Source organism: Microbacterium sp. MRS-1 (assembly GCF_000585455.1).
GTDB classification, from domain to species: Bacteria; Actinomycetota; Actinomycetes; order Actinomycetales; family Microbacteriaceae; genus Microbacterium; species Microbacterium laevaniformans.
Map to the genome: position 1 here is coordinate 1 of NZ_JAUF01000008.1, position 57,671 is coordinate 57,671.

Here is a 57,671-nt window from a genome sequence, read left to right on the forward strand (position 1 = left end):
CCCGTCGTGACCTCACGGGGTGGAACGAGGCGAGCCTCGGCCTCGCCATCCAGGCGGCGGCGCGGGCGGATGCCGAGGTCAAAGGCGCCTCACGCGATCCCGTCTTCGCCGTGGAGCGCCTCATCACGATCATCGCCACCCGCGCCCCCTACGGCGCCTGAGCGCGGGGGATGCCGCATCCGTCACTCTGCGGCGCATCCGACCCCGCGCTCATCCGTCCCGTCTGGTCGCATCCGTCACGAATGAACGACCAGACAGGACCGACGAACACGCGCTCGCTCACGCGCGTGCACCGTGCCCACCGACGACGAAGGCCCGCCGCCGCGGATGCGGGGACGGGCCTTCGATGATGTGGACGCGGCTCAGAGAGCGGCGACCTGCTTCGCGATCGACGACTTGCGGTTCGCGGCCTGGTTCTCGTGGATGACGCCCTTGCTCACGGCCTTGTCGAGCTTCTTGGACGCCTTCGCGAGCGCCTTCTCGGCAGCGGCCTTGTCGCCGGCGGCGATCGCCTCGCGGGTGCGACGCACCTCGGTCTTCAGCTCGCTCTTGACGGCCTTGTTGCGCTCGCGCGCCTTCTCGTTGGTCTTGTTGCGCTTGATCTGCGACTTGATGTTCGCCACGTTCGACGGCTCTTTCGTTCGGTTTTCGATGGATGTGCCGGGGTAGCGGTAGAGGGACGCCTCCGGCGGCGTGCGGGGTGGGACCCACACGCAAGCCAATCACCGAGTCTATCAGGTCGCCGCGCGCCGCCCCCGCAATGCGGGCTCCGGCGCCGGGCGTGCGGCATAATCGGCTCGTTCGGCCTCATCGACGAGGCCCGCCGACGAAGGAGTCGCCGTGACTGCCGCCTCGCCAGACCCGAGCACCCGGAACGCGCCCCGACGCGCCGGTGCCGCATGGTTCACACTGTTCACCCTCGCGTGGCTGGCGATCTGGACAGCCCAGCTGACCCCGCTGCAGCTGCTCATCCCGCTGCAGCTGAACACCCCCGGCGACGCCGACCGGTGGATCTCGGGAGTGGTGTCCTCGGGGACGGTTCTGGCAGCCGGCGGCCTCGCGGGTGTCATCGCCGGCCCACTCGCCGGCGGCATGAGCGATCGCACCCGCGGCGCCTTCGGCAGGCGTCGTCCGTGGGCGCTCGGGGGAGTGGTACTGGGCGTCTTCTCGCTGATCGGCCTCGCGTTCGCCACGGGCCCGTGGACGGTGGCGATCTCGTGGATCGGCGTCTCCGTCGGTCTCGCCGTCGCATCCGCAGCGTTCACCGCGATGATCGCCGACCAGCTCACCGAGCAGCGCGGCACCGCTTCCGCCTCGATCTCGTCCTCGCAGGCCCTCGGAGTCGTCGTCGGCGTGGGGGTCATCGTCCTTCTCGGCCTGGGCGTGATCGCGGGGTATCTCGTCCTCGGCGGCGTCCTGCTGATCGCGGGCGGCCTCGGCGCCCTGCTGCTGCCCGACCCGCCCGCACCCGCCGCTTCCGCCACCGCACGCACCCGTCTCTCCGCCGCGGAGCGCTTCGCCGCATTCCGGGACCGCGATTTCGCGTGGATGCTGTGGGGGCGTCTCGTCGTCAACATCGGCAACGCGCTCGGTACCGGCCTGCTGCTGTTCTTCCTTCTCTACGGGCTGCACCGCGACCCGGCCGACGCGCAGGACGAACTGCTGCTGCTCATCGTCGTCTACACCGTCTTCGTCGTCGTGGCCTCCGTCGTCGCCGGGGCGATCTCGGACCGCACCGGACGCCGACGCGGCATGACGGTCGCCGCGGCCTTCGTGCAGGGCGCTGCCGCTCTGCTGCTCGCGGTGTTCCCGTCCTTCGACATCGCCCTCGTGGCGGCCGCACTGCTGGGCGTCGGGTACGGCGCATACATGGCCGTCGGGCTCGCACTCGGCACCGACCTCCTGCCGTTTGCCGAGGACAGCGCGCGCGACCTGGGCTTCGTCACCGTTGCGGCGAGCCTGGGGCAGCTGCTGGGACCGCTCGTCGGCGCCGGCCTCGTCGCCGCCGTCGGGGGGTTCTGGCTGCTGTTCCTCGGCGGCGCCGTGCTGTCGGTGCTCGGCGGACTCATGACCCTGATGGTGCGGGCTGAGTCCCGGCATCCATCGTCGCCAGCGCCAGATCCACAACGGCGTTGAAGACCCGCGGACGCATCGCGGTGACCAGGTGCGAGGTACGTGGCACCACGATGAGCTCCGCGGCGGGCACCAGAGACGTGAACAGCCTCTCGTTGATGCGCAACTGATCGAACTGCCCGTTCACGAACCACGTCGGCACCGCGATGCGACGCAGCGCGGCGAGCAGGTCGAGCACCGACAGGCTGCGCAGCGCGGTGTCCTGCGCGTCATACGCATACCCACCGGCGCCGAAGTCGGCCCTCGTCTCGACGGGCAGCGTGCGATCGAGCACCCACTCGGCGATCGGTGCGCCGCGGCGGGGAAGCCGATCGAAGCCGCGAGCGAGCGTGCGATAGGTCTGCAGCGCCACGCCGCGCGGGATCGCGGTGCAGGATGCCGCGATGAACGCGTCGACCGGCGGGCGCTCCGCCGCGCCGACGTACTCGATGGACACGAGACCGCCCATGGAGTGGCCGACGAGCAGCACACGACCGCGTGTGGCGGCATCGCGCACCGCGCCGTCGATCGTCGCGAATGCGCCGTCGAGCGTGAAGGGCTCGCCCATCCGCGCACCGTGGCCCGGGAGATCGAGCGCGACCGCGTCGATGCCGCGGCCGTGCAGATGCTCGACCTGCGCGCGCCACATCGTCGCCGAGGTACGGATGCCGTGCACCATCACCACCGTCGTCGCCATGGTCTTCAGCCTAAGCAGTCGGTGCGGCGCCGGACCCGACGTGCGCGCAGGCACGCACGAGGCCCCGGACACCCGCCGAAGCGGGGCCGGGGCCTCGGGTGCGAGCGATCAGCCCATGAGGCTCCGACGACGACGTGTCATCGCGAGCAGCAGGCCGGCCGCGAGCAGGAACGCTCCGCCGAGCGCGAGACCCCAGGGGAGCTCGGCGCCCGTGGTGGCGAGTGTGCCTTCGCCGACCACCTGCAGCGGAAGGTTCAGCACGACCCGTCCGTCGGCACCCAACACGATGAGGTGGTGAGTACCCAGCGGGAGCGTCGACGGCACGGTCACGGTGAACGTCACGCGGCCCGCGGCATCAGCGGCCGGGATGCCGGTGATGACGATCGGATCGCTGTTCAGCGTGGCGACCACCTGTTCGCGCGCGCCCAGCCCGGTGAGGGTCACCGTGAACGACGCGCCGCGCTCGATGCGCCCATCGGCCGACAGCCCCGCGCTCGACACACCCGCCGCCGCACCGCCGGTGCTCGGCAGCGTCGTCGACGGCGACGGAGACGGCGCACCGGTCGGGGCGCCCGTCGGGGAGGGCGAACCGGTCGGGGACGCGCTCGAGGTCGGGTCCGGCGTCGGTGCGGTGGTGGTGACCAGCACAGCGCGTCCGACCGGCGAGGGCGCCATCGGCTTGACCGCCGCTGCGTAGGCGAGCGTCGCGTCGAGGTCGACCTGACCGGTGTCGGTGCGGGCGGTTCCCTGCGCGAACGGCGTGAAGCCGTCCCCGCCGTTGGCGAGGAACGAGTTCGTCACCACCGTGAAGGTGTCGGCGTCGCTGATCTTCTTCCCATCCAGCGACATCGACACGATGTGTCCCGACCGCGACGCCGTCTGGCCGGCGAGCGGTGCATCCTCGGTGTACTCGTAGGTGAAGCCCTTCGAGACGCCCAGGTGCAGCTTGGGACGGTCGCCGGTCGACTGCCACTGGCGCGTCAGGATGTCCTTCAGCTGGGCACCGGTGAGGGTCACCGTGACGAGCGTGTTCGCGAACGGCTGCACGGCGGCGAGTTCCTTGAAGGTCACCGTGCCGTCTCCGGTCCGCAAGAGGTCGGCACGCAGTCCACCCGGGTTCATCAGCGCGATCTGCGCCTTCGTGCCCGCGTAGGCCGGGTTGGTGCTCGTGGCCCAGAGGTAGATGTCGGCGACGGTGTTGCCCATCGTCGACTCGACTCCGCGGTCCGAGCCGCCCTTCCCGCCGCGCAGGATGTCAGCCGTGATGGCACCGACCGGCTTGGAACCGATCGTGATGGCCTGCGCGGTGAAGCCGGCGACCATCGAGGCGACCGCCGCATCGGCCGGGTAGGCCTTGGCGAGCGCCTGCGTCGATCCGGTCGCCGACACCAGCTCGTGAGCGTCGGTGTCGTACTGCAGCGACAGCTGGCCGAGCGCCTTGCCGTACTCCGCCGCCTGGATGACCGGTCGCAGCTTCCCGCTGGAGCCCACCTGCACGTTGCACGCGTATGTCTGGTGCGTGTGCGCGGAGACAATGGCGTCGATGTGGCTGGATGCCCCGCGGATGAGGGTGCCGAAGTCCGACGGGTCGGTGGCGACCGCATCGCACTGGTTCGACACCGACGACCCGGAGTGCGTCAGCAGCACCGTGACATCGGCCAGATCACCGTTGGAGATCTTGTCGGCGACGCGGTTGGCCGCCTCGAGCTGGTCGCCGAAGTCGATGTCCTTGATTCCCTGCGGATCGACCATGCGTGCCGTGTCGGTCGTGACGGTGCCGATGAACGCGACGCGCACGCCGTCGATCGTCTTCACGGCGTACTCCGGGAGCGCCGGCGTCTTCGTGCCCTTCTGGTACACGTTGGCGCCGAGCGCGTAGGGCGAGCCCGCCGCGATCTGCTCCGGCGTCACGTTCTTGACGTCGGTGTTACCGCCGAAGCGCGGCAGAACGCGGCCCTTGAGGTCGTCGAAGCCACGGTCGAACTCGTGGTTGCCGACAGCCGACACCTCCAGGCCGGACGCCTTGAGAGCATCGATGGTCGGGCTGTCCTGCTGGATCAGCGAGGTGAAGGTCGACGCCCCGATGTTGTCGCCGGCCGAAACCAGGATCGTGTTCGGGTTCTTCGCCTTCTTGGCGGCGACGGCCCCGGCGAGAACGGCGGCTCCCGCCTCGCCCTGGCTACCGGCTTCGATGCGACCGTGGAAGTCGTTGATCGTCAGGATGTCGATCATCGTCGGTGCGCTCTTGCGCGCGGACAGACCGACCTTCAGCGGATCGTGATCGCTCGAGCGATACGGACCGTCCTGCCAGAACAGCGTGCCGTGGTTGTTGTAGCGGCTGTACTCCAGCGCCACCGACTCGCCCGAGTTGATGTTCCAGACATCCCCTCCGGTGACGCGCTTGCCGGCCGCCACGTTCAGCAGCACGTGGTCGAGCGAACCCGAGAGACCGTCGAACGAGTAGGTGGAACGCCCCACCTTCAGCGCCGACTCGGCATCCGTGTAGCCCGCGTCGTAGAGGACCTTCAGCGGGTCCTCCTGGGTGTAGGAGTTGAAGTCGCCGACGAGGATGGCGGCCTCGCCGGTCGTGGTGATCGAAGAGACCCAGTCCCGCAGAGCGGTCGCCTGAGCGACGCGCGCCGGGTTCCAGGCACCCTGGCCGTCCTTCTGGTCGGCCTGCGATCCGCTGGCGCCGCTGGAACCCTTCGACTTGAAGTGGTTCACGACGAACAGGAACGGCTCGCCGCCACCCGCGGGCGCGAACTTCTGCGCGATCGGCTCGCGTGCGTTGTCGAAGGCCTGCCCTGAGCCGGACTGCGTCCCCAGCGCGAGCGCATCGCCGACCGGGGCGACCCGTGCCGGCTGATAGATGATCGCGTTGCGGATGACGTCCTGCTGCGACGCATCGGGCAGCTGAGCGGATGCCGGGACGTAGGCCCACTTCTCGCTTCCCGCAGCGGCGTTGAGCGCCGCGACGAGGGTCGAGACGGCCTTGTCCGGCGTCGACGGCGTGGACTTGGCCGAGTTCTCGATCTCCATGAGACCGACCACCGAGGCATCCAGCGTGTTGATGGCCGAGACGATCTTCGACTGCTGACGGGCGAGGTCCGCCGCACCCCACGCACCGCGCAGGTCGCAGCCGCCGCGCACGTTCGTGCCGACGCCGGCGCGGTCGGTGTACGGCTGGCAGGACGCATCGGACGAGCCGAGCGTCGTGAAGTAGTTGAGCACGTTGAACGAACCCACGCTGAGGTCACCGCCGACCGAGGCGGGAGCCGCGGTGCGCGGGTTGGTGAAGCTCGCCTGCCCCTGCGTCTTGCCATCGCCGGCGAGGAAGGACACCGGGTTCAGCTTCCATGCGTTGTTGCGGTAGTCGAGCACGAACGTGCCGCTCAACGATGCCGTGCCGCCGACGACGACCGGCTTGTCGAGCGAGACATAGGCCGGAGTCAGGTCGCCGTTGAGCAGCGCGCCCGCACCCTTGTTCGCCCGCGCGGCGTAGTCGAGCGAACCGCCGTCGTCGAGGATGACGCCGCGGGCCAGGTTGTCGGCCGCGACGGCTTCGGCCTCGGAGGATCCGGGCCGCGCGACGTCGGTGGGCTGACGAAGAACGCCCGCGCCTGCCGCAAGGCCGACCTCGCCGTACCGGTTCGTGTTGTTGGTGTTGGTGACCGTGAAGGTGCTCGAGACGCTGACGAGCATCGACTCGAGGCTCTCGCGCTGAGTGATGGCACTCGGCCAGGTGGTGAGCACGACGGGGGTGGGCTTCGCAGCATCCGCGATCTTCGTCGCCTTGCCGGCGTCGACGGTGAGCTGGGTAAGCCCGTTGAACTCGCCCGCCGTGCCGGTGACGCGCACGGTGTCGCCGAGTGCGACCTCGCTGGCCACGGCCGAAGTCTTCGCATAGACGAAGATGGCGTCGGATGCCGTGTGGGTGCTCAGATCGACCGTGCCGCCCGTTCCGGGCGTCTGGATGACGTAGCCGTTGTAGCCGCCCGTCGCGTAGTGAGCGGTGACGACGCCTTCCGTCGTAACCGTCTGACCGTTCAGCGGCGTCTTGTCGGCGGATCCCTGAATCGCGGCGATCGATGTGATCGTCTCGGTGCCGGGGGTTCCCGTCGACGTCGGCTGCGGCGTCGGGGTGGACGTCGTCGTGGGCTGGGGAGTGGGGGACGCGGTACCGGTCGGCCCGGGCGTCGGCTCCGCGCCGGAGGCGGAGTTCTGCGGAGTGGGGGCGCCCACGGCGAAGTCCGCGCTGTTGACGGCAGTGTTGGTGTGCGACGCGTTACGCGAGATGCTGGTCGCGTTCTCGGTCGCGGAAGCGGGGGAGCCGGCCGCGGGTGTCGCGGAGTCTCCCCAGGCCACGTAGTCGACGACGCCCGCATCGTTCGGCCCGGTGATGGCGGCCGAGCTGGAGACGAGGGCGACCTTGCCGGTCGTCCCGCTCAGCGCGAGCGAGCCGACGGCATCCGGTGTGGGAAGGGGCGTCGTCCCGCCTTGCCCCTTCGCCTCCTGGACGAGGAATGTGCGTCCGGCGGCGATGGTGCCGCTGAGGGGCTGCGCCGAGAACTTGTTGTCGCCGCCTGCTGCGGCGTACTGCAGCGTCCAGCCGTCGAGGCTGACCGGCGCCGACGAGACGTTCACGAGTTCCACGAAGTCGTGCGTGTAGGTGGCCTTGCTGTTGCCGCCCCCGCCGTAGACCTCGTTGATGAGCACGGCGGCGTCCGCGGAGACCGCCGCCCGAGCGGGAAGAGCGGCCAGACCCGCGCCGGTGAGGGCGAGGGCTCCGGCGGTGATGGCGGCGACGAACGAGCGTCGCTTCCGCCTCTCGGCGGTGGGACGCATGGCGTCCGGTGTCGGATCTGACACGTGTTCTCCCTGATTTCGCATGCAACAGCGGACAGCCGCATACACGGCGGTCCTCTTCGGTGATTGAGTGCCGATGATGAGGTGGCTGTGAGACGAAAAGGTTTCACCGAAGTGAACGCCGCACGACATCCGGTCCCATCGAACGTGAGATCGAGCTTCTGTGGCGCGGATCGCGGCGGCAAGAGAATGAGCGGTTAGCTCTTTCTCATCCTGCGCGGCCCTGGCGCGTCGCGCGACGGGGACGCTAGAGTCCCGCGCGCAGCGGCGCGGGGGCGCCGCCGCAGACGCCGGTAGACTGCTCGGGACATGTCACCCCGCGCCCTGAAGCCTCTCGAGCCGTCTGCGACCCCTCCAGAGCTGATCCGCAATTTCTGCATCATCGCCCACATCGACCACGGCAAGTCCACGCTGGCCGACCGCATGCTGCAGATCACCGGCGTGGTCTCGGACCGCGATATGCGTGCGCAGTACCTCGACCGTATGGACATCGAGCGCGAGCGCGGCATCACGATCAAGTCGCAGGCCGTCCGCATGCCGTGGGCGACGACCGACGGCACCTTCGCACTGAACATGATCGACACGCCCGGCCATGTCGACTTCACGTACGAGGTCTCGCGCTCGCTGGCCGCCTGCGAGGGCGCCATCCTTCTCGTGGATGCCGCGCAGGGCATCGAGGCGCAGACCCTCGCGAACCTCTACCTGGCGCTGGAGAACGACCTCCAGATCATTCCGGTGCTCAACAAGATCGATCTGCCCGCCGCCGATCCGGAGAAGTACGCCGCAGAGCTTGCGAACCTCATCGGCGGCGACCCCGCCGACGTGCTGCGGGTCTCGGGCAAGACGGGCATGGGGGTGGAGGAGCTGCTCGACCGCATCGTCGAGCGCATCCCCGCGCCGGTCGGCGACGCCGACGCCCCGGCGCGCGCCATGATCTTCGACTCCGTCTACGACGCGTACCGCGGCGTCGTGACATACGTCCGCATGGTCGACGGCAAACTCGAACCGCGCGAGCGCATCCAGATGATGTCCACGCGAGCGACCCACGACCTGCTCGAGATCGGTGTCTCCAGCCCCGAGCCGGTTCCCACCCGGGGCCTCGGCGTCGGCGAGGTGGGCTACCTCATCACCGGCGTGAAGGACGTGCGCCAGTCGAAGGTCGGCGACACGATCACCAACCACCGCAAGCCCGCAGGACAAGCGCTGGCCGGCTACACCGACCCCAAGCCGATGGTCTTCAGCGGCATCTACCCGATCGACGGCAGCGACTACGCCGATCTGCGTGAGGCGCTCGACAAGCTGAAGCTGTCGGACGCGTCACTCCAGTACGAGCCGGAGACCTCCGTCGCGCTGGGCTTCGGGTTCCGTTGCGGATTCCTGGGCCTGCTGCACCTCGAGATCATCACGGAGCGGCTGTCGCGCGAGTTCGGCCTCGACCTGATCACCACGGCCCCGTCGGTGACGTACGAGGTCACGACCGACACCGGCGAATCCGTCACGGTCACCAACCCGAGCGAGTACCCGGACGGCCGCGTCGCGAGCGTCTCGGAACCGGTCGTCAAGGTCGGCATCCTGCTGCCCAAGGACTACGTCGGCACGGTGATGGAGCTCTGCCAACAGCGCCGCGGAACGCTCCTCGGCATGGACTACCTCAGTGAGGACCGGGTCGAGCTGCGCTACAACATGCCGCTCGGCGAGATCGTCTTCGACTTCTTCGACCACCTGAAGTCGAAGACCCAGGGCTACGCGAGCCTCGACTACGAGCCTGCCGGATCCCAGGAGGCCGATCTCGTGAAGGTCGACATCCTGCTGCAAGGTGAGAAGGTCGACGCGTTCAGCTCGATCGTCCACCGGGAGAAGGCGTACGCGTACGGCACCCTCATGACCGAACGCCTCCGCAAACTCATCCCGCGCCAGCAGTTCGAGGTGCCCATCCAGGCCGCCATCGGCGCGCGTATCATCGCGCGCGAGAACATCCGCGCCATCCGCAAGGACGTGCTCGCCAAGTGCTACGGCGGTGACATCACCCGTAAGCGCAAGCTGCTGGAGAAGCAGAAGGAGGGCAAGAAGCGCATGAAGATGGTCGGTCGCGTCGAGGTGCCCCAGGAAGCCTTCATCGCCGCGCTCTCCGGTGATGTCGAGGGCAAGGACAAGAAGTAAGCCGGACGCCCCGGTTAGGCTGGACATCATGCGTCGCGGAAGCTTTCAGGACGACACGGTCGACTACGCCGCCGTCGGCGCCACGCAGGCGCACGACCTCATGAGCTATCCGCCCGAGAACAGCGTTCCGGCGGAGGACTCCTGGCTGCTCGGCAGCGGCCAGGCCCGCTTCGAGTCATCGGCCGACGCGCTGCTGTCGTGGACGGCGCTGCGCGGAGCGGGCCTCACGATCTCGGACGTGCGCCCGGCTGCCGGACCGATGTACACGGGCGTGGGCTACGACGTCGACGGCAATCCGATGGTCGCGAGTCGCCTGGACGCCGACCAGCGCTTCGACGCCGACGGGACCCCGTACGTGGCTGCGGGAACGACGGTGCGGGTGCGCGGACACGTCAAGGGCATGAACGCCGACGGTGAGCTGCGCGTCATCTACGCGATCGAAGAGCCCCGGCGCGTCGGCTTCGCTCTGGGGACGGTCGGCGACTCCGTCGTCAGCGGCGAGGAATCGTTCGTCGTGACCTGGGCGGACAACGACGAAGTCCGGTTCACGGTGCGTGCCTTCGACCGTCCCGTCGCCACGCTCTACCGCGTCGTTCCGGCTCTGGTGAAGCGACGTCGTCGTGAGCTGTTCCGCGGATACCTGCAAGCCATCTCTCCGCTGTACACGACGCCGGCCTGATGGGCTCCGCCCTCCCGCTCGGCGACCCCGCTCCGATCGACGGCGCGCTGCCGCCCGACATCTCGATCGACCCCGCCCGCGACTTCGGCGTCTACCTGCACGTGCCCTTCTGCCGCGTGCGCTGCGGCTACTGCGACTTCAACACCTACACCGCCACGGAGCTCCGGGGCGCTCGCCAGGACGCGTACGCCGACGAGGTACTCCGCGAGATCGCGCTCTCACAGGGCGTGCTGTCGGCGCGGGGGCCCCTCCGCGCGGCATCCACCGTCTTCTTCGGCGGCGGCACGCCCACTCTGCTTCCCGCGGGAGATCTGGCCCGGATGCTCGACGGCATCCGCTCCGCCTTCGCGCTGGCCGCCGACGCCGAGGTCACCGTCGAGGCCAACCCCGACACGGTGACCGTCGCAATGGCACACGAGCTGGCAGAGGCCGGCGTGACCCGCATGTCGATCGGCATGCAGTCGGCCGTGCCCCACGTGCTCGCCGCACTCGAGCGCACCCACGATCCGGCCGGCGTGCAGACGGCCGTCGACGCCGGGCGCTCGGCCGGCCTCGATGTGAGCGTCGATCTGATCTACGGCGCGCCGGGGGAGTCGTTGGACGACTGGCGTCGTTCGGTCGAGGCGGCCGTGGCGCTCGCACCCGACCACATCTCCGCGTACGCGCTCATCATCGAAGAGGGCACGAAGCTCGAGCGCCAGATCCGCCGCGGAGAGGTCGCCGCGCCGGATGACGACCTCCAGGCCGACATGTACGAGCTGGCCGACGAGGCGTTCGCATCGAGCGGGTTCGGCTGGTACGAGGTGTCGAACTGGGCGACGGACACCGCCCACCGCTCTCGCCACAACCTCGCATACTGGCGCGGCACGGATTGGTGGGGCTACGGGCCGGGGGCGCACAGTCATGTCGACGGGCTGCGATGGTGGAACGTCAAGCACCCCGCGGCATACGCACAGCGCCTCGCCGCCGGCACCTCTCCTGCGGCTGCTCGCGAGCGCCCGGATGCCGCTGCGCGGCGACTCGAGGACGTGCTCCTGCGGTCGCGGATCGCCGAGGGCATCGCGGTGTCCGAGCTGACCGGAGAGGGTCGTCACGCGATCGCCGCGCTCATCGCCGACGGGCTCATCGACGGACCGTCCGCCGTGCGCGGCCGCGTCGTCCTCACCCGCCGCGGACGGCTTCTGGCGGATGCCGTGGTGCGCGCCCTCACCGCCTGACCATCCGATCGCGGTAATATTGGCACTCGACGACCCTGAGTGCCAACAAGGAGGAGCGATGGTCTCGGAACGCGGCCTGCAGGTCCTCCGCGCGATCGTGCAGGACTACGTCGACACCCATGAGCCCGTCGGCAGCAAGGCGATCGTCGAACGTCACCAGTTCGGCGTGTCCGCGGCGACCATCCGCAACGATATGGCGCTCCTGGAGGACGAGGAGCTCATCGCCGCGCCGCACACGTCCTCCGGACGCGTACCCACCGACAAGGGCTACCGCGTGTTCGTCGACCATCTCGCCGACCTGCGGCCGTTGTCCACCGCGCAGCGCTCGGCGATCTCGTCGTTCCTCAGCGATCCGGGCGATCTCGACGAGCTCCTGATGCGCACCGTGCGCGCCCTCACGCAGCTCACCGGACAGGTCGCCATCGTGCAGTATCCGTCGTTCGCGCGCGCGAACGTCACGCACGTCGAGTTCGTGCACCTGGGCGGAGCACGCGTCGTCGTCATCGTCGTCACCGACACCGGCCGGGTCTCCCAGCGCGTGGCCTTCCTCGCCGAGGAACTCACCGAAGAGGCCGCCCAGCAGCTCAAGACGGCGATCTCGCGGCTGGTCACGGGCAAGCCCGTCGCAGAGGCTGCGGCCGCGATCGTCGAACTCTCGGCGTCGGCCCCCGACGGCACCCGCATCGACGCCGCGCTGCGCACCGTCGCGCGCATCGTCGGCGAGGAGCTGGAGGACTTCCGCCAGGACCGGCTCGTGATGGCCGGAAGCGCGACGCTCGCGCGGCGCGAGAGCGACTTCCGCGGGAGCATCTATCCGCTGCTGGAGGCCATCGAGGAGCAGGTCACCCTGCTGCGTCTGATGGGCGAGATGGTCGCCGACGAGCAGGGACTCGCGGTGAGCATCGGCCGGGAGAACGAGCCCTTCGGGCTCACGGAGGTCTCCGTCCTGACGAGCGAGTACGACGCGACGGGTGCACACGCGCGCGTCGGCCTCCTCGGCCCCACCCGCATGGACTACCCCACCAACCTCGCGGCGGTCCGCGCCGTCGCGCACTATCTGAGCCGACTGCTCGACGAGGACGACACGTCCCGCTGAGCGATCCGCTCCCGAACACCGACCCGCGCCCGCAAGGGCAGGAAAGGCGATTGTGGCCGACCACTACGAAGTCCTGGGCGTATCCCGCGATGCGAGCCCCGACGAGATCAAGAAGGCGTATCGGCGTCTCGCGCGCGAACTGCACCCCGATGTCAACCCGGGAGCGGACGCGTCCGAGCGCTTCAAGCTCGTGACCCACGCGTACGACGTCCTCAGCGACCCGGAGCAGCGCCAGCGCTACGACATGGGCGGCGACAGCTCTCCCTTCGGCGGAAGCGGCGCAGGCTTCGGCGGATTCGGCGACATCTTCGAAACGTTCTTCGGCGGCGGGGGAGCACGCGCCGGCCGACCGCGATCGCGACGTGAGCGCGGCCAGGATGCGCTGGTGCGGGTGACGCTGGATCTCGGCGATGTCGTCTTCGGCACCCACCGTGACATCGACGTCGACACCGCGGTGCTGTGCGAAACCTGCGAGGGATCGTGCTGCCAGCCGGGCACCCAGCCGGCGACGTGCGACATCTGCCACGGTTCGGGTCAGGTGCAGCGCAACGTGCGCAGTCTTCTCGGCAACGTCATGACCTCGCAGCCCTGCACCACGTGCCAGGGCTACGGCACGACCATCCCGTACCCCTGCGCGACGTGCCAGGGACAGGGCCGCGTGCGCGCACGGCGGACAGTGTCGGTCGACATCCCCGGCGGCGTGGAGACGGGCCTGCGCCTCCAGCTGCCCGGCTCGGGCGAGGTCGGCCCGGCGGGCGGTCCGAACGGCGACCTCTACCTGGAGGTCACCGTCGCCACCCACGAGGTCTTCAGCCGTGAGGGTGACGACCTGCTCGCCACCCTCGAGGTCTCGATGCCCGACGCGATCCTCGGCACCCACACGACGATCTCCTCGCTCGACGGCGAGGTCGACCTCGAGGTGCGATCCGGCGTGCAGTCCGGCGACGTCCTGACGATCAAGGGCCGCGGCATCACGCCCCTGCGCGGCGGAGCGCGCGGCGACCTCCGGGTCGGTGTGCAGGTCGTCACCCCGACGAAGCTCGACGCCAAGGAGCGCGCTCTCATCGAGGACTTCGCCAAGAAGACCAAGGCCCCGGCGCCCCGCCTGGCGCAGTTCCACCAGGGCATGTTCTCGAAGCTGCGCGACCGGTTCCGCGGCTGAGATGGCACTGCACTTCCTCGTCGACGAACCGCCGACCGACGGGCCCGCCGTCGCCGATGCGGCTCTGGGCGACGAGATCATCATCACCGGCGCCGAGGCCCATCATGCGGCGGTCGTCCGCCGCGTCCGGGTCGGTGAGGAGGTCACCGTCGGCGATGATGCGGGCGTCTGGCTCACGGGCGTCGTCGCGGCATCCGCCCCCAAACGCGTCGCGGTGACGGTGACCGGCCGTACCGTCACCGCGGCGCCGACGCCGCGTCTCGTTCTCGCCCAGGCGCTGGCGAAGGGCGACCGCGACGAGCTCGCGGTGCAGGCGGCGACCGAGCTCGGCGTCGACGAGATCGTGCCGTGGCAGGGGGCGCGCAGCGTGTCGCGCTGGAGCGGCGACAAGGCTGTCAAGGGCGTCGCGCGTTGGCAGAGCATCGTCCGCGAGGCCGCGAAGCAGGCGCACCGCTCCTGGGTTCCGCGCGTGTCGACGCCGGTGTCCGTCGCCGGCCTCGCCGCACGTGCCGCACACGCCCGCGTGCTGGTCCTGGAGCCGACGGCGTCCGTGCCCCTCAGCACCCTGTCGCTGACCGATAGCGCGGAGATCGTGCTCGTCGTCGGCCCCGAGGGCGGCATCGCTCCCGACGAACTCGACGCCCTGGCCGATGCCGGAGCCACCGCCGTCCGCCTCGGCGACACGGTGCTTCGCACCTCGACGGCCGGGCCGGCTGCCCTCGCCGTCGTCAACGCCCGCCTCGGCCGCTGGTGACGGGCGCTGACTACACTCGGAGTATGAGCGAACCGTCCATCTTCACGCGCATCCTGGAGGGCGAGATCCCGGCCGAGATCCTCGCCGAGACCGAGAACGTGTTCGCGATCCGCGATATCGCACCCCAAGCGCCCGTGCACCTGCTGATCATCCCGAAAAGTGCCGCCTACCGCGACGTCGTCGAGTTGGCCGCGTCCGACCCCGCCCTCATGAGCGAGATGATCGCACTCGCGAACACTCTGGCCGCCGAGCACGCCGACGGCGACTTCCGCCTGGTGTTCAACACGGGGCCGGGCGCCGGTCAGACGGTCTTCCACGTCCACGCGCATGTGCTGGCCGGGGGACTGGACGAGGGGAGCCTCGGTGGCTGATTCCGCCGACGACGCGAACGCGACCGAGCACGCGGTCGACCGGATTCTCGCGGACGGAGTGGCGATGGTCCAGTTGCTCGGACCGCAGGACCGACTGCTGCGCGTCGTGGAGCGCGAACACCCCGACGTGCAGGTGCACGTGCGCGGCAACGAGATCACTCTCACCGGCGCTGCCGCGTCCGTTGCGCGGGCCCGCGCACTCGTCGACGAGCTGATCGCGATGGCGCGCGCGGGTCAGGGCCTGGAGCCCTCCGACGTGCAGACCTCGAATCGCATCCTCCGGGCCGACACCGGCGAACGCCCGTCCGACGTACTGGGCGAGGCGATCCTGAGTTCGCGTGGACGCACGATCCGCCCGAAGACCCTCGGTCAGAAGCGCTACGTCGACGCGATCGACGAGAACACGGTCGTCTTCGGCATCGGTCCCGCCGGAACCGGAAAGACCTACCTCGCGATGGCGAAAGCCGTTCAGGCCCTGCAGCGCAAGGAAGTCGACCGCATCATTCTGACCCGACCGGCGGTGGAGGCGGGGGAGCGGCTGGGCTTTCTGCCCGGCACCCTGACCGACAAGATCGACCCGTACCTGCGCCCGCTCTACGACGCGCTGAACGAGATGATGGACCCCGAGATCGTCCCCAAGCTCATGGCGTCGGGCACGATCGAGGTCGCCCCGCTGGCGTACATGCGCGGACGCACGCTCAACAACTCGTTCGTCGTCCTCGATGAGGCCCAGAACACGACGCCCGAGCAGATGAAGATGTTCCTCACGCGTCTGGGCTTCGGCACCCGTATGGTCGTGACCGGTGACATCACCCAGGTCGACCTGCCGCAGGGAGCCTCGGGGCTGCGGCTCGTGACGCGCGTGCTGAAGGACATCGACGACATCCACTTCTCGCTGCTGACCAGCGAAGACGTAGTGCGCCACAGCCTCGTCGGCCGGATCGTCGACGCCTACAGCGTGTACGACGAGCAGCGCCTGGCCGCCCGCCGAGAACGAGACGAAGCCGCCGAGTTCGCCAACCGCACCGAGCGTCGCAGCGGTATGCCGCGCTCCGGCGGACCGCGAGACCACCTGCCACCCCGGGACAGCCGGGGACACCACGGCCCCCACGGAACACAGCGAGGACGCTCATGACCATCGAGATCACCAATGAGTCCGGCGTCGACATCGACGAGACCGTGCTGCTGCGCCTGACCGAGAACAACCTCGCGGAGCTGCACGTCAGCCCGGATGCCGACGTCGCGATCCTCCTCGTCGACGAAGGCGCCATGGAGGCTCTTCACGTGCAGTGGATGGACGAGCCGGGCCCCACCGACGTGCTCAGCTTTCCGATGGACGAGTTGCGACCGGGCACGCAGGAACAGCCCACGCCGCCGGGACTGCTCGGCGACATCGTGCTCTGCCCCCAGGTCGCCGAGACGCAGGCACAGGCAGCCGGCCACACGACCGTCGACGAGCTGATCCTGCTGACCACGCACGGGCTGCTGCACCTGCTGGGCTTCGATCACGCCGAGCCCGAGGAGGAGCGCGAGATGTTCGGTCTGCAGCGCGACCTGATGGCCGCTTTCCACGTCTCGGAGCGTCGACGACGCGCATGACCGAGATCCTCCTGCTCCTCGCGGCGGCCCTCCTGGTCGCGCTCGGCGGTCTGATGGCGGCGCTGGACGCGGCGCTGGGCGTCACCTCGCGCGCCGACCTCGCCGAGATGGCGACGTCAGGACGCAGCGCGACCGCTCTCGGGCGGATCGGCGCCGATCCCGAAGCCCACGGCAACGCCGTCGTGTTCATCAGGATCCTCGCCGAGACGACGGCGGCCGTCGTGGTGACGGTGGCCTTCACGATCGCGTTCGACAGCATCTGGTGGGCCATGCTCGCCGCCGCGGTGCTGATGACCGTGGTGTCGTTCGTCCTGGTCGGCGCAAGCCCCCGCGCCGTCGGGCGCCAGCACGCCCGCGGACTGCTCCAGGCGTGCGCCCCGCTCGTCCGCGGCGCGCGCATCGTGCTCGGCCCCCTCGCACACCTGCTCGTGCTCGTCGGCAACCGGGTGACGCCCGGCATCCACCGCGGCGCCTCGTTCGCGAGTGAGGAGCAACTGCTGAGCATGGTCGACGAGGCCGCATCGCAGGACCTCATCGAAGAGGACGACCGCGAGCTCATCCACTCCGTGTTCGAGTTCACCGACACGTACGTGCGCGAGGTGATGGTTCCGCGCACCGACATGGTGACGATGGATGCCGCCGCCACGACGCAGCAGGCGATGCAGCTCTTCCTGGACAAGGGCGTGTCACGGGTTCCGGTCGCCGACGGCGAAGCCGACGACATCACCGGCGTCGTCTACCTCAAAGACCTCGTGCAGTTCGCGTTCCGCGATGAGACCGCATGGCGGGACGCCCCGGTCGCCCAGATCGCGCGGCCGGCGGTGTTCGTGCCCGAATCGATGAAGGCCGAGACGCTGCTGCAGCAGATGAAGCGGGATGCCGTCCATGTGTGTCTCGTCGTCGACGAGTACGGCGGCGTTTCGGGGCTCGTGACGCTCGAAGACCTGATCGAAGAGCTCGTCGGCGAGATCTCCGACGAGTACGATCCCCGCTCCAGCGAGATCGTCGAGTTGGGCGACGGACGGTACCGCGTGAGCGCGCGCCTGGGCCTCGATGAGGTCGGCGAACTGTTCGGTCTCGAGCTCGAAGACGAGGACGTCGACTCGATCGGCGGCCTGCTCGGGAAGCTGCTCGGCCGTGTGCCTCTGCCCGGTGCGACCGCGGAGTACTCCGGGCTGCGCTTGACGGGAGGCGCCTCCCGCGGGCGCGGGCGGGGCCTCGCCACGGTGTTCGTCGAACCCACCCCCAGCCTGCTCGCCGTCGACGCCGCCTTCGGCGACGATAACCGCACCGACCGGGAGGATGCCCACCGATGAGTCCCAGCCCCCAGACCCGCTCCGGGTTCGTCACCTTCGTCGGCCGTCCCAACGTCGGCAAGTCCACGCTGACGAACGCCCTGGTGGGTGAGAAGGTCGCGATCACCTCCGACAAGCCCCAGACGACGCGGCGCGCGATCCGCGGCATCGTCAACCGCCCGGCCGGCCAGCTCGTGATCGTCGACACCCCCGGCATCCACAAGCCCCGGACGCTCCTCGGCCAGCGCCTGAACGACCTCGTGGAGCAGGTGCTCGGCGACGTGGACGCGATTGGCTTCCTCGTGCCGGCCACGGAGAAGGTGGGTCCCGGCGACCGCCGCATCGCGGCATCCCTGGACGGATACCCGCGCGCGAAGAAGGTGGCCATCGTCACCAAGACCGACATCGCCTCCCGCGACGAGATCACCGAACGGCTGATGGAGGTCGACAGCTTGCGCGAGGACTGGGACGCGGTGATCCCGTTGTCGGCCGTCGCGGGCGAACAGCTTGACGTGCTCGCCGATGAGCTGCTGACGCTCATGCCGGAAGGACCCGCCCTCTACGAGCAGGGGGTCGTCACCGACGAGTCGCTCGAGGACCGCATCGCCGAGATCATCCGTGAGGCGGCGCTGGAAGGCGTGCGTGACGAGCTGCCGCACTCGATCGCCGTCACGATCGACGACATCTCGCGCCGCGACGAGGGCGAGCTCACCGATATCTACGCGAACCTGGTCGTCGAGCGCGACAGCCAGAAGGCGATCATCATCGGCCACAAGGGCTCGCGGCTGTCCGCCGTCGGCGCGCGGGCGCGCGCGCAGATCGAGCCGCTCATCGGCACGAAGGTGTTCTTGAAGCTGCACGTGCGCGTCGCCAAGGAATGGCAGCGCGATCCCAAGCAGCTCGGACGGCTGGGGTTCTGACATGACGCGGCGAACGGCGCGGCAGTGGCGGGCGGTACGGGCAGGCGGCCCCGAGGCGTGGGAGCTCTCGGAGGTCGAGGTTCCCGCCCCGGCCCGCGGCGAAGTGACGCTCCGTGTGCGCGCGGCGGGCATGAACCCCGCCGATGCGAAGCATGTTGCCGCCGAGAACGGGCAGTCCTGGCCCGTGCCGATCGGCTACGAGGTGTCGGGCGAGATCACCGCGATCGGTCTCGATACGGAGATCGGGTCGGGAGCTGCCTCCGTCGGCGACGAGGTGGTGGCCTTCCGGGTGCAGGGCGGCTACGCGACGGAGATGACAGTGGATGCCGCGAAGGTGTTCCGCAAGCCCCAGCCGCTCGGCCACCCCGAAGCGGCGAATCTGCTGCTGACCGGGACCACCGCCGCGGAGATGCTGCATGTCGTCGCGGCGAAACCGGGGGAGACGATCCTCCTGCACGGCGCGTCGGGGGCGGTGGGTGTGGCCGTGCTGCAGCTGGCGGCGCTGCGCGGCATCCACGTCATCGGGACGGCGGCGGAGAGTTCCTTCGAGCGGGTGCGTCACTTCGGCGGCGACCCCGTCGCGTACGGTCCGGGGCTGTTCGAGCGCGTGGTCGCGATCGCCGGTGACGTTCCGATCGTCGCGGCGCTGGATGCCGTGGGCACCGATGAGGCCGTCGACGTGTCGCTTGCGCTGGTCGCCGATCGCGACCGGATCGTGACGATCGTCACGCCGTCGCGGGCGAACGCCGATGGGTTCCGCTGGATCGCCGGCGCCCTTCCGGCAAGCGCCCGCTTCCGCGACGAGGCGCGCGCGGGCCTCGTCGCGGCGGCGAACGCCGGTACGCTCACCGTCCCCGTGGCGCGGACCTTCCCGCTCGAGGACGCCCCCGCCGCGCTCGCGCTGCTGGCCGAGGGACACCCCGGGGGAGCCCTGGCGCTCATCCCGTGAGTTTCGTCGAGCTCGTCGCGCAGGTGTACGCTGTCCCCGTGCGCGCGTTCGGCCTCCTTCTTAGCCGCCGCGACGAGACCTCGTTCTAGGGCCCTTCTCGTCGCGGAGCTTGTCATCGTCTGACACTCGGCCCGCACCATCTGACGAAGAGAAGCGAACCCCATGAAGAACATGCAGCAGCCTTCCGGCATGCCGACCCACAAGTACCGCCCGTTCCACGAGCAGATCCGCGTCGACCTGCCCGACCGCACCTGGCCCGATGCCCGCATCACGACGGCTCCGCGCTGGTGCGCCGTCGACCTGCGCGACGGCAATCAGGCCCTGATCGACCCGATGAGCCCCGAGCGCAAGCGCATCATGTTCGAGCTGCTCGTGGGCATGGGCTACAAGGAGATCGAGGTCGGCTTCCCCTCCGCGAGCCAGACCGACTTCGACTTCGTGCGCCAGCTGATCGAAGAGAACCTGATCCCCGACGATGTGACCATCCAGGTGCTGACGCAGGCGCGCGAGCACCTGATCGAGCGCACGTACGAGGCGATCGCCGGCGCGAAGCAGGCGATCGTGCACCTCTACAACTCCACGAGCGTGCTGCAGCGCGAGGTCGTCTTCCGCAGCGACAAGCAGGGCATCATCGACATCGCGCTGAACGGCGCACGCCTGTGCCGTGAGTTCGAGAAGCGCATCCCCGAGACCGCCGTGTACTACGAGTACTCACCCGAGTCCTACACCGGCACGGAGCTGGAGTTCGCGGTCGACATCTGCAACCAGGTGATCGAGATCTTCGAGCCGACCCCGGAGCGCAAGGTCATCATCAACCTGCCGGCGACCGTCGAGATGGCCACGCCCAACGTGTATGCCGACTCGATCGAGTGGATGGGCCGTCACCTCGCCCACCGCGAGAACGTCATCATCTCGCTGCACCCCCACAACGACCGCGGCACGGCCATCGCCGCCGCCGAGCTCGGCTACATGGCCGGAGCGGACCGCATCGAAGGCTGCCTGTTCGGAAACGGAGAGCGCACCGGCAACGTCGACCTGGTCGCCCTGGGCATCAACATGCTGACGCAGGGCATCGACCCGCAGATCGACTTCAGCGACATCGACCAGGTCAAGCGCACCGCCGAGTACTGCAATCAGCTGCCCGTGCCCGAGCGCAGCCCCTGGGCGGGCGACCTCGTGTTCACCGCGTTCAGCGGGTCGCACCAAGACGCGATCAAGAAGGGTTTCGAGTCGATGGAGGCGCGGGCCGCGGCATCCGGGGTCACCGTCGACGAGATCGAGTGGGCCGTGCCCTACCTGCCGATCGACCCGAAGGACCTCGGTCGCTCGTACGAGGCCGTCATCCGCGTCAACTCGCAGTCCGGCAAGGGCGGTGTCGCGTACCTGCTGAAGACGGATCACGCGCTGGATCTGCCCCGCAAACTCCAGATCGAATTCTCCGGCGTCGTGCAGGCCAAGACGGATGCCGAGGGCGGCGAGGTCTCCAGCGACCAGATCTGGGACATCTTCACCGACGAGTATCTGCCGGCGCGCAACGCGGACGAGAAGTGGGGCCGTTTCGAGCTGCTGTCCACGCGGACGCAGAGCGACATGTCCGGCGAGGTGTCGCTGGAGGTCACCCTCCGCGACGGCGAGGAGACGATCGCGACCCGTGGCGTCGGCAACGGTCCCGTCTCGGCGTTCCTGGAGATCGTGCGGACGCAGGGTTTCGACGTGACGCTCTACGACTACGTCGAGCACACGCTCAGCGCCGGCGGCGACGCGCAGGCCGCGTCTTACGTCGAACTGCAGGTCGACGGTGAGCGGCTGTGGGGCGTCGGTATCGACGGCGACATCTCGACAGCGTCGCTGAAGGCGATCGTCTCCTGCGTCAACCGCGCGATCCGCACGCGCGAGCGCTCCGGCTCGCTCGCCGCCGTCTGACGCCGCGTTTCGACTCGTCGCTGCGTCGAAACGACTTCAGGTGCGGATGATCGGGATCGCACTGGTCTCGACGGCGACCTTGCGCCGGTACAGCGCACGCTGTTCGGGCAGCGAGATGTCGAAGATCACCGCGAGCAGTCGGATCACGGTCGTGACCACGACCGAGGCGATCGCCGCGGCCACCAGCGGCGCACCGACGGCGTGTGCGAACGCGAGCAACGCGCAGCCGACCGCGGCCGCGACGGCGTACAGCGATCCGACGTGCATGATCGCCACCGGCAGCCCCATGATCACGTCGCGAAGGATGCCGCCGCCCACCGCCGCGCAGACGCCGACGAACACCGCGGGTACCGGGGGAAGGCCGAGCGCCAGCGCTTTGGAGGTGCCGAAGGCGCCGAACAGGCCGATGACCACCGCGTCGAGGGCAACGATCACCGCGTTGAGGCGCTCGAAGATGTTGGCCAGCAGCATGCCGACCAGAGCCGCGCCGACGGCCGTGATCAGGTACCAGTCGCTCTTCAGCGTCGCGGGCTCGACGTTCAGCAGCAGGTCGCGGATGATGCCGCCGCCCATGCCCATCACGGTGCCGACGATGACGACGCCGAGCAGGTCGAGCCGGCGCTGTCCGACGAAGCCCGACGAGAACAGGGCGCCCTGTACACCGCCGAGGCCCACGGCGAGGAGGTCGGCCCAGAGGGGGATCACGAACAGCTGCTCCGTCACCTGACCATTGTCTCCAATGCCGCCCGATGTCGGCACCGGCGGGGATAATCGAGGGGTGCCCACCTACCGCGACGAGGTCGTGGTCCTGCGCACCCACAAGCTGGGTGAAGCGGACCGCATCGTGACCATGCTCAGCCGTCGCCACGGCAAGGTGCGCGCTGTCGCAAAGGGCGTGCGCCGCACATCGTCGAAGTTCGGAGCCCGCCTCGAGCCGTTCATGGTCGCCGACGTCCAGCTCTACCAGGGCCGCTCGCTCGACATCGTGCAGCAGGCCGAGTCGCTCGGCTCCTACGGCGCCGCGATCGTGGCCGACTACGACCTCTACACCGCCGCGCATGCCATGGTCGAGACCGCCGACCGGCTGAACGAAGCCGAAGCCACCCCCCAGCAGTACCTGCTTCTGGTGGGAGGGCTGCGCACCCTGGCCCAGGGTGGCCGGGCGTCTCGTTCCGTGCTCGACTCGTACCTCCTGCGGGCGATGTCGCTGTCGGGCTGGGCCCCGGCGCTGTTCGACTGCGCCCGGTGCGGGGCCGCCGGCCCGCACGACTGGTTCGTGGCGCAGCTGGGCGGCGTGGTGTGCGGCGACTGCGCCCCGGCCGGCTCCGCACGGCTGCGACCCGAGACCGGTGCGCTGCTGCGCGCGCTGATCGCGGGAGAATGGGATGTCGTGGATGCCGCGACTCACGCCGCCACCGCCTCGGCATCCGGCCTGGTCGCCGCCTACGCGCAGTGGCACCTCGAGCGCGGCATCCGATCCCTGTCCCACGTGGAGAGCACCCGTTGAGCCCCAAGCCCTACACACACCGCGATGCCGTGCCGTACCGCGCCCTCGATTGGACCGGCATCCATCCGCCGCGCTTCCCGAAGGGTGGGGTGCCGAATCATGTCGCCATCGTCATGGACGGCAACGGCCGCTGGGCGAACCGACGCGGGCTCACCCGCATCGAGGGTCATCGCGCGGGCGAGGAGGTGCTGCTCGACGTCGTCGCCGGCGCGATCCAGGCGGGCGTGAAACACCTCAGCGTCTACGCCTTCTCGACCGAGAACTGGGCCCGCTCGCCCGAGGAGGTGCGCTTCCTCATGGGCTACAACCGCGACGTACTGCACCGCCGCCGCGACCAGCTCAACGAATGGGGCGTCCGCATCCGGTGGGCCGGACGCAAGCCGCGCCTGTGGGGATCGGTCATCAAGGAACTGCAGTACGCCGAGCAGCTCACCGCCGGCAACGACACGCTCACGCTGACGATGTGCATCAACTACGGCGGCCGTCACGAGATCGTCGACGCGATGCGGGCGATGGGCGAGCAGATCGCCGCCGGGCGGTTGAAGCCGTCGGCGATCACGGAGAAGACGCTGCGCAGGCATCTCTACGTTCCGGACATGCCCGACGTCGACCTCTTCCTGCGTTCCAGCGGCGAGCAGCGCACCTCCAACTTCCTGCTGTGGGAGTCCGCCTACGCGGAGATGGTGTTCCTCGACACGCTGTGGCCCGACTTCTCGCGTACCGACCTCTGGGGCGCGATCGAGCTGTACCTGGGGCGCAGCCGCCGCTTCGGGGGAGCCGTCGACGCGCCGACGGCCGATTCCGCGGAATAGACCCGCGCACGAGAGAGGTTGCATCAGGCATGACAGACAAGATCACGATCGACGTGTGGAGTGACATCGCCTGCCCGTGGTGCTACATCGGCAAGCGCAACCTCGAGACCGGCCTCGCACAGACGGCGGCCGACCCCGACGCGCCGCAGGTCGAAGTGACCTTCCACTCCTTCGAGCTTTCGCCGGACACACCGGTCGACTTCGAGGGCGATGAGCTGGACTTCCTCGCCGGACACAAAGGGATGCCGCGCGAGCGCGTCCGCGAGATGCTCGACCAGGTCACCGGTGTGGCCGCCGGGTCGGGGCTGGAGTACCGCTTCGACCTGCTGCAGCACACCAACACGGTGAAGGCCCACGAACTGCTGCACTTCGCGAAGGCACAGGGCCGTCAGAACGAGATGGCCGAGCGGCTCATGTCGGCCTACTTCACCGAGGGCAAGCACGTCGGGCGCGTCGACGATCTCGTTGCCCTCGCCGCCGAGGTCGGCTTCGACGCCGATGAGGTGCGCGATGCCCTCGAGTCGAGCCGGCATCTCGCCGATGTGCGCGCCGACCAGGCGCAGGCGCAGGCCTACGGCATCCAAGGCGTGCCGTTCTTCGTGATCGACGGCAAGTACGGCGTCAGCGGCGCGCAGCCCGCCGATGCGTTCGCGCAGATCACCCGCCAGGTGTGGACGGAGAAGCAGGACGCCTGAGACGTCGCGTTTCGAATCGTCTGCGTTTCGACTCGTCGCTGCGCTCCTCGCTCAACGACCGGGGGTCACGCCTCCCGGTCGTTGAGCGAGCGCAGCGAGTCGAAACGGGCCGCAGCAGGGCTCAGGCGGGGAGGCTGGCCTCGATCGCCGCGATCACCTCGGGCGCGTCGGGCTTGGTCTGTGGCCGGAAACGGTGCACCTCGCCGGTCGGCGTGACCAGGAATTTCTCGAAGTTCCACATGACCGGGCCCCTCGCCCCCTCCACGTTCTTCGCCTTCTTCAGCGCCTTGTAGAGGGGGGCGGCGTGCGAGCCGTTCACCCGCACCTTGTCCATGATGGGGAAGCTGACGCCCCACGTGACGGCGCAGTACTCCAGGATCTCCTCCATGGAGCCCGGCTCCTGACCCATGAACTGGTTGCAGGGGAAGCCGATGACCTGCAGACCCCGGTCGCCATAGGTGCGCTGCAGCTCTTCGAGCTGCTCGTACTGCGGCGTCAGACCGCACTTGGATGCGACATTTACGAGGAGAACGGCGCGATCGCCGAACTCGGCGAGGGTGTGCTCTGCGCCGGTAGCGTCGGTGTAGGGGATGTCACGAAGCTGCGCTGTCTGTGTGTCGGCCATGTTGTCCACGATAGAGGCGCAGACCGGCGCACCGGCCGCGTGAGTCTGGGAGAATGGACAGGATGTCCCTCTCCGTCTCCACCGGCGCCGCGCTGCGCATCGGCCCCATCGCGCTCGATGCACCCGTGGTGCTCGCGCCGATGGCCGGTATCACCAACACCGCCTTCCGTCGGCTCTGCCGCGAGTACGGCGCGGGACTCTACGTCTCGGAGATGATCACCACTCGCGCCCTGGTCGAGCGCAACGCGACCACGATGCGTTTGATCACACACCACGAGTCGGAGACTCCGCGCTCGATCCAGCTCTACGGCGTCGACCCGGCGACCACCGAAGCGGCCGTCCGACTTCTCGTCGACGAGGACCGCGCCGATCACATCGACCTCAACTTCGGCTGTCCCGTGCCCAAGGTCACGCGCAAGGGCGGGGGAGCGGCACTGCCGTGGAAGCTCAGCCTGTTCCGTGAGATCGTCACGCGCGCCGCACGCGCCGCCGGCGACGTGCCGCTCACCGTCAAGATGCGCAAGGGAATCGACTCCGACCACCTCACGTTCCTCGACGCCGGCCGCATCGCGGAGGATGCGGGCGTCGCCGCGGTGGCCCTCCACGCGCGCACGGCTGCGGAGTTCTACTCCGGCCAGGCCGACTGGGCGGCGATCGCCGAGCTCAAGCGGGCCGTGACCAGCATTCCGGTGCTCGGCAACGGCGACATCTGGTCGGCGGACGACGCCGCGCGGATGATGGCCGAGACCGGGTGCGACGGCGTCGTGGTCGGTCGTGGCTGCCTCGGGCGTCCCTGGCTGTTCGGCGATCTCGCCCGCGGTCTCGGCGGCCCCGCTGCCGCCGCCGCAGCGCCCGTGGACGCGACACTCGGTTTCGTCGCCGCCGCCTTCCGGCGCCACGCGGAGCTGCTCGTCGAGTTCTTCGAGGACGAGGGCCGCGGATGCCGCGACATCCGCAAGCACGTCGCCTGGTACTTCAAGGGCTATCCGGTCGGCGGTGAGACGCGGGCACAGCTGGCGACCGTGTCGACCCTCGCCGAGATCGACGATCTGCTGGCGACGCTGGACCTCGACGCCCCGTACCCGGGCGCAGCCGCCGAGGGCCAGCGCGGGCGTGCCGGCACGCCGAAGCGGCCGGCGTTGCCCGACGGCTGGCTGCAGAGCCGCGAGATGACCGGCGACGCGGCACGCGCCCTGGCCGACGCGGAGGTCGACACCAGTGGCGGGTGACGCGAGCGGTGTGGCCATCGCCTCGGGCCGCCCCTCCGGATACGACGACCACGACGCCGAACGCTTCATCCCCGAGCGGCATCGCTCACAGCGCGACGGGTTCGCCCGTGACCGGGCTCGCGTGCTGCATTCCGCGGCTCTGCGCCGTCTCGCGGCGAAGACGCAGGTGCTCAGCCCCGCCAGCCCCGCCGACTTCGCCCGTAACCGTCTCACGCACTCGCTGGAGGTCGCGCAGGTCGGTCGGGAGCTGGCGATCGCGCTCGAGCTGTCGCCGGACGTGGTCGACACCGCGTGTCTGAGCCACGACATCGGGCATCCGCCGTTCGGCCACAACGGCGAACGCGCACTGAACGATTGGGCTGAGGACATCGGAGGGTTCGAGGGCAACGCCCAGACCCTCCGGATCCTCTCCCGCCTCGAACCGAAGGTGCTCGACGCCGAGGGTCGCAGTGCAGGGCTCAACTTGACCCGTGCGAGCCTCGACGCGACGTGCAAGTACCCCTGGACCGTCGAGCATGGCGTTCCCGACCCCGGCGGGCGCGAGAAGTTCGGCGTCTATCCCGAGGACGAGGCCGTCTTCCGTTGGATGCGACAGGGGGCGCCGGGTCGCGTCCGCTGCATCGAGGCCGAAGTCATGGACCTCTCCGATGACATCGCCTACTCGGTGCACGACTTCGAGGACGCCGTGCTCAACGGCTACCTGGATCCCGCGCGGCTCGCGGACGTGCGGGAGCACGAGGCGCTGCTGACCGCCATCCAGGCCTGGGTGGGCTTCGGATTCACCCGCGACGAGCTCGCGGACGCGCTGTACCGACTCACGCGGATTCCCGAGTGGCTGCCCGGCTTCGACGGGTCGCGCGCGGCGCTGGCGGGGCTCAAGAACCTGACCTCCGACCTCATCGGTCGCTTCGCACGCGCGGCGACGACGGCGACCCGAGAGCACTACTCTGCGCCCGTCCTCACCCGGTATCACGGACGCGTCATCGTGCCGCGCGTCATCGAGGCCGAGATGGCGGTGCTCAAGGGCATCATCGGAGCGTTCGTCGTGACGATCGACGGCCGGCGCGGCCTGTACAAGGAGCAGCGTCGGGTGCTCAAGCGTCTCGCAACGGCGCTGTGGGAACGCCCCGAGCACCTCGACCGCCTGCACGCGGAGGATTTCGCCGCGGCATCCACCGACACCGCGCGCAAGCGCGTGATCGTCGACCAGGTCGCGAGTTTCACCGACCGCTTCGCGATCGAATGGCACGCCCGTCTGATCGGGCCCGTGGATCTGCGCGAGCTGGGCCTGCGCTCCGGCGACGGCCGCACGATCGCCCCCAGCGGCTTCGCCCTGCCGGAGCCCATCGCGGGGCTCTGGCCCGCCGAGGGGCACTGATGGCGCGTATCCGGCAGTCGGACGTCGACGAGGTCAAGGCCCGCATCAACATCGGCGACATCGTCGGCGAGCGGGTAGCGCTGAAGTCCGCCGGTGTCGGATCGCTCAAGGGGCTCTGTCCCTTCCACGACGAGCGCAGTCCCAGCTTCCACGTGCGCCCGCAGGTCGGCTACTACCACTGCTTCGGGTGCGGCGAGTCGGGCGACGTCTACTCGTTCCTGCGGGCGATGGACCATCTCTCCTTCACCGAAGCGGTCGAGCGCCTCGCGGCGCGCATCGGATACACGCTGCACTACGAGGACGGCGGAGCGGCCCCCGAGACGAGCGGGCGCACGCGGTTGTACCAGGCGAACGCGGCCGCCGCCGAGTGGTTCCGCGGCCAGCTCTCATCGCCGGAGGCCGACGCCGGGCGGCGTTTCCTCGGTGAGCGCGGATTCGACGCCGGCGCCGCGGCGCACTTCGGCGTGGGGTACGCGCCGAAGGGCTGGGACCACCTGCGCGACGCGATGCGCGCCCAGGGATTCAGCGATGAGGAGCTGTCGGCCGCGGGACTCGTGTCGCAGGGTCAGCGCGGCGTCTACGACCGCTTCCGGGGACGCGTCGTCTGGCCCATCCGCGACGTCACCGGACAGACCATCGGCTTCGGCGCACGACGCCTGTACGAGGACGACAAGGGCCCGAAGTACCTCAACACCCCCGAGACCACGATCTACAAGAAGGCGCAGGTGCTCTACGGCCTGGACCTCGCGAAGAAGGACGTGTCGCGCTCGCACCGCGTCGTCGTCGTCGAGGGCTACACCGACGTCATGGCGTGTCATCTCGCCGGCGTCACGACGGCGGTGGCCACCTGTGGCACCGCCTTCGGCTCGGATCACATCACCGTGCTGCGCCGCGTCATGGGCGACGACACGGCGGCGGGCGAGGTCGTGTTCACCTTCGACCCGGATGCCGCGGGCCAGAAAGCGGCGCTGCGCGCCTTCGCCGATGCCAAGCGCTTCAACGCGCAGACCTACGTCGCCACCGGTCCCCAGGGATTGGACCCGTGCGATCTGCGGTTGGAACGCGGGGATGCGGCGGTGCGTGCCATGCTCGACACCAAGGTGCCGATGTTCGAGTTCGTCATCGATCAGCGTCTTTCGGGCTTCGACCTCGCGAGCGTCGAGGGTCGCGTCGGGGCGTTGCGGGCCGCTGCACCCGTCGTGGGGGAGCTGCGCGACCCGCTGCTGCAGCCGGAGTACACGCGAGTGCTGGCCCGCCGCCTCGGCATGGACACCGAGGGCGTCCGCCGTGAGGTCGACCGCGCCGCGCGAGACAGCGCACGCCGAGAGGGCGACGCACACCGCCCCACGTCGACCGCGTCCGCGAACTCCTCGAGCTCCGACGGGACCGCGCCCACACCCGTGGTCGACGAACCCGCACTCCGGATGAACCTGCGCACACTCCCACGCACCGCCGACGCAACGCTCGAGCGCGACGCCCTCATGGGTGTGCTGCAGTACGGTCACCTCGTCGACGGCGAGGAGGTGGATGCCGCCCTCGCGCTGCCCATGCAGATTCCCGCCCTCGACGCGGTGCGCCAGTCCCTCCTGGCGCAGGGCGACCGCAGACGCATCGGCTGGGCGTCGACGGCGGTGGAGTCCGTGCGCGAACCGTATCGCTCGCTCGCAGTGGAACTGCTGACCGCGGACTTCCCCGCACTGACCGAGGCGGAGGCAGCGGCCTATACGCGCGGGCTGGCCCGCAAGCTGCGCCTGCGCGCGGTCGACCGGGAGAAGAACGAGTTGCTCGGCACGATCCAGCGGCTTCCCCCCGATTCGGAGCAGGGTCGGGCGGTGCGGCTGGCGCTGCGCGAGCTGGATGCGCGCCGGCGCGCTCTGACCGAGGCTCCGCTCTGACCGGGTGGCGCGGCCGCACGCGCACGGGCGCGGTGGCGCGCGCGGGCGAGAGCAGGCAGGATGAGCGCATGCCGCGTCGTGCCCCCACCGACAATCCTGCCGCTCTTCGCTGCGACGACCTGTCGATCGCGCGCGCCGGAGTGCGCGTCGTCGACGGAGTCAGCTTCCGGGTCGACCCGGGCCGCGCGCTGGCGGTGATGGGCACGACCGGATCAGGCAAGTCCACGCTTGCGGCCCTGCTCGCCGGCGCGGACGACGACTCGCTCGCGGTCGTCGGCGGCGACGCCTGGGTCGACGGCACGGCCATCCGGCGCAGGGGACGCGCTGCACGCGTGCGCGCCTACTACACCGGGTATGTCCCGCAGCGCGCAGGAGCCGGGCTTCCGGCACGGCTGACCGTCGGAGACGTCATCGGCGAGCCGATCACGAGCCGAGATCGCCGCGTCAATCAGCGAGCCTTGGCCGTCCGGGTCGCCGGGCTGCTGGACGAGTTCGAGCTTCCCCTCGGGGCGGCCACCCGGTACCCCTACGAGCTGAGTTCAGGGATGCGACAGCGCGTCGCGATCGCGCGCGCACTCGTGCTGCAACCACGGGTCTTCATCGGCGACGACCCGTACGCCAACCTCGACGTCGAGGTGAGACAAGCCGCGCGCGATGCGCTGCTGCGTCGGCGCGACGAGGACGGCATGGCGATCCTGATGGTCACCAACGACGCCGAGGCCGTGCGGGAGTTGGACGGCGATGTGCTGGTGCTGCGGGCCGGCCTGCCCGTGGGGTACGGGCACGGCACGACCGATCTGCTGTGGACGCCCGACGGCGGCACCCGCATGGTCTCGTGAAAACGTGCCACGTGTCACGAGCACACCTCGACGTTTGCTAATATGGACGGGTTGCCCGCTCGCGGGTGATTGATCCTCGGTAGCTCAATTGGCAGAGCAGCCGGCTGTTAACCGGCAGGTTCTTGGTTCGAGTCCAAGCCGGGGAGCGAACGGCCCCAGACTCCACTCTGGGGCCGTTTTCGTTGCCCGGCGCGAGGCTTCAGACTGGACAGCTCGTACAGCGTCGATCGAAGATCAGGCGTCGAGATCGTCGATTCCCGGCGTCCAGGACGCCCCAGGACGACCCCAGCCGCGCTTGCGGGCGATCTTCTGGACGGTCTTCCAGTCACCGTCGTCCAGGCGGTCCACATACAGGATGCCGTCGAGGTGGTCGAACTCGTGCTGCATGATGCGCGCGCGCCAGCCATCGACCTGGATGCGGATCGGCTCACCGTCGAGATCGATGCCGGTGACCAGAACCTCATCGGAGCGGCGCAACGCGAAGCGCTCGCCCGGGAACGACAGGCACCCCTCCGACTCGTCGTCCGGGTCGGGTGCCCCGGGCACCGACGGACGCATCCACAGTTCGGGGTTGAGGATGACTCCGCGCCAGGGCTGCCCGTCATCGTCTTGGTAGCTGTACGTGTAGATGCGCAGGCCCACCCCTACCTGGGGGGCCGCGAGACCGACGCCGGGGGCGGCATCCATCGTCTCGAACATGTCTGCGACGAGTGTGCGGATCTCATCGGTGATTTCGGAGACCGGGTCGGCGGGGGAGTGCAGGACGGGATCGCCCATGATGCGAATCGGAAGAACAGCCACGTCCTGAGCCTATCGAGCACACCTGGCGGTTAGTGTCGAGGGGTGCATGCCGCCCTCAACGACCTCGGAGACGTGACCGACAAACTCGTCGGCGTCTTCGCGGACCCCGGCATCCTCATCGGCATTCCGCTCGCGCTGCTGGGCGCGGTCTTCATGTCCTTCGGCGCACAGTATCAGCACCGCGGCGTACAGAAGGTCGAGAGACTCACGTCCACCGCCGGCGGCACCGGTCTCACCGGCGGACAGATCTGGAACCTGCTGCGCCGACCGTCATGGGTGGCCGGCACGGTGATGCTGGGACTGGCCATCGTGTGCCAGCTGACGGCACTGTCGTTCGCCCCCCTCATCCTGGTGCAGCCTCTCGGCGCGGTCTCGTTGGTCATCACGACGCTGCTCAACGCCCGAATCAGCGGCCTCAAGCCGACGCGGCGCTCACTGACCGCCATCGGCCTCTGCGTCGCCGGCATCTTCGTGTTCGTCACCATCGCCGCCCTGTATGCGACCGAGACGCCGATCAGCGACGGGCAGCTGATCACCGTTCTTCTGATCCTCGCCGGCGTCGCCATCGTCCTGACGGCGCTGTGGCTGTGGCTGCGCACCCGTATCGGCGCCCTGTTCTACATCGTCGCCGCCGGCATCATGTACGGCTTCGTCGCGACGCTCGCGAAGGTCGTGCTCAGCCGCATCCGCACCGGCGATTTCGAGTGGCTCACGATCGTCTGCATCGCCGCACTGCTGACCGGCACCGCGATCGGCGCCTACTTCGTGCAGACCGCGTACGCGTCCGGCCCGCCCGACCTGGTGATCGCCGGCCTGACCGTCATCGACCCGATCGTCGCCATCGTCATCGGCCTGGCGGTGCTGCGCGAGGCCGACGGTGCCCCCCTCTGGGCGTACGGCGGCTTCGTCGTCGCAGGCGCGCTGGCCGTGAGCGGCGTCTTCCAGCTGGCCCGTCACCACCCTCAGGTCATCAGCGACAGCCAGGAGATTCCGATCACCCGCGGCAGCACCGACGCGCTGTCTCCCGGGTCTCAGCGCCTGACGGATGCCGTCGCGAAGGTGTGGCCGGAGCCTCCCGTGCGCGATCGGGACGACCCGCGCCCCCGCTAGACTTCCCGGGACAGGGGGCGGTGGCCAAGCTGGTCAAGGCAGCGGGCTCATAACCCGACGATCGTGGGTTCAAGTCCCACCCGCCCTACCAATGACACGGTTGTGATTCCGCGTCGTTATCGGCCATAATGGGCCCACAACCACATAGGCGCCACGCATCCGACACTCAGGTCGTAGGGGAAGACGTACCTGAAGAAACGGAGAATCGCGATGGCGACCACGTCGACCCCACAGGCGCGCGGAGTGATCTACATCCACTCCGCGCCACGTGCGCTGTGCCCCCACCTCGAGTGGGCAGTGGGGCGCGCTCTCGGGCGCGCGGTGAGCTTCGAATGGGCAGACCAGCCCGTTCTCGCCGGCAGCCGCCGCGCCGAGTTCTATTGGGAGGGCCCCGCCGGCACCGGCGCCGCCCTTGCGACCGCGATCCGGGGATGGGAGCATCTGCGGTTCGAGGTGAGCGAAGACCCCACTCCGCGCTCGGACGGCGGGCGGTGGATGCACACGCCGGACCTCGGCATCCACTATGCCCAGACCGACGCGGCAGGAAACGTCGTGATCGGAGAGGATCGCATCCGCTACGCGATGGAGATCGCCGCCGGCGATCCCTACGACCTCCAGCGCGAGCTGCAGGTCGCGCTGGGCTCCACGTGGGACGAAGAGCTCGAGCCGTTCCGCCACGCCAGCGACGACGCTTCCGTCGTGTGGCTGCACAAGGTGGGCTGAGGCCCACCACCTCGACCTCAGACGGGTCGAGGCGCCAGTACCGGCTTCGGACGGCTTCCCGGAGACCGAGACCGCGCATCCCCGTCTGACACGAAAGACGCCCCCGCCATCCTCACGGATGCGGGGGCGTCTTCACGCGCGCGTTGCTCAGACCGAGGCGAAGGCGGCGACGGCGTTGTGTCCGCCGAAGCCGAAAGAGTTGCTGATCGCGAGCTGCGGACCGTCGCCGAGGGGAGTCGGCGCACCCGAGAGACGGAACGGGACAGCGGGGTCCTGCTCGGTCATGTTGATCGTCGGGGGCGCGACGCGATCGCGGATGGCCAGAATCGTGAAGATGGCCTCCAGAGCGCCGGTGCCGCCGAGGAGATGACCGGTCGAGGCCTTCGTCGCCGAGACCGGGATCTCGTCGATGCGGTCTCCGAACACGCTCTTCAACGCGACGTACTCGTTCGGGTCTCCGACCGGCGTCGACGTGGCGTGGGCGTTGATGTGGGTCACGTCGTCCGGGGACGCATCGGCCATGGCCAGCGCGAGGTTCACCGCACGCGCGGCACCGGTGCCCTCGGGGTCGTTCGCCGTGATGTGGTACGAGTCGGCCGTGACACCGCCGCCGACGACGACCGCGTAGATCTTCGCGCCGCGCGCCTTGGCGTGCTCCTCGGTCTCGAGGATCAGCACACCGGCGCCCTCGCCCATGACGAACCCGTCGCGGTCGATGCTGCCCGGACGCGATGCCGTCTCGGGGGAGTCATTGCGCTTGGACAAGGCCTGCATCGAGGAGAAGGACGCGATGGTGACGGGATGGATCACCGATTCGGTGCCTCCCGCGATCACCACGTCGGCGAGGCCGTCACGCAGGTGCTCGATGGCGTTGACGATCGACTCCGTGCTGGAGGCACACGCACTGGCGACCGTGCGCGCATAGGCGCGCGCACCGAAGTGCAGCGACAGGTTGCCCGCAGCAGCGTTGGGCATGAGCATCGGAACCGTCATCGGGAGCACCCGACGCGGGCCCTTCTCGCGAAGGGTGTCCCACGCGTCCAGGAGGGTCCACAGGCCGCCGATGCCGGTCGCGAAATCGACGCCGAGCCGCTCCGGGTCGACCTCCGGACTCCCGGCATCCGCCCACGCTTCCATCGCCGCGACGAGCGCGAACTGCGACGACGGGTCGAGGCGCTTGGCGATCGGACGCTCGAGCACGGTGTCGGGACGCACCGCAGCCTGGGCCGCGAACGTGACGGGCAGGTTGTACTGCTCGACCCAGTCGTACTCGAGGGTGCGGGCGCCGGATGCGCCACCCAGCAGCGCGGACCAGCTCTCCGGCGCGGTCCCGCCGATGGGACTGGATGCGCCGATGCCGGTGACGACGATTCGGGGAATGCTCATGGTCTCCTCGGATGCTCCGGTGGGGGCACGACGGCCCCCACCGGGGTGCAGGTGGCGAGGCCTGAGGTCAGGCCTGGTTGGTGGTGATGAAGGTGACGGCGTCGCCGACGGTCTTGAGGTTCTTGACCTCTTCGTCGGGGATGGTCACGCCGAACTTCTCCTCGGCGTTGACGACGATCGTCATCATCGAGATCGAGTCGATGTCGAGGTCGTCCGTGAACGACTTCTCCAGCGCGACCTCGTCCGCCGAGATGCCGGTCTCGTCAGTGATGAGCTCGGCGAGTCCTGCGAGGACCTCGTCGTTGCTGAATGCCATGGGATTCTCCTTGTTTATCGGGGTGTCACGGGCCCTGCGGGGCCGACGTTCAGTCTAGGTGCGGCGACCGCCGCGACCGGGTATCTCGGGCCGTCAGGGAAGGACGACGACCTGTGCGCCGAAGACCAGTCCCGCGCCGAAACCGATCTGCAGTGCGAGGCCGCCCGACAGCTCCGGGTGCTCGGCGAGCAGGCGGTGCGTGGCGAGGGGGATGGATGCCGCTGAGGTGTTGCCGGTGGTCTCGATGTCACGGCCGATCACGACGGTGTCGGGAAGCTTCAGCTGCTTGGCGAACTCGTCGATGATGCGCATGTTGGCCTGGTGGGGCACGAACGCCGCGAGATCCGACGGCTGCACACCGGCTTCCTCGAGAGCTTGACGCGCGACCTTGACCATTTCCCACACGGCCCATCGGAAGACCGTCGGCCCCTCCTGGCGCAGCGTCGGCCAGGGTGCCTTTCCGTCGCGGAACTCCGTGAGCGTGTGGTTCATCCCCACGGCATCCGCCTTCGACCCGTCAGATCCCCAGACCGTGGGTCCGATGCCCGGGAAATCGCTGGGGCCGACGACGACGGCGCCGGCACCGTCACCGAGCAGGAAGGAGATGGAGCGGTCGGTGGGGTCCACGACGTCGCTGAGCTTCTCAGCGCCCACGACGACGGCATAGTGCGCCGCGCCCGCACGGATGAGAGCGTCCGCCTGGGCGACACCGTACGCGAAGCCCGCGCAGGCGGCATTGAGGTCGTACGCGGCCGCGGGGTTGGCGCCGATGCGGTCGGCGACGATCGCCGATACCGAGGGTGTCTGCTTCGGGTTGGAGATCGTGGCGACGATCACGGCGTCGACGAGCGACGGGTCGATTCCCGCGCCGGCGATCGCCTCGGCGGCGGCATCGGCGGCCAGATCGATCGCCGTGGTCGCCGCGTCGGCTCGCACCCGCGTGATGATGCCGGTGCGCTGGCGGATCCACTCGTCGCTGGAGTCGATGGGGCCGACGAGGTCGTCGTTGGGAACCGCGTTCTCGCCGCGGGCCGCGCCGTACGCGTAGATGCGGGTGTGAGCCGGTCCCGTCGACTGGACGAGAGTGGGTCGGGTGGGCGCGTCGGTCACGCGTCGCCTCCTGTCAGCAGGGCGGCGGCTGCCGCGAGGTCGTCGGGTGTCTTCACGGCCACGGTGGGCACACCGCGCAGGGCACGCTTGGCGAGTCCGGTGAGCGTTCCGGCCGGCGCGAGCTCGATGATGCCGGTGACGCCCGCATCCGCGAAGGACTCCATGCACAGATCCCAGCGGACGGGAGAGGAGACCTGCGCGACGAGCAGGTCGAGCGCCTCGCGACCGGAGGCCACACGGGCGCCGTCACGGTTCGTCCAGAGGGCGAGCGCCGGGTCGGATGCCGCGACCTCCGCGGCCGCCGTGTGCAGCGTGGCCACCGCCGGTGCCATGTAAGAGGTGTGGAACGCGCCGGCCACCTGCAGCGGAATCACACGGCTGCCCGCGACGGGGTGAGCGGTGAGCTCTGCCAAGGCGTCTAGGGCGCCGGCAGCGACGATCTGGCCGGCGCCGTTGTGATTGGCGGGGGTGAGCCCCAGCTCGTCGAGAAGCGCGAGCACGCCGTCGCGGTCGCCGCCGAGGATCGCACTCATTCCGGTCTGCTCCTGCGCGGCCGCATCGGCCATGGTCCGACCACGCAGCCCGACCAGACGCATGCCGTCGTCCTCACTGACGACGCCGGCGGCGACCAGGGCAGCGACCTCGCCGACCGAATGACCGGCGACGCCGGCAGGCGCGGCGCCCGCGGCATCCTGGAGAGCAGCGTAGGAAAGCAGGCTCGCCGCCACGATCAAGGGCTGGGCGACCGCCGTGTCACGGATGCGTTCGGCATCCCACTCGGTGCCGGCGGCCACGAGGTCCACCTGCGCAGCCTCGGCGTAGCGCTCGAGCCGCTCGCGGGCGCCCTCGAGCTCGAGCCAGGGTGTCAGGAACCCCGGGGTCTGCGACCCCTGCCCGGGGAAGACGGTGATGATCACGTGCCTATCCTTCCAAGTTCTTCGCCGCCGCGCTGGCGACGACGTCACAACAAACGCGAAGTGCTTTGTCTGAGATCGACAAGCGTGACGGTGTCAATCGGCGCGCACCGACCGTCGCGCGGCGCTACCGCGCCGTCGCGTCGCCTCCGTGCCGATCGAGCCGATGATGAGAGCCGTCTGCAGAATGAGGGCCTCTCGCGGGCCTGTCGCATCCCATCCGATGACATCCGAGACCCGCTTGAGCCGGTAGCGCACCGTGTTCGGATGGACGAACAGCTCACGGGCGGTCGCCTCGAGGGAGCGACCGTTGTCGAGATAACTCCACAGGGTGGCCACCAGATCGGCCGAGTGCGCCTGCAGAGGTCGGTAGATGCGCTCGACGAGCGTCGCCTTGGCCATCGCGTCGCCGGCAAGGGCGCGTTCGGGCAGAAGGTCGTCGGCTTCGACCGGACGGGGGGCGTGGCGCCAGGCGCCGGCCACGGCGAAGCCCGCCAACGCGGCGCGGGCACTCAGCCCGGCATCCACCAATGCGGGCACGGTCGGCCCGAGCACGAGATGGCCGGGACCGAAGCCCGGCTCCAGGCGCAGGGCGATCTCGGTGAACGGCAGCTCTTCGGCGACGGGCTCACGTCCGGGCAGCACGGCGCGTCCGATCACGAGCACGAGGCGAGATCCCTGCACGCCGATCAGGACATCGACGCCCAGCTTGCGCGCCACACGACGCAGATGATCGACGTCCAGCTGCGGCGGAGAGGTGCCGACGAGGACGGCGACCTCGCCGTGACCATGCCACCCGAGGGCGGCGATGCGGCTGGGAAGCTCCTCGTCCGCTTCGCCGGTGAGGATGGAGTCGACGACCAGAGCTTCCAGGCGCGCATCCCAGAGCCCGCGAGCCTCCGCTGCACGTGCGTACACGTCGGCCGATGCGAAGGCGACCTCGCGCGAGAAGAGCAGGATGCTCTCGCGGAGGTCCTCCGCCTTTCCGGCGACACGCTCTTCCGTGACGGCCACGGTCACGCGGATGAGCTGGAGCGTCTGAGTGAGGCTGACGCTGCGCAGCAGCTCACGCGGAGCGGCGGCGAAGATGTCCGCCGCGATCCAGGGCGTCGAACCCGGGTCCTCGTACCACTGGATGAACGACGCGATGCCCGCCTGCGCCACCAGGCCCACCGCCGAGCGGCGGGCCGGCGGCATGTCGGCGTACCAGGGCAGCGACTCTTCGAGCCGCTTGATGGTCGCCGTGGCCAGGTCTCCGGAGATCCGGCGGAGCCACGCGAGTGTCTCCGCCTTCTCCTGAGGGGTGGGGCGGGCGGGCATCAAATCGATCAGCTTTCGCCGCCGGCGTTCCCGCTCGTTCCGGCCGTCACATCGTGCAGGCGGTACTTCTCGATCGCCTGTGCCGACAGCGTCCGGTCGACGAGCCCTTCGTCGGCCAGCGCCTGCAGGGCGCGGACGACGATGGACGGTCCGTCGATCTTGAAGAACCGACGCGCGGCGGCCCGGGTGTCGGAGAAGCCGAAGCCGTCCGCACCGAGGGTGACGTAGCGGCGGGGAACCCACTCGCGAATCTGGTCCTGCACCGCGTGCATGTAGTCGCTGACCCCGAGGACGGGACCCGCCGTGTCGCGAAGCTTCTCCGTGAGGTACGCCGTGCGCGGCTCGGCGAGCGGGTTCAGGAAGTTGTGCTCGTCGGCGGCGAGTCCGTCGCGGCGCAGCTCCGTCCAGCTCGTGACCGACCACACATCGGCAGCCACTCCCCAGTCCTCGCGCAGCAGCTGCTGCGCCTCGAGCACCCACGGCACGCCCACGCCGGACGCGAGCAGCTGCACGCGGTGTCCGTCGCCGGAGGCCTCCGAGATGCGGTGGATGCCGCGGACGATCCCCTCGACGTCGACGCTCTCGGGCTCGGCCGGCTGCACCAGCGGCTCGTTGTAGAGGGTGATGTAGTACATGACGTTCGGGTCGGGGTGGTTGCCGCCGTACATCCGATCCAGGCCGGAGCGGACGATGTGGGCGATCTCGTACCCGTACGCGGGGTCGTACGACACCGTTGCCGGGTTCGTCGACGCGAGCAGGTGGGAGTGGCCGTCGGCGTGCTGAAGACCCTCACCGGTCAGCGTCGTGCGGCCGGCGGTGGCACCCATGATGAATCCGCGCGCCATCTGGTCGGCGGCGGCCCACTGGGCGTCGCCGGTGCGCTGGAAGCCGAACATCGAGTAGAAGATGTAGACCGGGATCAACGGCTCGCCGTGCGTGGCATACGAGGTGCCCGTGCCGGTGAACGCCGCCACCGCTCCGGCCTCGTTGATGCCGACGTGCATGATCTGGCCCTGCGGGCTCTCCTTGTAGGCGAGCAGCAGCTCCCGGTCGACCGACGTGTAGTTCTGACCGTTCGGGTTGTAGATCTTGGCGGTCGGGAAGAAGGCGTCCAAACCGAACGTGCGCGCCTCGTCGGGGATGATCGGCACGATGCGGTTGCCGAAGTCCTTCGATCGCAGCAGGTCCTTCAGCAGACGCACGAACGCCATGGTCGTGGCGACCTCCTGCGTTCCGGATCCCTTCTTCGGCAGTGCGTACGCGCTGTCGTCCGGGAGGCTGATCGGAACGTGGTGGGTGCGACGCTCGGGCAGGAACCCGCCGAGCGCGCGCCGCTTCTCGACCATGTACTGGATGGTCTCGTCTTCCATACCGGGGTGGAAGTAGGGAGGGGCGTACGGGTTCTCCTCGAGCTGGGCGTCGGAGACGGGGATGCGCATCGAGTCACGGAAGTGCTTGAGGTCGTCGAGCGTCATCTTCTTCATCTGGTGCGTCGCATTGCGCCCCTCGAAGTGATGACCGAGGCCGTAGCCCTTGATGGTCTTGGCGAGGATGACCGTCGGCTGGCCCTTGTGCTCCGTCGCCGCCTTGTAGGCCGCATAGAGCTTCTGGTAATCGAGTCCGCCACGGCGGAGCTTTCCCCAGATGTCCTCGTCGGACCAGTCGGTGACCATCGCCGCGGTGCGCTCATCACGACCGAAGAAGTGGTCGCGGATGAACTTGCCGTCCTCGGCGCGGTAGGTCTGGAAGTCACCGTCGGGGGTGGTGTTCATGAGGCGAACGAGCGCGCCATCGGTGTCCACCTGCAACAGCTCGTCCCACCCGCGGCCCCAGACGACCTTGATGACGTTCCAGCCCGCGCCGCGGAAGAACGCCTCGAGCTCCTGGATGATCTTGCCGTTTCCGCGCACCGGGCCGTCGAGACGCTGCAGGTTGCAGTTCACGACGAACGTGAGGTTGTCCAGGCCCTCGTTGGCCGCGACCTGGAGCTGTCCGCGGCTCTCGACCTCGTCCATCTCACCGTCGCCGAGGAAGGCCCAGACGCGCGAGCCCGACAGGTCCTTGATGCCGCGGTTGGTCAGGTACTTGTTGGTCATCGCCTGATAGATCGCGTTGATCGGGCCGAGACCCATCGACACGGTCGGGAACTGCCAGTACTCCGGCATGAGGCGAGGGTGCGGGTAGGAGGGGATGCCGTCGGGCGCCTTCGACTTCTCCTGACGGAAGCCGTCGAGCTGATCGGCCGACAGTCGTCCTTCGAGGAACGAACGGGCGTAGATGCCGGGGGAGGCGTGACCCTGGATGAAGATCTGGTCACCGCCGTGGGGATCGTCCAGTCCCCGGAAGAAGTGGTTGAAGCCGACTTCGTACAGCGACGCGGACGACGCGTAGGTCGAGATGTGACCGCCGACGCCGATACCCGGACGCTGTGCGCGGTGCACCGTGAGTGCGGCGTTCCAGCGGATCCACCGGCGATACCGGCGCTCGAGCTCCTCGTCACCGGGGAACTCGGGCTCGTTCTCCGGAGCGATCGTGTTGATGTAGTCGGTCGTGGGCACCTGGGGAACGTTCAGCTGCAACTCGTGCGACTTGTTGAGCAGGCTGAGCATGATTTCGCGGCCACGCCCGGCGCCCTTGCTGTCGACGAGCTGCTGGAGCGATTCCTGCCACTCGTGCGTCTCTTCGGGGTCGCTGTCCTGCGGGCCCTGGGAGTACGGATCCTGATCGTTGACCGTCACGAGACACCTTTCTTCGTCTGGCAGATCATGCCAGGGACGGGGCTTCTGATACGCGTGGCTTTGTGCAGCGTCGACAACGCATCCTGGATCAGCCTAGTCACATCTCGATGGGGTGGATCGTGACCGCGGCGAGTGGGCCCTGCCGGGATCGAACCGACGACATCCACGGTGTAAACGTGGCGCTCTACCAGCTGAGCTAAAGGCCCTGACCTCGACAGTCTACGAGGTCGTGGCGCTCACCCGTCGCGGCCGACCACCTTCGGCTCCGCGGGATTGAGGTACAGATCACCATCCTTGCCGAGCCGCGAGTGGCGACGTGAGTACGCGAAGTAGACGACGAAGCCGATGACCAGCCAGACGAGGAATCGCAGCCACGTCTCCACGGTCAGGTTGAGCATCAGGTACACGCAGATGAGCGCCGCCAGGACCGGCAGCACCGGGCTCCACGGGACGCGGAAGCCGCGCGTGAGGTCGGGCCGGGTGCGGCGGAGCACGACCACTCCGACCGAGACGAGCACGAACGCCGAGAGCGTGCCGATGTTGACCATCTCCTCCAGCACGCCGACGGGGGTCAGCCCGGCCACGAGTGCGACGATGACGGTGACGATGATCGAAATGAGCCAGGGCGTTCGGCGGGTCGGGTGCACCTTCGCGAGGCGCTGGGGCAGCAGGCCGTCGCGCGACATCGCGAAGATGATGCGGGTCGCGCCGATGAGCAGCGTGAGCACGACGGTCGTCAGACCGGCCACCGCTCCAGCCGAGATCACCGTCGCCATCCACGTCTGCCCGTGGAAGGCGAAGGCGTTCGCGAGGGCGGCTGCCGGGTCGAGCTCGTCGAAGCGGACCATGCCCGTGACCACCAACGCCACCGCGCAGTACAGCAGTGTGCAGATCGCGAGCGAGGCGATGATGCCGATGGGGAGGTCACGCTGCGGGTTCTTCGTCTCCTCCGCCGTGGTGGCGACCACGTCGAACCCGATGTACGCGAAGAAGACGAGAGCTGCGCCGGCGAAGATGCCACCGACACCGAAGGCCATGGGCGCCGAGCCCGAGATGAACTGCAGCAGCGGCTGCATGAGACCCGTCGCCGCTTCGCGGGGCGCGGCATCCGGGACGAACGGCGCATAGTTCGCGGGGTTGATGAACATGATGCCCGCGACGATCACGAACAGGACGATGAAGAGCTTCACCCCGACCAGCACGAGGTTGACGCGCATCGACTCACGGATGCCGAGCGTCATGAGGGCGCCCAGCACGATGACCAGGACGATCGCCATCACGTCGACGGTGCCGCCGTAGCCGATCGCCGCGGGGAGTGGGATGCCGAGCTGCCCGAGGAGAACGCCGAGGTAGGCGCTCCAGCCCTGAGCCACGACACTCGCACCGAGGAACATCTCCAGGATGAGATCCCAGCCGATGATCCAGGCGAACAGCTCGCCGAGCGACGCGTAGGAGAAGGTGTACGCGGAGCCCGAGACCGGCACCGTGGAGGCGAACTCGGCGTAGCACATCGCCGCCAGGGCGCATGCGATCGCCGCGATGACGAAGCTGACGACGACGGCGGGGCCGGCCACCTCATGGGCGGCGCGACCGGTGAGCGTGAAGATGCCGGCGCCGATCACGACGCCGACGCCGAAGACGGTGAGATCGAGAGCCGACAGCGATTTGCGAAGCCGGAACTCGGGCTCCTCGGTGTCGGCGATGGAGCGCTCGATCGACTTCGTGCGCATCAGGCTCATGATGTCTCCTCTGCGAAAACGAACGACGCCCTCGCAGCGCCGCCGTCGGTGTGGTCATGCTAGTGCGGCGCGAGCGCGCACGGGACGGACTGTCCACGTGTCGCGGTAGGTTGGGACCGTGAAATCCCGACCCGCAGACCAGCAGCTCCTGCTCGAACTCGCGAGCCTCGACGGTGCGATCCGCGCCGCCGAGCACGCCCGTCGCACTCCCGAGCAGGCGGGCCGCGTTCAGGAGCTGCTCGCTCGCCGTCAGAGCCTGTCGGCGGAACTGACGACACTCTTGGGACGACGTGACGACATCACCGCCGAACTCGCCCGCGTGGAGTCGGACGTCGCCGTGGTCGATGCGCGAGCGGCCCGCGACACCGAACGACTCGCGTCGTCGGCGAACGCGAAGGAGGCCCAGGGACTCGAGCACGAACTGGTCTCGCTCGCCAAGCGCAAGAGCGACCTCGAGGACGCTCAACTCGAACTGATGGAGCGACTCGAGACCGCCCAGAGCGCCGTGTCCGCACAGGAATCGACGATCGCCGCGGTGAACGAGGAAGGCACTCGCCTCAGCGCAGAGGCCAAGGAAGCCGTCGCGGCGGCCACCGCCCGAGGGGAGGCGGCGTCGCGTGACCGCGCGGCGGTCGCCGCGCGCGTGCCCGCCGACCTGCTGGCGATGTACGACCGTCTCGCCGCCCGCGGCGTCGGGGCCGGTCTGCTGCATCGAAAGACCTGCGAGGCGTGCCGCATGGTCCTCTCCGGAACTGACCTGCAGACGATACGACAGGCATCCGACGATGACATCGTGACCTGCCCGGAGTGCGGTGCGATCCTGGTGCGCACCGACGAATCGGGGTTGTGACGATCAGCAGCACGGCTGCGATCGCGCCGCGCTGGCGTCTCGTGGCGCGCGAGGGAGAGGACGTCGTCATCACGACGATCGACGCCGACCTCGACGTCACACACGTGCAACGCCGCCCGCGCGAAGGCTGGTGGGACGCCGATGACGCAGGCACCCGGTGGGTGTGGTCGGAGACGAACCGTTGGTATCCCGGCATCCTGGCGACACCGTCGCTGGTCGCGCGCTGTCACGATCTTCGCCTGGCCCACGCGATCCTCCGCCGCAGCGCGCTCGTCGCCGACGCCAATGCACTCCGGGCGGCGACGCAGTGGGATGTCGCCGGCACGGAAGAGGTGCAGCCGGTGACAGCACCGACCCTGTTCGACGTCGAGGGAACATCACCCACCGGCGTCCCGGATGATCCGGAGGAGGTGCTCGCCGAATTCCGCCGGCAGCAGCTGGCGATACGCGGCTCATCTAACGCCGCACGATTGCGCCTGCTCGTGGCTGCGGAATCCGCCGGCGCACTCTTGGCAGTCGAGATGCACAGCGCCGGACTGCCGTGGGATCGTCGGACGCACGAGCGCATCCTCGAGGAGACGCTCGGTACGCGACCGCCGCCGGGAGAGCAGCCCGAACGCGTGCGTGAGGCCGCGGCGCGAGTCCGTGCCGCGCTCCAAGACCCGACCGCCAACCTCGACTCGCAGCCCAAGCTGCTGCGCAGCCTTCATCGTGTCGGCATCAGCGCAGACTCGACGAGCCGGTGGGAGCTCGCGGAGTACGACCATCCCGCGATCGCGCCGCTGCTCGTCTACAAGAAGCTGACGCGGCTGATGAGCGCGAACGGCTGGGGGTGGCTCGACGAGTGGGCCCCGGACGGTCGGTTCCGTCCCGTGTACGTCCCCGGCGGCGTGGTCACCGGGAGGTGGGCATCGTCCGGGGGAGGAGCGCTGCAGATTCCGCGCCAACTGCGTCCCGCCGTACGCGCGGACCCCGGGTGGACACTCGTCGTCGCGGACGTGGCGCAGCTCGAGCCCCGGGTTCTCGCGGCGATGTCCTCGGACGAAGCACTGGCCGCCGCGGCGCGCGGACAGGACCTGTACGAGGGCATCGTCAACAGCGGTGTCGTCCACACGCGTCAGGAGGCGAAGATCGCCGTGCTGGGGGCGATGTATGGCGCGACGACGGGCGACAGCGGACGGCTGGTGCCTGCCCTGCGGCGCGCCTACCCCCGCGCCATGGGCCTCGTGGATGCCGCGGCGGCGACGGGGGAGCAGGGCGGTGTGGTATCGACCTGGCTCGGACGGACCAGCCCCCGGGCATCGGCGCACTGGCGCGACATCCAGGCCGCCGCAGCTCTGCCGGAGGCAGCCGAGACAGATCGCACCCGAGCACGTCGCGCCGCGCGCGATCGCGGGCGTTTCACCCGCAACTTCGTCGTGCAGGGCACCGCAGCCGAGTGGGCGCTCGCGTGGCTCGCCGACCTCCGTGGTCGGCTGGCGGCGCTCCCGTCGGTCGACGCGAACGATGCGGCGCGGAACTCTGCCGCCGTGTTCGAGAGGCGCCCGCACCTGGCGTTCTTCCTGCACGACGAGATCATCGTCCACACGCCTGTCGTCTACGCCGACGCCGTTGCAGACGCCGTGCGTCAGGCCGCCGACGGCGCGGCGCGGCTGCTGTTCGGCGGGTTCCCGATCGACTTCCCCCTCGATCTTCGTGTCGCGCAGGATGCGGCCAAGAGCTGACACCGCCGCGGTGTTCTCCTCGCCGGAAGCGCTCAACCGCACCCCGTGCGCGCTACCTCGGCGACACCGACCTCGTTCATCATCGGGGTGTGAATGAGCGCGGGCCGCAGCTGCGCCCCGTTCTTCGCCACGAACGCGAACGTGAGCGTCTTCCGCTCACCGGGACTCAATGTCACCCGTGCCAGCGAGGCGGCGGCGTCACTCCCGTCCGCGGCGGTCGCGGCGACGTGCGCACCGTCGAGCGTGACACCGGCGACGAACCACTCGCGGGGGACCATCACCGTCACGTCGGTCGTGATGTCTCCGGGAGCGGCAGGGTTGGCGGCGCCGGTCATCGACTCTGCGAAGGTGCGCGCATCGGCCGGCGCCGCGCTCGTGAGGGTCACGGCCACCGTCACGTCGGCGGCGCCATCCGCCCGGCAGTCCCGCACGGACGGCGCGAGATCGACGTGGAGGAAAGTGTCCATCTTTCCGGTCGTCGCATCGTTGAAGTAGACGCCCACGGCATCCGGCCCCGCGTCCCGGAATCTCCCCAGCGTTCCCGAGAACGCTCCGTTGGCCACGGCGAGCTGTTCGTCGCTGTGTGTGCTGAAGATCGAGATGCGTCCGTCGGCGATCGGCTTCGCGAATGCTCGCACCCAGCGGAAGGGGTCGATGGGGGACGACGTGAGCCGGGCGAAGAGGCGGTCGAAAAGGTCGCGCTGGACCGTCGTCTGCTCCGCGGGGGTCTTGTCGAGATACGGCGCGACGAGCACGTCACCGACCACATCGGCCGGATCGACGACCGTACCGTCGGCGAGGGTGATCGGCCCCGTGATCGTGAGCATCGCGGTGAGCACCACAGGGTCGATGGCGATCACGGCATCCGGAGCCGGACGGCCGATCGACTGCCACCAGATCGACGCCAGTCGGGCGCTCAGGGAGAAGTCGGCGGTCATGGTCGCATTCATGACGAATCGCCCCGGAGCCTGACCGTAGAGAGTGACGAGATCGGCGGGCAACTCGGTGATCGGCGTCTCCCGATGCGGGAAGACACTCGAGTCGACCTGGTCGAGCACCTCGAGCCGATCGCCGTCGGCGCGCAGCAGGATGAAGGAGCCCGTGATGCCTCCACCGGTTCGCACTTCGGCAGAGTTCTGCACCATCACCAGGATCGTTCGAGCACCGTGCGCTCCCAGCATCGCCGGCATGATCTGCGCCACAGAGGCTGCCTCCGCCACCGTCGGCGCTGCCGCGGCGACCGCCGCGCGGATCCGCGCGATCGCCGTCTCCACGGGCTCGACCAGATCGTCGGTCGACATGCCAGTCAGTGATTCGTCGACACGCGAGAAGACCGCAGCGAACTCGTCGAGCGGCTGCGCGGCCGCCGACACCGCCGACAGGTCGAGCCAGCCCTGACCGTTGTGCGGCTGCGCCGCCGCGCGCAGCACCGGTTGGGCAGCGGCGGCCATATCGCGGATGCTCTCCGCGACGATCCGCACCGCGGCGGTGTTGGCGCCGACGACGGGGACGGCCTCGGTGGCTCGCCACACGGGATCGGTCGTCAACTCCGCGGCGTGACGCGCGTGCTGTTCGGCGTCGGTCACGACGGCGGTGAGCGCGCCGGCGTCGCCCGCGGCGATCGCTGAGCTCAGTCGCGGCTGAAGCGCCGCGACGTCGTCGAGCTCACCCTTCGCCATCCACCCGCGGATGCCGAGCCACGCGCCCCCGAGCACCACGACGCCCACGAAGACCACGAGGACGACCGCGACGCGCCGCCGACGGGGACGCCGACGGACGCTCTCGCGATGTTCCGCTGAGCCGGTGGCGCCGTCAGTCACCGGCGCGATGGGTGCGGCGCACGTATAGCAGCACGCCGCCACCGACGACCAGGACGACCGCTCCGCCGAGCAGCGGGAGCACCGCGGCGACGTCGCCTCCCGTCGCCGGAAGTGACATGCCCGCCGCCGCGACGGCTCCCGAAGTTCCCACACCGGCCGGGTCGGTCAGGCACGCCGACGTCGACGGCGGGTACGACAGAGCGACGCGCAGCGACGGGTTGACCTCGACCACGGCGGAGATGTCACCCCGCGTCCAGGCGAAGTTGCCCGATGACGCGACCCACTGGCCGTTCTCGAATGCCCATCCGGGCCATCCGTCGCCGACGCCGTTCGCGTCGACGGACGCGCCGGGCCAGAGCACGCGCCCCGATAGCCGCCCGTTCACCAACTCGCCGAGCGGGATGGTCGTGGACTGGTTGCCGTCGCTCAGCACGATACGGGCCGTGTTGCTCGTCGCGAGTCCGCCCGGGTCGTTCATGACGACCGAATAGTTGATCCACGGAACATCGGATTCGCACGACGGCGCGACCATGGTCCCGCTCAGCGACGGCGACGGCGGCGTATCGGGTCCGTACCCGTCGGTGTCTGCAGCGGCCGCGGCCGTCGCACCCCCCGACAGCATCAGGACAGCAAGAACAGCGGACAGTGCGTACTTACGCATGATGATTGCCTCCCCCAGGCGATGCGAGCCCAAACCCCCCAGCCGGGTCTCGTGGCGACACCGTATCACGATCGACCGTTGCCGACCAGTAGGATCGAGAGCGCGAATGGGTCGGCTGGACGGTCACGTGGCGGGGTCATCCCGCACCGAGGAACGTCCGGGCTCCACAGGGCAGGGCGGTGGGTAACACCCACCCGGAGCAATCCGCGAGACAGTGCCACAGAGAGCAGACCGCCCCGGACTCCGCTGGTCGGAGCACCGAGGTAAGGGTGAAAGGGTGGTGTAAGAGACCACCGGGATCGTGGTGACACGATCCGCACGGTAAACCTCGCCCGGAGCAAGGCCAGACAGGGGATGCCGACGCGGCTCGCCGAGTCCCCGGGTAGGCCGCTGGAGCGGCACGGCAACGTGTCGCCGAGAGAGATGACCGTCCACGGAGCATCAGCTCCCGGACAGAACCCGGCGTACAGGCCGGCCCATTCGCCCCCGTCGGTCAGACGGCCAGCGCAGCCGCGCCGATGATCCCGGCGTTGTTGCGATGCGTGGCGGGCACGATCGGTGTCGTCAGCGTCAGCATCGGCAGAAATTCGTCGGCGTGCTTGGAGACGCCGCCGCCGACGATGAAGAGGTCGGGGCTGAGCAGGAACTCGAGGTAGCTGTAGTACCACTGCAGGCGCTTCGCCCACTTCTTCCAGGTGAGCTCGTCGCGCTCCATCGCCGAGTAGGCGGCCCACGCCTCGGCATCCTTGCCGTGGTTGGCGCGCTGCAGGTGACCGAGCTCCGCGTTCGGGATGAGAACGCCGTTGTAGAGCATCGCGGTACCGATGCCCGTGCCGAGCGTCGTCAGGAGCACCAGCCCGGGAACATCGCGCGCGGCACCGTAGCGCGCCTCGGCGACACCGGCGACGTCAGCATCGTTGGCGAAGTGGATCTCGCGCCCCAGTCCGTCCTCGAAGAACTTCTCGGCTTCGAACCCGACCCAGGTCTCGGCGACGTTCGCCGCGGACAGGGTCTTGCCGTTCTTGACGATCGCCGGGAAGGCGACGCCCAGGGGAATGTCGGCATCGCTGACGCCGAGCGTCTCGAGCACGGTCTTCACCGCGCCCAGCACGTCGTCTGGCTCTGCGCCGGCCGGTGTCGGAACCTTGACGCGGTCGCTGAGCAGGTTTCCCCCCTCCAGATCCACGAGGGCACCCTTGATGCCGGTTCCGCCGATGTCCACACCGACCGCGCGGGTCGCCTTCGTCGTCATGGCGTCCAGCCTATCCAGGTCGTCGGTGCCGCTCGTTAGGATCGAGCCAGAGCCCGCAGATCGGGACCGGTGGGCGTACGCCCCGACAGGAAGGACGCGCCATGACGTCAGGCGAAGACAAGTACTGGTACAACTTCTCCACCGGCGCCGTGGAGCGCGGCTTCGAGTCGCCGGCGATCGACCGCGCCGGCCCGTTCGACACCGCCGAGGAGGCGGCCAACGCTCCGCAGCTGCTCGCCCAGCGCTCTCGCGAATGGGCCGAGGACGACGAGCGCGAGAACGACTGACGCGCGCCCGGCGACACGTCGGACACGAGCCGGGACCGATAGTCTGGGCGTGGGCCCGGCTTCCCTTCGAAGCGGCATCTGAGAAGCGGCATCTGAGAGGACGCGATGGACAAGCAGCGGGACTTCGTACTGCGCACGATCGAAGAGCGGGGCGTGAAGTTCGTCCGCCTCTGGTTCACCGATGTGATCGGCACCCTGAAGTCGGTCGCGATCGCTCCGGCCGAAGTCGAAGGGGCGTTCACCGAGGGACTCGGCTTCGACGGCTCGGCGATCGAAGGACTCACGCGCTCCTACGAGTCGGACCTTCTGGCGCACCCCGACCCGACGACGTTCCAGACTCTTCCGTGGCGCGGGGAGATCGACCCCACGGGTCGCATGTTCTGCGACATCACGACCCCCGACGGGCAGCCGGCGGTCGCCGATCCCCGTCACGTGCTCAAGCGCACGCTCGCGAAGGCGGCGGATGCCGGGTTCACGTTCTACACGCATCCCGAGATCGAGTTCTACCTGCTCAAGTCGTCGTCGTTCGGCGCCGAGGGTCCCGAGCCGGTCGACTCGGCCGGATACTTCGACAACGTGCCCGGAGGCACGGCGCACGACTTCCGCCGCCGCAGCGTGCGGATGCTCGAAGACCTCGGCATCTCCGTCGAGTACAGCCACCACGAGGGCGGCCCCGGTCAGAACGAGATCGATCTGCGCTACGCGGACGCCCTCGCCACCGCCGACAACATCATGACCTTCCGGACGGTCGTCAAAGAGGTCGCGATCGAGCAGGGCGTCTACGCGACGTTCATGCCGAAGCCCCTCTCCGGCAAGCCCGGCAGCGGCATGCACACCCACATGTCGCTGTTCGAGGGCGACCAGAACGCCTTCTACGAGGAGGGCGCGCAGTACCAGCTCTCCAAGACGGGCCGACAGTTCATCGCCGGTCTGCTGACCCACGCGAACGAGATCGCCGCCGTCACGAACCAGTTCGTGAACTCGTACAAGCGCCTCTGGGGCGGTGACGAAGCCCCGAGCTTCATCTGCTGGGGCCACAACAACCGCTCCGCCCTCGTGCGCGTCCCCATGTACAAGCCGAACAAGGGACAATCCACGCGCGTCGAGTACCGGGCGCTGGACTCTGCGGCCAACCCCTACCTTGCCTTCGCTCTCATGCTGGCCGCCGGCCTCAAGGGCATCGAGGAGGGATACGAGCTTCCTCCCGAGGCCGAGGACAACGTGTGGTCGCTGACGGATTCCGAGCGCCGCGCGCTCGGCTACGCGCAACTGCCCGCGAGCCTGGACCACGCCCTCGAGTACATGGAGGAGTCGGAGCTGGTCGCAGAGACCCTCGGCGAGCAGGTGTTCAACTACGTGCTGCTCAACAAGCGCCGCGAATGGCAGGAGTACCGCGCGCAGGTGACGCCGTTCGAGCTGAAGAGCAACCTGGAGATGCTCTGAGCCGTGTCCTCGAACGAGCGCACGTCGGTTCTCACACAGCTGGCGCGCGACGGGTTCGGTGAGCTCGGCGACGCCGACGCACTGCTGACCGAGCTGGTCGATGCGCTCGCGATGGACCGGCAGGAGATTCTGCGCGGGGCTGCGGAAGCGGGCGACCCCGACGCCGCTCTGTCGGCGCTGGCGCGCATCGCACGACGTGACGCACCGGCCGTCGGAGGCGCCCTGCGTCGCGTCTCCTCGAGCGTCTGGCGGCTGCTCGGCGCCTCGAGCGGCTTCGCGGACTTCTACCTGCGCCATCCCGACGAGCTGGCTCATCTCACGGGTGCGGGTGCGCCGCTGCCGACGGCCGACGAACTTCGCGCAGAGCTCACGAACGCTGTGAGAGCGGATGCCGATGGCTTCGCCGCCACGGGCGATGAGAGCGCGTGGGTGGCGCTGCGCGTGCGCTACCGCCGCATGCTCGCACGCATCGCGACGTATGATCTCGGCGCCGAGGATGGGGTCGACGTCCTGGCGTCGGTGGCCGCAAGCCTTGCGGACGCGGCCGGGGCGGCTCTGGAGGCAGCTCTCTGCGTGGCGCGCACCCGCGTCGCCGGCGGTGCGCCGGGCTCCGGGTTGTTCCCCCGGGAGCAGGTCTCCGCCACACGGCTGGCGATCATCGGGATGGGCAAGACCGGCGCTCGAGAGCTCAACTACGTCAGTGATGTCGACGTGATCTTCGTCGGCGGCGGCTCGGATGAGCTCGTCGAGCAGGTGGGGGAGAGCCGCGTCATCGACATCGCCACGCGACTCGCCGTCCAGACGATGCGTGGCATCTCGGGAATGGAGATCGAGCCCCCGCTGTGGGAGGTGGATGCGAATCTGCGGCCCGAGGGCAAACAGGGCGCCCTCGTCCGCACGCTCGACTCGCACCTGTCGTACTACGACAGGTGGGCCAAGAGCTGGGAGTTCCAAGCCCTTTTGAAGGCCCGTCCACTCGCGGGTGATCGCATGCTCGGCGACGCATACGTCGCCGCCGTCCAGCCGAAGATCTGGACGAGCGCTGCCCGGGAGAACTTCGTCGACAGCGTGCAGCGCATGCGTGAACGCGTCACCGAGCACATCCCTCCCGCCGACGTCGCCTATCAACTCAAGCTCGGACCCGGCGGCATCCGCGACATCGAGTTCACGGTGCAGCTGCTGCAGCTCGTACACGGACTGACCGACGACAGCATTCGTCAGCGTGGCACGCTCGACGCGCTGGAGGCCCTCGCGGGCGCCGGTTACATCGGCCGTGAGGATGCCGCGACCTTCTCCCGCGACTACCGCATGCTGCGCGTACTCGAACATCGCATGCAGCTGAAGGATCTTCGACGAACCCACCTGATGCCGCAGCACCCCGAGGGCCTACGTGTGCTGGCCCGCTCCTCCGGGCTGGCCGAGACCGGGCCCGCCGTGTGGGCGCTGTGGGAAGGGATCAAGCGCGAGGTCCGCGAGATCCACGTGCGTCTGTTCTACCGTCCGCTGCTGTCTGCGGTGGCGGCGCTCAGTTCCGACGAGCATCAGCTGTCGCCGGATCAGGCGCACGACCGGCTGGCGGCGATCGGATTCCACGATCCGGCGGGGGCCCTCCGGCACATCGGCGCTCTCACCGGCGGGCTGAGCCGGAAGGCGACGATCCAGCGTCACCTCATGCCGGTGATGATCCGTTGGTTCGCCGACGGCGTCGACCCCGACTACGGTCTGCTGGCCTTCCGACGCATCAGCGAGCGCCTGGGCGACACACCCTGGTTCCTGCGCATGCTGCGGGACTCCTCCGGGGCGGCCGAGCGTCTCACGCGCGTGCTGTCGGGTTCGCGGTACATCGGCGAGCTGATGGAGTGGATCCCTGAGTCGGTGGCCTGGCTCGACTCAGACGAGCAGTTGCGTCCGCGCGGCGGGCACGCGCTGCAGGAGGAGGCGCGGGCGATCCAGACACGCCACGAGACGGTCGGCGACGCCATGCGAGCGGTGCGCGCGCTGCGTCGGCGCGAACTGCTGCGCCTCGCCTTCGGCGCCATCCTCGGCACCCTCACCATCGACGAGCTGGCACAGGGTCTCACGACGGTCAGCGAGGTGACCATTCAGGCCACTCTCCGTGCCGTCCGGCGCGAGATCGTCGCTCCGCAGGACGCCTCCCTTGATTTCTCCGTCATCGCGATGGGGCGCTTCGGCGGCGCCGAGCTCGGCTTCGGATCGGATGCCGATGTCCTGTACGTCTACGAAGCCAACGGGATCGATCCGCAGCGCGCCCACGATCTGGCGATCAAACTCGTCAGCGGCCTGCGCTCGTACTCCGAAGACCACCGCGTTCCGTTCGATCTCGACGCCGATCTGCGGCCCGAGGGGCGCAACGGGCCGCTGGTGCGTTCGCTCGACTCGTATACCGAGTACTACCGCCGCTGGTCGCTGTCCTGGGAAGCGCAGGCGCTGCTGCGGGCCCGCGGCGTCGCTGGCAGCGTGAAACTCATCAACCGTTTCATGGCCCTCGCCGACGAGGTGCGCTACCCCGCGCGGCCTGCGGTGCAGGATCTGCGGGAGATCAAGCGCATCAAGGCCCGTGTCGAGAACGAGCGCCTCCCACAGGGCGTCGATCGCGCACGTCACCTCAAGCTCGGGCCCGGCGGCCTGAGCGACGTCGAATGGCTCGTGCAGGTGTTGCAGCACGAACACGCGCACGATGTCCTGCCCCTCCGGACGACGTCCACTCTCGAGGCCCTCGAGGCGGCGCGGGTGGCCGGGCTGGTACCGGATGCCGCTGCGCAGCGCCTGCACGACGCGTGGCGCCTGGCCAGTCGGCTGAGATCGGCGAATACGCTGCTGTCGGGGCAGACCAGCGATGTGCTGCCGACCGACCGGGGCAAGCTGGACGGCATCGGGCGGCTTCTGGAGTATCCGGCACGCTCGGCGACTCTGGTGGAGGAGGAGTGGCTGCGCACGGCGCGACGGGCGCGCCGCGACTTCGAGAAGCTGTTCTACGGCTGAGCCGGCCCCGGCGAGGTCCTCGCACCTGCCCATCGCACCCAGGCGCCGATCAGACCGACGGCGCCGACACCGATCAGCACCCAGGCCAGCGCAGCCCCGGGCGCACCGGGGGAGAGCAGCCCGAGCAGCATCGCGACGGTCATCGCCAGCACGACCGCGACATCCGTCACGATCAGCCAGGCCAGCGTGCGCCACGGATGCCGACGCGCGATCGCTGCTGCCGTGGATGGCGAGCCCACCGCGATGAGCGGGCTCGCGAGCGCGACGACGACCGGGAGCGCGACGGGTGCCACGACGGCGGATGCTCCGACGACGAGCCCCACGATGAAAAGCGTCAGGAGCGTGCCACGGGCCACCGCGCGCAGGGCAAGTGTCCACAGGGCAGCGGCGGCCACGAGCATCACGAGTGCGGATGCGGCGGCGAGGGCGATCGCTCCGGCATCCAGCGGCAGCCGGGGCGCCACGGCGACGAACGCGGCCTGCAAGCCGCCATGCGACGTGACCACGAGTGCAGCCAGGACGCCGCGACGTGCCCGGGAGCGCAACATGCTCATCCGCGAGCCGCCTCGTCGAGCACCTCGGTCAGCGCGCCGGAGAAGATCGTCTCGCCGCCGACGGCGACGACCAGCTGCGCGTCGGATGCGACGCTCGAGGTGACCGTGATCTGCCGACCATCGATGCTGGTCCCGGAACAGGTGACAACCGGTCCGGATTCCGCCAGCGCGCAGACCGGCGCGGTCAGCACGGCGATGTTCTTCTGCTGCAGGACGTCGTTCGCTCCGAAGCGCACCTCGGCGAGTGCGTTGCCGCCGACCGGGGCGAGAGCAGCGACCTGAGAGCACCCGGTCAGGGCGCCGACCACGGATGCCGCGGCGACCACGACCAGGGCGCGTGACGGGCGCGAGGTCACGACAGAGCTCCTTCGTGCGCGAGAATGCGGGCACGAGCGGTCAGATGCTGCGTCTCCAACGCCGCGTCGCTGATGGTGGCGAGATCGAACGGCGCAGGAAGCAGCAGCTCGGTGTTGCGGTCGAGCGGTGAGCCGCGTCGCATGAGCGGCGTCTCGGCCCAGTCGTTGGACGCCAGCTCCCGGCTCCGTGACGCGAGCGCCAGGTAGTCGCCGCCGCTTCCCGGAACCGGATCGGCCGCATGGTCGACGACCGTCGTGAAGAGCGAGAGCGTGCCGTCGCGGTTGTCGACGAGCTCGACGGTCTGCTGCTGCTGCGGGAAGTCGATGCAGGATGCCGTGGTGATCTCCCAGAAGCCGCCACCGGTCGGGGCGGGATGCGCGAGGATCTGGTTCAGGTGCGTGTGCCCGTTCAGCCATGCTACGACGACGGGGAACCGCGTGAGCATCGCCACGAACTCGTCCGCTCCGAGCAGCACCTCGTCCTGACCGGGACGCTGAGCGCGGTTCTCGAGCGTGTCGCTGTTGTGGTGACTGAGCACGATGGCCAGGCGGCGCTCCTTCGTCGCCGCGGCAAGCTCGGCCTCAAGCCAGTCGAACTGATTCTTCGGGACCGCACCGTCGGGGCCGGCGACCTGATTGCACGTGTCGAGCCCGAAGACCCGCACGTTGGCGGACAGGTCCGCTTTCCACCACGTCTCGCCGGTGCTGAGGTTGTGGTCGGTGAACCCGTGCCCCACGGGACCGGGGCGATCGGCGGTGCGGAAATGCTCCTGCATGAACTCCTGCTGGGTGAAGAGTGCACGGTCGCGGTTGGCGGGCACGGCCTTGAAACCCGGACGCAGCCCGAGCTCGAGCCCCCACGCGTCGAGCGTCTGTTGGACGGCGCTGGTGCGCGCGGCGTACCCGCCCAAAGCCATCGCGGCGGTCGCTTCCAGCGTGTAGGACTTGCGACCGCCCACTGCCAGGGCACGCAGTTGGGTGTCCAGATCGAAGGTGCCCAGCAACAAGGTCTCATGATTGCCGTACACGGCGTACCAGGGTGCGGGAAGGCCCACCGAGGCGACCGGGCGGGCGATGGCCTCGTCGAGCAGAGTCGGCAGCGTGGGGAACCCGTAGGCGCCGAACGCACCGCCGGTTGGATCAGCGGGACGGTAGGCCCAGACGGCCTCAGCCCACGCCTGCACGCCCTGGAACGTGTCGCTCGTGCGCGGGTCGACGCTCAGGCCGTCGAGGAGGTCGATGTACCAACGCAGCTCGCGATGAGAGTGCATGTCGGCGCTGTCTCCGGTGACGACGGCGGCATCCATGGGCGCGCCGGTCACCGGGCTGTAGCGCAGGTCCGAGATCGACTTCGTCATCGCCGCGATCACGTGCGGACTGAGCGGATCCTGCGGGTGAAACGCCGAGCCCCACGCCGAATGGTCTTGGACGATCATCGGCTCGATCCGGCCTGGGGACTGTGCGTCGATCACATGCATGTCCGACAGGTGCGCGAGGTAGAGCAGCGATCGACGGGATGCCGCGCGTCCGGCCGTCGCGCCGCGACGGAGCACGTCGAGGCGCGGCAGATGGGGTTCACCCGGACCGGCCACGAGCCCTCGGTAGGACCCCTTCTGCACCGCGCCCTGCAGGATCGTGCGAGCGAGCGTCGACGGAGACTCGGCGATCGCCGCGCGCGGCGGCGCCGTCGCCAGAGCCTGCGCCAACTGGTCGCCCGGCAGCGCACCGGCGGCCGCGAGACCGCCGACGACGGCGAGGAACTGGCGGCGGGAGAGCACGCCCACGGGCACCTCCGGGTTGGTGCGTAACGCTATCGGGTGCGCTCAATCTAGCGGGCGCGACGCGTCGACCACCACACTCTCCCGTCGCTCGGCCGCCGTGCCGCGCTCACCCCTGGGGCGGGTCGATCGGCTCCACGACGACGGCCGTGCCGTAGGCGCAGAACTCTGTGAAGCTCCCGATGGCTCCTGAGTCGAAACGCATCGCGACGACGGCGTTGCCGCCCCGCTGCTGCGCTTCCGCCCACATCCGCTGCATCACCTCGAAGCGCGACTCGTAGATGACCTTCGTGTATTCGGGCATCTCACCGCCCGCGAGCGAGCGGAAGCCGGCGGTGAAGTTCTGGCCGAAGTTCGCCGAGCGAACGGTCAAGCCCATCACCTCGCCGAGCACCTTCGTGATGCGGTAACCGGGGACGTCATTGGTGGTGACGGCGAACATGGATCCTCGTCTCTGTCGTTGCCTGCCCGCGGCCGGGGTGGTGCGCGGGGGAGAGCGACGCGACGATCCTACGGAGCACGCGGCATCGTCCGCGAGGCGCTTCCGCTGGGAAAGCAGTCTGAGGGAGCGCCGCACGACGGCGAAGAGCCCGCCGGCGCGGTGCCGACGGGCTCTTCGTGCGGGTGTCGCTCAGACGCCGAAGTACAGCTCGGCTTGAGGATCTGAGAACCGGAGGGGGTTCCGCAGGCTCACACTTCCCTGCAAACACAGGGAAGTGCAATGGTGAGCATGGCTAGGGTCGCTGCTGCGACTGTCCGAGAACCCGTCCGTTTACTCGATTCTTGGCCGTCCTACGGGGTTCGCTGGAGGTCTGCGGGTGGTGCCGCCTACCTCATTGGTATGAGCGACGCCCGCCCCCGCCTCTGGACTCCGCAGGAGCTTGCCGAGTACACGGGCATCCCGATCAGGACGCTCGCTGACTGGCGGACAGAGCGTGCGCGCAGCCGAGGTCTCGGGTTGCCGTTCGTCGCACTCTCGTCGCACAACGTCCGCTACCGCGATGAG

49 protein-coding genes, 3 tRNA genes, 1 other RNA gene and 1 pseudogene (1 of these 54 running past the window's edge) are annotated in these 57,671 nt (G+C 69.2%); 33 read left to right on the forward strand and 21 right to left on the reverse strand.

Features of this window, described 5'->3' with window-relative positions; genetic code table 11:
• Positions 1-161, forward strand: a pseudogene (locus tag AS96_RS15955) (DNA polymerase III subunit delta); the annotation flags it as partial.
• Between the two features lie 201 nt (positions 162-362).
• On the opposite strand, the gene rpsT reads toward AS96_RS15955, so the two are convergent.
• A complete protein-coding gene (gene rpsT / locus AS96_RS01750) occupies positions 363-623 on the reverse strand; it encodes a 30S ribosomal protein S20 (RefSeq protein ID WP_036285140.1) in 261 nt (86 codons plus the stop codon).
• A gap of 217 nt (positions 624-840) precedes the next feature.
• Here rpsT and AS96_RS01755 point away from each other — a divergent pair, with 217 nt between their 5' ends.
• Complete coding sequence (locus AS96_RS01755; protein WP_036284991.1) at positions 841-2,136, forward strand: MFS transporter; 1,296 nt, start codon at positions 841-843, stop codon at positions 2,134-2,136.
• On the opposite strand, the gene AS96_RS01760 is transcribed toward AS96_RS01755, so the two are convergent.
• Positions 2,066-2,809, reverse strand: a complete 744-nt coding sequence (locus AS96_RS01760) for an alpha/beta fold hydrolase (protein WP_005049408.1) — start codon at positions 2,807-2,809, stop codon at positions 2,066-2,068. The two genes, AS96_RS01755 and AS96_RS01760, sit on opposite strands and share 71 nt — an antisense overlap.
• A gap of 108 nt (positions 2,810-2,917) precedes the next feature.
• Positions 2,918-7,678 carry an ExeM/NucH family extracellular endonuclease gene (locus AS96_RS01765; RefSeq protein ID WP_231477043.1) on the reverse strand — a complete coding sequence of 1,587 codons (4,761 nt, stop codon included), beginning with the start codon at positions 7,676-7,678 and terminating at the stop codon, positions 2,918-2,920.
• Between the two features lie 306 nt (positions 7,679-7,984).
• Between AS96_RS01765 and lepA the strand changes: the two genes are divergently transcribed.
• The 13 genes from lepA to leuA all read left to right on the forward strand — a co-directional run bounded on the left by lepA (position 7,985) and on the right by leuA (position 21,800).
• On the forward strand, positions 7,985-9,835 hold the full coding sequence (gene lepA, locus AS96_RS01770) for a translation elongation factor 4 (RefSeq protein ID WP_005049411.1): 1,851 nt from the start codon (positions 7,985-7,987) through the stop codon (positions 9,833-9,835).
• Between the two features lie 28 nt (positions 9,836-9,863).
• Positions 9,864-10,514: a DUF1990 family protein gene (locus tag AS96_RS01775; protein ID WP_036284996.1), complete on the forward strand. Its 651-nt coding sequence runs from the start codon at positions 9,864-9,866 to the stop codon at positions 10,512-10,514.
• Positions 10,514-11,731: a radical SAM family heme chaperone HemW gene (hemW, locus tag AS96_RS01780; protein ID WP_036284999.1), complete on the forward strand. Its 1,218-nt coding sequence runs from the start codon at positions 10,514-10,516 to the stop codon at positions 11,729-11,731. Before AS96_RS01775 ends, hemW begins: the two co-directional genes overlap by 1 nt.
• A gap of 58 nt (positions 11,732-11,789) precedes the next feature.
• Positions 11,790-12,827: a heat-inducible transcriptional repressor HrcA gene (hrcA, locus tag AS96_RS01785; RefSeq protein WP_036285002.1), complete on the forward strand. Its 1,038-nt coding sequence runs from the start codon at positions 11,790-11,792 to the stop codon at positions 12,825-12,827.
• A gap of 52 nt (positions 12,828-12,879) precedes the next feature.
• Positions 12,880-13,989 carry a molecular chaperone DnaJ gene (dnaJ, locus tag AS96_RS01790; protein ID WP_036285004.1) on the forward strand — a complete coding sequence of 370 codons (1,110 nt, stop codon included), beginning with the start codon at positions 12,880-12,882 and terminating at the stop codon, positions 13,987-13,989.
• Between the two features lies 1 nt (position 13,990).
• Positions 13,991-14,743 carry a 16S rRNA (uracil(1498)-N(3))-methyltransferase gene (locus AS96_RS01795; RefSeq protein ID WP_036285006.1) on the forward strand — a complete coding sequence of 251 codons (753 nt, stop codon included), beginning with the start codon at positions 13,991-13,993 and terminating at the stop codon, positions 14,741-14,743.
• Positions 14,744-14,766: 23 nt separating this feature from the next.
• On the forward strand, positions 14,767-15,114 hold the full coding sequence (locus AS96_RS01800) for an HIT domain-containing protein (RefSeq protein ID WP_036285009.1): 348 nt from the start codon (positions 14,767-14,769) through the stop codon (positions 15,112-15,114).
• On the forward strand, positions 15,107-16,249 hold the full coding sequence (locus AS96_RS01805; protein WP_036285012.1) for a PhoH family protein: 1,143 nt from the start codon (positions 15,107-15,109) through the stop codon (positions 16,247-16,249). The genes AS96_RS01800 and AS96_RS01805 overlap by 8 nt, the downstream gene beginning before the upstream one ends.
• Complete coding sequence (gene ybeY / locus AS96_RS01810) at positions 16,246-16,713, forward strand: rRNA maturation RNase YbeY (RefSeq protein WP_036285014.1); 468 nt, start codon at positions 16,246-16,248, stop codon at positions 16,711-16,713. The genes AS96_RS01805 and ybeY overlap by 4 nt, the downstream gene beginning before the upstream one ends.
• Positions 16,710-18,029, forward strand: coding sequence for a hemolysin family protein (locus AS96_RS01815; RefSeq protein ID WP_036285017.1), 1,320 nt, complete (start codon positions 16,710-16,712; stop codon positions 18,027-18,029). The genes ybeY and AS96_RS01815 overlap by 4 nt, the downstream gene beginning before the upstream one ends.
• Positions 18,026-18,928 (forward strand): GTPase Era, encoded by a 903-nt coding sequence (gene era / locus AS96_RS01820; RefSeq protein WP_036285019.1) that lies wholly within the window; start codon positions 18,026-18,028, stop codon positions 18,926-18,928. Before AS96_RS01815 ends, era begins: the two co-directional genes overlap by 4 nt.
• Position 18,929: 1 nt before the next feature.
• Positions 18,930-19,877 carry an NADP-dependent oxidoreductase gene (locus AS96_RS01825; protein ID WP_036285021.1) on the forward strand — a complete coding sequence of 316 codons (948 nt, stop codon included), beginning with the start codon at positions 18,930-18,932 and terminating at the stop codon, positions 19,875-19,877.
• 162 nt (positions 19,878-20,039) lie between these two features.
• Positions 20,040-21,800, forward strand: coding sequence for a 2-isopropylmalate synthase (leuA, locus tag AS96_RS01830; protein WP_036285023.1), 1,761 nt, complete (start codon positions 20,040-20,042; stop codon positions 21,798-21,800).
• A 36-nt stretch (positions 21,801-21,836) separates the two neighbouring features.
• Here leuA and AS96_RS01835 read toward each other — a convergent pair whose 3' ends face one another.
• Entirely contained in the window at positions 21,837-22,523 is a 687-nt protein-coding gene (locus AS96_RS01835; RefSeq protein WP_036285026.1) for a trimeric intracellular cation channel family protein, read from the reverse strand.
• 55 nt (positions 22,524-22,578) lie between these two features.
• Here AS96_RS01835 and recO point away from each other — a divergent pair, with 55 nt between their 5' ends.
• Genes recO through AS96_RS01850 form a run of 3 tightly spaced genes read left to right on the forward strand, consistent with a single transcriptional unit; the run spans position 22,579 to position 24,814 of the window.
• Complete coding sequence (recO, locus tag AS96_RS01840; protein WP_016465152.1) at positions 22,579-23,307, forward strand: DNA repair protein RecO; 729 nt, start codon at positions 22,579-22,581, stop codon at positions 23,305-23,307.
• Entirely contained in the window at positions 23,304-24,119 is an 816-nt protein-coding gene (locus AS96_RS01845; protein ID WP_005049436.1) for an isoprenyl transferase, read from the forward strand. The genes recO and AS96_RS01845 overlap by 4 nt, the downstream gene beginning before the upstream one ends.
• 29 nt (positions 24,120-24,148) lie before the next feature.
• The gene (locus AS96_RS01850) at positions 24,149-24,814 is read left to right on the forward strand and encodes a DsbA family oxidoreductase (protein ID WP_036285029.1); all 666 of its coding nucleotides are present in this window, start codon (positions 24,149-24,151) and stop codon (positions 24,812-24,814) included.
• Positions 24,815-24,935: 121 nt separating this feature from the next.
• Here AS96_RS01850 and AS96_RS01855 read toward each other — a convergent pair whose 3' ends face one another.
• Positions 24,936-25,439, reverse strand: coding sequence for a glutathione peroxidase (locus AS96_RS01855; RefSeq protein ID WP_036285143.1), 504 nt, complete (start codon positions 25,437-25,439; stop codon positions 24,936-24,938).
• Between the two features lie 62 nt (positions 25,440-25,501).
• Between AS96_RS01855 and dusB the strand changes: the two genes are divergently transcribed.
• The 5 genes from dusB to AS96_RS01880 all read left to right on the forward strand — a co-directional run bounded on the left by dusB (position 25,502) and on the right by AS96_RS01880 (position 30,926).
• On the forward strand, positions 25,502-26,668 hold the full coding sequence (gene dusB, locus AS96_RS01860) for a tRNA dihydrouridine synthase DusB (RefSeq protein WP_036285031.1): 1,167 nt from the start codon (positions 25,502-25,504) through the stop codon (positions 26,666-26,668).
• The gene (locus AS96_RS01865) at positions 26,658-28,046 is read left to right on the forward strand and encodes a deoxyguanosinetriphosphate triphosphohydrolase (RefSeq protein ID WP_036285034.1); all 1,389 of its coding nucleotides are present in this window, start codon (positions 26,658-26,660) and stop codon (positions 28,044-28,046) included. Before dusB ends, AS96_RS01865 begins: the two co-directional genes overlap by 11 nt.
• Positions 28,046-29,941 carry a DNA primase gene (gene dnaG, locus AS96_RS01870; RefSeq protein WP_036285037.1) on the forward strand — a complete coding sequence of 632 codons (1,896 nt, stop codon included), beginning with the start codon at positions 28,046-28,048 and terminating at the stop codon, positions 29,939-29,941. Before AS96_RS01865 ends, dnaG begins: the two co-directional genes overlap by 1 nt.
• Positions 29,942-30,009: 68 nt before the next feature.
• Positions 30,010-30,780: an ATP-binding cassette domain-containing protein gene (locus AS96_RS01875; protein ID WP_036285041.1), complete on the forward strand. Its 771-nt coding sequence runs from the start codon at positions 30,010-30,012 to the stop codon at positions 30,778-30,780.
• 73 nt (positions 30,781-30,853) lie between these two features.
• Positions 30,854-30,926 (forward strand) — tRNA-Asn (locus tag AS96_RS01880).
• An 88-nt stretch (positions 30,927-31,014) separates the two neighbouring features.
• On the opposite strand, the gene def is transcribed toward AS96_RS01880, so the two are convergent.
• Positions 31,015-31,581 (reverse strand): peptide deformylase, encoded by a 567-nt coding sequence (gene def, locus AS96_RS01885; protein ID WP_081767948.1) that lies wholly within the window; start codon positions 31,579-31,581, stop codon positions 31,015-31,017.
• Between the two features lie 42 nt (positions 31,582-31,623).
• On the opposite strand from def, the gene AS96_RS01890 reads away from it, so the two are divergent.
• The 3 genes from AS96_RS01890 (at position 31,624) to AS96_RS01900 (ending at position 33,414) form a co-directional block, all read left to right on the forward strand.
• Positions 31,624-32,691, forward strand: coding sequence for a DMT family transporter (locus AS96_RS01890; protein ID WP_036285044.1), 1,068 nt, complete (start codon positions 31,624-31,626; stop codon positions 32,689-32,691).
• 14 nt (positions 32,692-32,705) lie between these two features.
• Positions 32,706-32,782 (forward strand) — tRNA-Ile (locus AS96_RS01895).
• Positions 32,783-32,901: 119 nt separating this feature from the next.
• Positions 32,902-33,414, forward strand: coding sequence for a DUF3145 domain-containing protein (locus AS96_RS01900; RefSeq protein ID WP_036285048.1), 513 nt, complete (start codon positions 32,902-32,904; stop codon positions 33,412-33,414).
• Between the two features lie 147 nt (positions 33,415-33,561).
• Here AS96_RS01900 and AS96_RS01905 read toward each other — a convergent pair whose 3' ends face one another.
• The 8 genes from AS96_RS01905 to AS96_RS01940 all read right to left on the reverse strand — a co-directional run bounded on the left by AS96_RS01905 (position 33,562) and on the right by AS96_RS01940 (position 42,937).
• Positions 33,562-34,800: a beta-ketoacyl-[acyl-carrier-protein] synthase family protein gene (locus AS96_RS01905; protein ID WP_005049447.1), complete on the reverse strand. Its 1,239-nt coding sequence runs from the start codon at positions 34,798-34,800 to the stop codon at positions 33,562-33,564.
• Positions 34,801-34,867: 67 nt separating this feature from the next.
• Positions 34,868-35,116: an acyl carrier protein gene (locus AS96_RS01910; RefSeq protein ID WP_005049448.1), complete on the reverse strand. Its 249-nt coding sequence runs from the start codon at positions 35,114-35,116 to the stop codon at positions 34,868-34,870.
• 93 nt (positions 35,117-35,209) lie between these two features.
• On the reverse strand, positions 35,210-36,226 hold the full coding sequence (locus AS96_RS01915) for a beta-ketoacyl-ACP synthase III (RefSeq protein WP_036285051.1): 1,017 nt from the start codon (positions 36,224-36,226) through the stop codon (positions 35,210-35,212).
• The gene (locus tag AS96_RS01920; RefSeq protein ID WP_036285054.1) at positions 36,223-37,143 is read right to left on the reverse strand and encodes an ACP S-malonyltransferase; all 921 of its coding nucleotides are present in this window, start codon (positions 37,141-37,143) and stop codon (positions 36,223-36,225) included. Before AS96_RS01920 ends, AS96_RS01915 begins: the two co-directional genes overlap by 4 nt.
• A gap of 93 nt (positions 37,144-37,236) precedes the next feature.
• Positions 37,237-38,460 carry a PucR family transcriptional regulator gene (locus AS96_RS01925; protein ID WP_005049452.1) on the reverse strand — a complete coding sequence of 408 codons (1,224 nt, stop codon included), beginning with the start codon at positions 38,458-38,460 and terminating at the stop codon, positions 37,237-37,239.
• 8 nt (positions 38,461-38,468) lie between these two features.
• Positions 38,469-41,198, reverse strand: coding sequence for a pyruvate dehydrogenase (acetyl-transferring), homodimeric type (gene aceE / locus AS96_RS01930; RefSeq protein WP_036285057.1), 2,730 nt, complete (start codon positions 41,196-41,198; stop codon positions 38,469-38,471).
• Between the two features lie 133 nt (positions 41,199-41,331).
• Positions 41,332-41,404, reverse strand: a tRNA-Val gene (locus tag AS96_RS01935).
• A gap of 30 nt (positions 41,405-41,434) precedes the next feature.
• Positions 41,435-42,937: an amino acid permease gene (locus AS96_RS01940; protein ID WP_036285059.1), complete on the reverse strand. Its 1,503-nt coding sequence runs from the start codon at positions 42,935-42,937 to the stop codon at positions 41,435-41,437.
• A gap of 118 nt (positions 42,938-43,055) precedes the next feature.
• Between AS96_RS01940 and AS96_RS01945 the strand changes: the two genes are divergently transcribed.
• Both AS96_RS01945 and AS96_RS01950 read left to right on the forward strand, forming a co-directional pair.
• Positions 43,056-43,787, forward strand: coding sequence for a zinc ribbon domain-containing protein (locus AS96_RS01945; protein WP_036285062.1), 732 nt, complete (start codon positions 43,056-43,058; stop codon positions 43,785-43,787).
• Entirely contained in the window at positions 43,784-45,511 is a 1,728-nt protein-coding gene (locus AS96_RS01950; RefSeq protein WP_036285064.1) for a bifunctional 3'-5' exonuclease/DNA polymerase, read from the forward strand. The genes AS96_RS01945 and AS96_RS01950 overlap by 4 nt, the downstream gene beginning before the upstream one ends.
• A 32-nt stretch (positions 45,512-45,543) precedes the next feature.
• On the opposite strand, the gene AS96_RS01955 is transcribed toward AS96_RS01950, so the two are convergent.
• Both AS96_RS01955 and AS96_RS01960 read right to left on the reverse strand, forming a co-directional pair.
• Entirely contained in the window at positions 45,544-47,331 is a 1,788-nt protein-coding gene (locus tag AS96_RS01955) for a DUF4012 domain-containing protein (RefSeq protein ID WP_036285066.1), read from the reverse strand.
• On the reverse strand, positions 47,324-47,992 hold the full coding sequence (locus AS96_RS01960) for an LPXTG cell wall anchor domain-containing protein (protein ID WP_036285068.1): 669 nt from the start codon (positions 47,990-47,992) through the stop codon (positions 47,324-47,326). Before AS96_RS01960 ends, AS96_RS01955 begins: the two co-directional genes overlap by 8 nt.
• A 107-nt stretch (positions 47,993-48,099) precedes the next feature.
• Here AS96_RS01960 and rnpB point away from each other — a divergent pair.
• Positions 48,100-48,475, forward strand: an RNA gene (gene rnpB, locus AS96_RS14630) — RNase P RNA component class A.
• A gap of 10 nt (positions 48,476-48,485) precedes the next feature.
• Here the strand turns inward: rnpB and ppgK are convergent.
• Entirely contained in the window at positions 48,486-49,244 is a 759-nt protein-coding gene (gene ppgK / locus AS96_RS01965; protein ID WP_036285070.1) for a polyphosphate--glucose phosphotransferase, read from the reverse strand.
• Positions 49,245-49,345: 101 nt separating this feature from the next.
• Here ppgK and AS96_RS01970 point away from each other — a divergent pair, with 101 nt between their 5' ends.
• The 3 genes from AS96_RS01970 (at position 49,346) to AS96_RS01980 (ending at position 53,977) form a co-directional block, all read left to right on the forward strand.
• Positions 49,346-49,531, forward strand: coding sequence for a hypothetical protein (locus AS96_RS01970; protein ID WP_036285081.1), 186 nt, complete (start codon positions 49,346-49,348; stop codon positions 49,529-49,531).
• A 105-nt stretch (positions 49,532-49,636) separates the two neighbouring features.
• Entirely contained in the window at positions 49,637-50,974 is a 1,338-nt protein-coding gene (gene glnA / locus AS96_RS01975; RefSeq protein WP_036285083.1) for a type I glutamate--ammonia ligase, read from the forward strand.
• A 3-nt stretch (positions 50,975-50,977) separates the two neighbouring features.
• On the forward strand, positions 50,978-53,977 hold the full coding sequence (locus AS96_RS01980; RefSeq protein WP_036285086.1) for a bifunctional [glutamine synthetase] adenylyltransferase/[glutamine synthetase]-adenylyl-L-tyrosine phosphorylase: 3,000 nt from the start codon (positions 50,978-50,980) through the stop codon (positions 53,975-53,977).
• Here AS96_RS01980 and AS96_RS01985 read toward each other — a convergent pair.
• The 4 genes from AS96_RS01985 to AS96_RS02000 form a co-directional block, all read right to left on the reverse strand.
• Entirely contained in the window at positions 53,968-54,531 is a 564-nt protein-coding gene (locus tag AS96_RS01985; RefSeq protein ID WP_155947509.1) for a hypothetical protein, read from the reverse strand. The genes AS96_RS01980 and AS96_RS01985 overlap by 10 nt on opposite strands.
• On the reverse strand, positions 54,528-54,887 hold the full coding sequence (locus AS96_RS01990) for a hypothetical protein (RefSeq protein ID WP_036285098.1): 360 nt from the start codon (positions 54,885-54,887) through the stop codon (positions 54,528-54,530). Before AS96_RS01990 ends, AS96_RS01985 begins: the two co-directional genes overlap by 4 nt.
• Complete coding sequence (locus AS96_RS01995; protein ID WP_036285101.1) at positions 54,884-56,671, reverse strand: TIGR03767 family metallophosphoesterase; 1,788 nt, start codon at positions 56,669-56,671, stop codon at positions 54,884-54,886. The genes AS96_RS01990 and AS96_RS01995 overlap by 4 nt, the downstream gene beginning before the upstream one ends.
• A gap of 103 nt (positions 56,672-56,774) precedes the next feature.
• Complete coding sequence (locus AS96_RS02000; RefSeq protein ID WP_036285104.1) at positions 56,775-57,107, reverse strand: YbjQ family protein; 333 nt, start codon at positions 57,105-57,107, stop codon at positions 56,775-56,777.
• Between the two features lie 399 nt (positions 57,108-57,506).
• On the opposite strand from AS96_RS02000, the gene AS96_RS02005 reads away from it, so the two are divergent.
• A protein-coding gene (locus AS96_RS02005) for a helix-turn-helix transcriptional regulator (protein WP_036285107.1) crosses the window boundary here: on the forward strand, positions 57,507-57,671 show its 5' portion. 60 nt of this gene lie beyond the right edge of the window; 165 of the gene's 225 nt are visible here — the first part of the coding sequence; its start codon is at positions 57,507-57,509; its stop codon lies beyond the right edge, outside the window.

Bases quoted from the DNA above. Each gene is read 5' to 3' on its own strand.
- AS96_RS01760 (WP_005049408.1), bottom strand. From the start codon at position 2,809: ATGGCGACGACGGTGGTGATGGTGCACGGCATCCGTACCTCGGCGACG.
- lepA (WP_005049411.1), top strand. From the start codon at position 7,985: ATGTCACCCCGCGCCCTGAAGCCTCTCGAGCCGTCTGCGACCCCTCCA.
- AS96_RS01775 (WP_036284996.1), top strand. From the start codon at position 9,864: ATGCGTCGCGGAAGCTTTCAGGACGACACGGTCGACTACGCCGCCGTC.
- hemW (WP_036284999.1), top strand. From the start codon at position 10,514: ATGGGCTCCGCCCTCCCGCTCGGCGACCCCGCTCCGATCGACGGCGCG.
- hrcA (WP_036285002.1), top strand. From the start codon at position 11,790: ATGGTCTCGGAACGCGGCCTGCAGGTCCTCCGCGCGATCGTGCAGGAC.
- AS96_RS01795 (WP_036285006.1), top strand. From the start codon at position 13,991: ATGGCACTGCACTTCCTCGTCGACGAACCGCCGACCGACGGGCCCGCC.
- AS96_RS01800 (WP_036285009.1), top strand. From the start codon at position 14,767: ATGAGCGAACCGTCCATCTTCACGCGCATCCTGGAGGGCGAGATCCCG.
- ybeY (WP_036285014.1), top strand. From the start codon at position 16,246: ATGACCATCGAGATCACCAATGAGTCCGGCGTCGACATCGACGAGACC.
- AS96_RS01815 (WP_036285017.1), top strand. From the start codon at position 16,710: ATGACCGAGATCCTCCTGCTCCTCGCGGCGGCCCTCCTGGTCGCGCTC.
- era (WP_036285019.1), top strand. From the start codon at position 18,026: ATGAGTCCCAGCCCCCAGACCCGCTCCGGGTTCGTCACCTTCGTCGGC.
- AS96_RS01825 (WP_036285021.1), top strand. From the start codon at position 18,930: ATGACGCGGCGAACGGCGCGGCAGTGGCGGGCGGTACGGGCAGGCGGC.
- leuA (WP_036285023.1), top strand. From the start codon at position 20,040: ATGAAGAACATGCAGCAGCCTTCCGGCATGCCGACCCACAAGTACCGC.
- AS96_RS01850 (WP_036285029.1), top strand. From the start codon at position 24,149: ATGACAGACAAGATCACGATCGACGTGTGGAGTGACATCGCCTGCCCG.
- AS96_RS01855 (WP_036285143.1), bottom strand. From the start codon at position 25,439: ATGGCCGACACACAGACAGCGCAGCTTCGTGACATCCCCTACACCGAC.
- dusB (WP_036285031.1), top strand. From the start codon at position 25,502: ATGTCCCTCTCCGTCTCCACCGGCGCCGCGCTGCGCATCGGCCCCATC.
- dnaG (WP_036285037.1), top strand. From the start codon at position 28,046: ATGGCGCGTATCCGGCAGTCGGACGTCGACGAGGTCAAGGCCCGCATC.
- AS96_RS01875 (WP_036285041.1), top strand. From the start codon at position 30,010: ATGCCGCGTCGTGCCCCCACCGACAATCCTGCCGCTCTTCGCTGCGAC.
- AS96_RS01900 (WP_036285048.1), top strand. From the start codon at position 32,902: ATGGCGACCACGTCGACCCCACAGGCGCGCGGAGTGATCTACATCCAC.
- AS96_RS01905 (WP_005049447.1), bottom strand. From the start codon at position 34,800: ATGAGCATTCCCCGAATCGTCGTCACCGGCATCGGCGCATCCAGTCCC.
- AS96_RS01910 (WP_005049448.1), bottom strand. From the start codon at position 35,116: ATGGCATTCAGCAACGACGAGGTCCTCGCAGGACTCGCCGAGCTCATC.
- AS96_RS01925 (WP_005049452.1), bottom strand. From the start codon at position 38,460: ATGCCCGCCCGCCCCACCCCTCAGGAGAAGGCGGAGACACTCGCGTGG.
- AS96_RS01940 (WP_036285059.1), bottom strand. From the start codon at position 42,937: ATGAGCCTGATGCGCACGAAGTCGATCGAGCGCTCCATCGCCGACACC.
- AS96_RS01960 (WP_036285068.1), bottom strand. From the start codon at position 47,992: ATGCGTAAGTACGCACTGTCCGCTGTTCTTGCTGTCCTGATGCTGTCG.
- ppgK (WP_036285070.1), bottom strand. From the start codon at position 49,244: ATGACGACGAAGGCGACCCGCGCGGTCGGTGTGGACATCGGCGGAACC.
- AS96_RS01970 (WP_036285081.1), top strand. From the start codon at position 49,346: ATGACGTCAGGCGAAGACAAGTACTGGTACAACTTCTCCACCGGCGCC.
- glnA (WP_036285083.1), top strand. From the start codon at position 49,637: ATGGACAAGCAGCGGGACTTCGTACTGCGCACGATCGAAGAGCGGGGC.
- AS96_RS01985 (WP_155947509.1), bottom strand. From the start codon at position 54,531: ATGAGCATGTTGCGCTCCCGGGCACGTCGCGGCGTCCTGGCTGCACTC.
- AS96_RS02000 (WP_036285104.1), bottom strand. From the start codon at position 57,107: ATGTTCGCCGTCACCACCAATGACGTCCCCGGTTACCGCATCACGAAG.